This is a genomic window from Microbacterium wangyouchuni (assembly GCF_051546305.1).
Lineage (GTDB): Bacteria > Actinomycetota > Actinomycetes > Actinomycetales > Microbacteriaceae > Microbacterium.
In genome coordinates, this window is record NZ_JBPTMA010000001.1 from 609,705 (window position 1) to 666,149 (window position 56,445).

The window sequence follows — 56,445 nt, forward strand, 5'->3', positions numbered from 1 at the left end:
GGGGCCTTACCGGTCGACCAGGCAGAGGGGGCTGTTCGCCAGTCCCACCGTGGTGCCGTGGTGCCGTGGTAATACGACCACGATGATTGTCGCGGAATGATCGACGTGACCGACGACGTCGCGGCTTTCGCGGGCTGCGCCGCGACGAACGACGTGGCAAGCACCGCGAGGGTTGCGAAAGCTGCGATCAGAAAGCGGAGGAGGACGGATTTATGAGCTGTCTTCTTCATATCGAGGGGGAGGAGTGGGTGCACTGCACGCTCTCCAGGTCTCCTGAGGATTGCGGATGCCTGCCGAGCCCCCTCGATGCATCCTGTTTGGTCGGGTTTCAGCCAGTGTAGAGGTCCCTTCCCCAAACTTCCTTGACGATTCCTGTGGTGCTGGCGATCGATGCACGTGAGGATGCCCCGAAAACGACGGCTTCGACGTTCGCGTGATCGTGAATCCACTGCAGTGCGCGCTGCGGCGCAATAGCACCGGATGCGAAGACCGACATCGCCACCGGACGGAACGGACGCTCCTGCAATGCCCGCTCGTACTCCTCAATGCCTCCCGACATCCGGAAGCCGATTTCGTTGATGTTCGAACACACGATCGGGTTGACGACGCCGACACGATCGAGCGCATCGAGCAGCATGGGCAGGTTCATCGTGATGAATCCTGGCTCCGCGCCGTAGCGCTCGCGCACGTGCCGGTCGAAGATCGCAAAGGCCTCGTCGAATCCGAGACCGAGCATGAGATCGACCACGACGTTCTGCAGGAAGATCACCGGCGTCTTCAGCCCGTGGAACATCTTCATCTCAGCATCCACCAGCAGGGTGATGATGCCTTCGATGTCCTTGTTCATGAAGGATTTGCCGCCGCGCAGTGCGGCGTTGAGGAGTCCCTCTTCGGGCAGGAACTGGCGCACAGCGCCCAGCATTCCGTTGTCAGTGATCGCGTTCGCGTACTTATGGGCGTACGGCATGCAGGGGTAGAACCGGTAATCCGCGTAGCGGTCCTGGTTCGCGCGCATGTGATCGCACACCTCTGCGATGCGATCGTGCGTCGTGCACATCAGAGTGCGGATGCCACTGTCCAGTGCGATGTCGATCACGTCGATGATCGCCTCGGTGTCTTGGAAGCGGATCGCCTGGGCGCGGGCCTTCTCCTCGGACATGTGGTTGATGCCGAAGAACTGGTTGTCGCCGAGAAGGAGCAGGTCCATCTCGCTGGTCTTCACCGTGCTCATGCGCTTTTCCTCCATCCGAACAGGCTCCGTCTCGGGGCATCCGGAAGTGCGGTCAACGCCCCGGGAATCTTTTCGCCGGCCGCGTCCTGCAGGATCCACTCGATCACCTGATCGGTGTGGGCGGCGCTGGCGAAACTGTTCTGCCGGGCCTCGGTCTCGCCTGCCGCGATCGAGTCGATGAAGCTCTCCAGTTGTGCGCTGTACTCCTCACCACGCAGGTAGAACGACACCTGCTCGGTGAGATCGGTGGTGTATTTGATGTTCCAGCCCGTGCGGTACCCGTCCGGGATCGTCGCGTCGTCACGCAGATACACGCGCAACTCCTGCCGATCCGCGACGATGCGCCCCTGCGAACCGGAGATCGTGATCGACGTCGACATCTTGCGATACGACTCATCGGACCAGTTGACCGAGAGCTGTACGCTCGCGCCGTCGGCGTAATCGAGAGTTGCGTAGACCTCGTCGTCGGTGTCGGCGGAGAAGATGCTGTTGAGTACCGAGCCGCGAACGCGATCGGGGCTTCCCAGGTACCAGTGCACGAGGTCGAGCGGATGCGCCGCGTAGTCGTACAGGCAGCCGCCACCGGTCGCGCGCTTGCTGCGCCAGGTGGAACCCTTGGCCTTCAGCACGACCGGCCCGTAGGCCTCGGCGAGGACGTGTGTCACGCGGCCGATCGCATTCTGCTCGAGTAGCTGCTTGACCGCCTGGAACGTCGCGATGAAGCGGTTGTGGTAACCAACCTGGGCGACGAGCCGGTGCTCAGCGGCGAACTCGGCGAGCTCGCGGGACTCCTCAGCGCTCAGCGTCAGCGGTTTCTCGCAGAACACGTGCACGCCGCGTTCCAGCGCGCTGCGCACCAGCGCCGCGTGCGACCCGGTCGGCGTGGCGATGATGATCGCGTCCGGCTGCGCCTGATCGAGCATCTTCTCCAGCGTGGAGAATGTGGCAGCCCCGGTGTACTTGTTCAAGACATCGAGCAGGTAATCGGTGGAGTCGACGACTCCGACCAGCTCGACATTTCGCAGAGCACGGACGATTGCCAGATGGGAGAGCCCCATCTTTCCGACTCCGACGACTCCGACGCGTACGCGCGGTGTAATTGTTTCGTCTGGCACGACGAATCCCCTTCCCCAGAAAGTTCCCCAGAACAGTGCCCCTTCCCACGGGAGCACTGTTCGCTATACTAGCGGCCAAGCTGACTTTCGTGTCAGTGATTTTCTGACGGGGTGGGACCCGCAGCAAATCTGGGGATTCCGAACACGCTGGGGAGCGGGTATCGGACGCGTGACTAAGGGGAAGCGCACGTGCTTTGTGAAGTGTCTGTTGTCGTGCCGACGCATAAACGTCCGGAGCTCATGAAGCTCGCCGTCGAAAGTATCCTGAATCAGGGGACTACCAGTACAGGCGAGGTGATCATCGTCTTCGACGCCTGCCCGATCGAGGTGCCTGAGGTCGAAGTGCCCGACGGCTGGTCTGTCAGGGGGATCGCCAATTCCCGAGTGCGCGGGCTCGCAGGAGCTCGAAACTCCGGAATCCTTGAGTCGAAGGGTGAGCTGGTCGCCTTCCTCGACGACGATGACGAGTGGCTGCCAGGAAAGCTCGAGGCGCAGCTGAAACGCCTGGAGGAGCGCCCGGATGCGATCGCCATCGCGACCGCGATGGTGCTGGATGACGGTGTCAACACACACGTGCGTCTCGTCGAGAAGGACGACCTCACGCACGAGGACTTCCTGCGCGACCGGCATCCGGGTATCCCCTCGGGAGGCCTGCTGTTTCGTCGCGACGTGCTGTTGGGGCCGGTGGGGCTGATCGATGAGGACCTCCCGCGCGCCTATGGCGAAGACTATGACCTGCTGTTGCGCGCTTCGGATCACGGCACCGTCACTGTTGTGAATGAACCGCTGGTGCGCGTGCGCTGGCAGGGTCAGTCCTACTATTTCGGACAGTGGGCCGTGTACGCCGAGGCTCTGCAGTATCTGCTGCGCAAGCATCCGGATATCGCCACCATCCCTGCTGCACTCGGGCGGATCGAGGCGCAGATCGCCTTCGCCCTGGTTGCGAACAATCAGCGCAAGGAAGGCCGGCGATGGGGATGGCGCGCGCTGCGCCACAACCCGAAGCAGATCAAGGCCGCACTCGCCATCGCCATCTCCTGGCGACTGGTGAGTGCAGACGCCGTGATCCGCTTCGTGCGCAGCCGCGGCAAGGGCATCTGAGCATGAAGGTGCTCATCGCCTGCTCGTCAGGCGGGCATCTCACTCAGGCGCTCGCGCTGCGCGAGTGGTGGGGCGAGCATGAACGATGCTGGGCGACATTCCCCGTCGAGGATGCCCGATCCCGACTCGCGTCGGAGAAGGTCTACGAGATCCACTATCCGACGGTGCGCAACCTGCCGAATCTGATGCGCAACTTTGCACTGGCGCGGCGGGTGCTCGCAAAAGAGCGTCCGGATGTCGTGTTCTCCACGGGAGCTGCCATCGCGTTGCCGTTCTTCACTCAGGCGCGGTTCTTCGGTGCGCGCACCGTGTATCTCGAGCCCGTCGATCGCATCACCTCTCCGGGGCTGAGCGGACGGCTCGTGTACCCGTTCGCCGATGAGTTTCTCGTGCAGTGGGAGCGGATGCGCGAGTTCTATCCGGGCTCACGCAACGTCGGGGTGGTGTTGTGACCGCGCCGCTGGTGGTCGTTTCCGCGGGCACCTATCATCTGCCGTTCGACCGGCTCTCGCAGTGGGTGCAGAACTGGTTGCAGACCACCGACGGGGTACGGCTGGTCATGCAGCACGGGCCGTCGACCGCCGTCGTCGGGGCTGAGAACATCGAGATCCTGCCGTACACCGACCTGCTGGAGCTGTGCCGTCAGGCGGACGCGGTGGTGCTGCAGGGCGGCGCGGGTGGCGTGATGGACATGCGCGCGCTCGGTATCGTCCCGATCGTCGTGCCCCGGGTACCGGGCGACGGTGAGGTGGTGGACGATCATCAGCTCGTCTTTTCGGCAGAGATGGAATCGCTCGGCGTCATCCGCCGTGCTCTGACATCGGCCGATCTGAACGCACTCCTGGATCGTTCTCTGGCGGATGCTCACACTGCGGCTGCGCCGCAGGAGATCTCCACACCGGGAGCAGATCGTGTTCGTGCATTGCTCGAGCAGCCGATCCGACGGGCACCGTGGGGTGCCTTCCTCCCGCGGCTGCTGCGCAGCGCGGTAGCAATCATCGCAGCCAAGCTGCGAAGGTGATCGCGGGGAGCGCGAACGCTCGCGCTACGCGTACCGGCCGATGACGGGGACTTTCTTCCACAGCGTTTCGATATGCAAGCGATGGCGGAAAAACCACAGGGTGATGCCGTAGACCGCGCAGAGTGTGACGCCGCCGACGATCAGCATCCCGAAACTGGTGCCTCCCCACCACCCGAAGAGGGCGCCGCCGCCTCCGAACACGACGACCGGTGCGATCATCGCCGGAATCAGCTTCATCGGCTGCAGATTCACATGCATGCCGCGGTGCACCTGAACGGCGGCGATGAGATTGTCGACGACGACCACGACGACCCAGGTGACAGCCGCACCCCAGATGCCCCACAGCGGCACGAGAGCGAGGTTGCCGCCGATGCTGAGCGCCAGCGCCACCGACTTGTTGTACATCTGCCACGTGCTCTTTCCTCCCTGCAGCAGAATGCTCTGCAGCATCCCGCAGGCGGTCTGGAACATCATGGCTGCAGCGAGCAACATCATCGGCCCCCACCCGATGATGAACTCGTCGCCGAAGATCGCCAGTACGGCGGAGCCCATCGAGATCAACAGCAGGTAGAAGGGCCAGTTCATCAGGATCATTGCTCGCACGACCTTGGTGTGCAGCAGGGTGGAGTCTTCGAAGCGATCACGGGCCAGCAGTGCGGAGATCGTGGGGGAGACGGCCACGCGCATCGCCTTGTCGACGACACCGCCCGCACGGGTGGCGCGAGTGGCGACGGCATAGACACCGGCAGCCGCGGGCGACGCGACGGCCGCGATGATGAGCACGTCCGCCCATTCCAATGCCGTCTCGAGCCCGGAGCTCACCGATCGGGGAGCGTTGAAACGCCAGAACGCGCGGAAGCTCGGACGTGTTTCCGCAGTGGACTCTGCCCGTCGGCGGATATCGCGGATCAGCGGCGGGGCGATGACAGCCGCGGTGATGAGCACCCATACCGGCAGGGGCCACAGCCACGCCTCGAACGCGCCCCAGGCTGCGACTGCCGCGATCGAGACCGCGAACAGCACGGTGAGCAGCCTGCTCGCCGGCAGCAGCACGCTCTGCAGCAGTGTGAACGCGGTCACGCCGCGCAGCATGCGCGCTGAGATCTGCAGAACGCCGATCAGGGCACCCAGCACAACGAATGGCGCCATCGCGCGCAGCAGTGCCGCGAGCCCGTCCGCATCAGCGGGTGTTGCCAGCCAAGCGCTCAGGGCATCCGCCAAAAACCACACCGCGACCGATGCCGCGGCCGACACGACAGCGACCGGGGCCGCGGCGTACACGATGATGCGCCATTCCGCGCCGGCCCGTTCGAAGGCTCGCTGCTCGGAGATGAAACGCACGATCCCGCTGTTGGTGCCCAGTCGCAGCACCTGAGTGAGGATCGTGAAGATTCCCATCGCCTGGAAGAACAACCCCGTGCCGCTTGCACCGAGGGTATTTCCGACGATCGCCGTGAGAACGAGGGCGGCGACCGCGGCGAAGGCTGAGCCGAACAGGCTGATCACGCCACTGCGTGCGAGGCGTTCACTCTTCATTCTTGGCTCGGGCGAAGGGAACGGGTTCGGTGATCCAGTATGACGATGAGCCGAGGTATTTCTCTCGGAGTAGCACGGCAAGCGCGATGCCGACGAAGACGAGCTGGCGGTCCAGTCCGTAGAAGATCGAAAGGAACACCGTGACGACCACGCTGGTGTGGATCCACACGGCAGAAAGGTTGGGCGCGTCAAAGGTGCGGACAGCGCCGAGCACAATCATCCCGACGAACAGGAAAAGCCCGACGAGCCCGAAGCAGAACATCGCGTTCCAGATGGCACCCTGAGTGCCCACGTGGATCTCGCTCATCAAACTCGGGCGCGGTGCGCCGTAGCCGATGATCGGCGATTCCAGTGTCCGCTCCCAGGTTTCCAGGTACAGATCACCACGACCCTCGGTCGTGTCGACTGTCTCCTGGCGGGCGATGATTCCGTCTAGAACGCCCGACAGCAGCAGGATGACCGCTCCGGCCAGCCCGAGCACCGTGACCCAGAAGAAGGCCAGGACGCGACCGCGGATCAGCAGACAGAACAGAACGTAGATGACGGCACCGGCGAGTCCGATGAACAGGCCGCGGTTCGTGGTGGCGATCGCCGGCGGGATCGCAGCGACCAGTGCGATCACCAGCATCCACATTGCGCGCGCGGTGCGGTGCCCGATGGCCGTTCCGATCGCGATCGGTGTGAGAACGGCGATCGCGGCTCCCCAGCCGTTGGTGTACGAGAACGGAGCTGAGGGCCGGACGAAAGGCTCCTCCGCACCCCAGGGAGTCTGGATCTCCGCCAGGGTCGGGAAGACGAGCTCGGCGACGTAATCGTTGCTGGTGAGCGCGTCGGGCATCAGCCGGCCGACGGTCATCGTCAGCTGAGCGTCGGGGAAGAACATCCCCAGATAGCCGCCGACGATGATGAACAGCCAGATGAAGGTCAGGCCGTTGAACACGCGCTTGGGCGACAGCGAGGTGCGGGCGTTGACGATGTAGACCATGATGATCGCGAGCGCCAGGAACTGACTGAATCGAACTCCCAGCCCCACGCCGCGGCCGAGCTGGTCGATCATCAGGGCGGAGGGGATCATCCACAGGACGAAGCCGATCCACGGGAGAATGCCCGGGACGAACAGAATGCGCCGCCGCATGATCAGCAACGCCAGCATCGGGATCGCCATGATCACGGAGACGAACGGCAATAACCCCAGCAACCAGAAGATCGGGTAACCCCATAAGACCGTGAGCACCGGCCAGGCCGGCAGGACCCGGGGTTCGACTTCGAGGCTCGCATCCTGACCGGTCGCTGTGATGAGCGACCGGCTGGGCGAGCGAATGAGAGCGGGTAGGTGATTCAGCGGTGACCTCACAGCGCTGCGAGCTGGACGTACTTGCGTCGCAGCGATCCGGAGAACATCAGCACGTGCCAGGCGAACAGTGCCGTGTAGAGCACGGCGAATACGAGGGGCAGCCCGAGAAATACCAGCGCGAGATAGGTCGTGGAGGTGTCATGCGGCTGTTTGACGAACGACGTCAGGATGCCGGCGGACGCATCCGACGCATCGCGTGGCTGCTTCGGCAGCAGCTTCTCTGCGAGCAGCTGAGACAGGAACCATGCCGACACGAGCGCCGAGAACAGGGCAGCCATGAGCACGAGCCAGAGCGCCGCGTCTGTGCGCAGCAGATGGATGGCGATCGCGATATGCACGAGAGGTGCACGGATACCGTCGACGACGTGATCGAGCCATTCGCCGGCCGGTCCGCCGCGGCGTTGGATGCGAGCGAGCTGCCCGTCGGCCGAATCCAAGATGTAACCGAGGAGGAGGAGTACAGCAGCAACCGGCCCAGCCCACCACGCCGTGACACCGGCGAGGACCCCGACCCCGAGTGCGCCGAACGTCGCGCTCAGAGCGGTGACGCCATTGGGGCTCCATCCCCATGCCGCAGCGATCACGGCGACCTGGCCGCCGAGTGGGCGGTTCACCCAACGCAGGTACGCCGGAACGCCCGCCCCTGATTTTTGTGCAGAGGCAAGCGCGTGCCTGGCCTGCGCCGTCGTAAGCCTGCTCATTCGCGAAGCATACTCAATGCGAGCTCGAAGGTGAGGTCGGGTGTTGCCCGCCAGCTCGCGTGCGTCGATGCCGCGATGATGTTCTCCCCCTCCTGGAGCAGCGCAGCCGGCACGGTGAAGGCGACGGGGGAGGCGGACGCTGTCGAGTGTCGCGGTGCGATGGTCGTGTAGGTGTTCTGTGTGATCGGGCCGTCGGGCAGGTTTGCCCGTCCCAGTTCCACGCCGTTGAGATAGAGCACGACGCCGTCGTTGGCAATCGCGGTGACTGTGCCGTCTGCGACCGAGCCGGCGTCGAGCACGGTGAATGCGTGTCGGAACTGGGCGCTGAGCGGATTGCTGGGAATATCGACGGGTTCGATGTCGGTTGTGACACCGGTGAAACCGCGGCCGAAGAGTCCGGTTCCGGTCGCCCACGCGGAGTCGTCGAAGGCAAGTGCGTTCCAGTCTTCGGGCAGAGCGTCGTTCGAGTACCGCCAGCTCCACACCGAAGCGCCGTCGACGGTGACCGGAAGTTCGTTCTCAGCAGGCGGCGCCGTCGTGCTCGCCTCCACGGTGGCGGGCGGAGACACCAGGCTTCCCAGTCCTGTGGCGGTCACGCTGTAGGCGTACGCAGTGGTCGCCGTCAGCCCCTCCTCGGTGAAGGTCGTGGTCGCCGCATCCACAGCGCCGACGTTCTCGCCGCCTCGGGTGATCACGTATCCGGTCGGGGCGGCGCCTTCGGCAGGAGCCGCCCAGGTGAGAGTCACGGAGGTTGCGGTGCTGGTCGCAGCCAGTCCCGTCACCGGGTTCGGTGCGGATGCCATCTCACCCCGCTCGGCGGTGTATGAAAGCTGGAAGCTGAGGTCGGTGGTTGCCCGCCAGCCGGCATGTGTGGATGCTGCGATGACGTTGTCTCCGTTGATCAGCAGACTGGCCGGGACGGTAAAGGTCACGGGGTTCGCGGCCGCCGTCGAGTATCGCGGCGCGGAGTTCGCGTACGAGTTCTGCGTCAGTGTGCCCTCTGGCAGGTTCGAGCGGCCGAGCTCGACGCCGTTCAGATAAACGACGACGCCATCGTCGGCGATCACGGTGACCGTGCCGTCGGTCAAGCTGGCTGCTTGAACAACGTCGAAGGTATGCCGGAACTGTGCGCTCAGCGGGTTGCTCGGAATGTCGACCGGTTCGATGTTCGTGGTCGCACCGTTGACACCGCGTGCGAACAGGCCGGTGCCCGTTTCCCAAGCGGAATCATCGAACGCCACCGAGTTCCAGTCCGAGGGCAGCGCGTCATTCGAGTAGCGCCATGACCACAGTGATGTGTCGTCTACGACCACCGGCAGCTCGTTGGCATCCGGCGGTGGTGTCGTGGTGACGACTGCTGTCGTGGGAGGCGAGACCAGGCTGCCGAGGCCGTTCGCGACAACCTCGTAGGTGTATTCGGTCTCCGGCGATAGCCCCGTGTCGGTGAACGTCGTCGTCTCAGCATCCGTCGTTCCCACCGCTTCGCCGTCGCGGGTGACCGTGTAACCGGTGGGCGCGGTGCCCTCGGCCGGCGCGGTCCACGTCAGCGTGACTGCGTCAGCGCTACTCGTACCGGAAAGAGCGGTCACCGCATCCGGAGCCTCGGGCATCTCGCCGCGATCCGCGGTGAACGACAGCTGGAAGCTGAGATCGACGGTCGCCCGCCAACTGGCGTGCGTTGCGGCAGCGATGACGTTGTCACCGTTGACGAGCACGTCGGCCGGAACCGCGAAGGTGATCGGATTGGCGACCGCCGTCGAGTACCGCGGTGCCGAGTTCGCGTAGGAATTCTGGCTGAGCGTCCCCTCAGGCATGTTCGAGCGGCCGAGTTCGACGCCGTTGAGATAGACCACGACGCCGTCATCGGCAATCACGGTGACGGTGCCGTCGACGACGCTCGCGGCCTCGGTCACCTCGAAAGTGCGGCGGAACTGCGCGCTCAAGGGGTTGCTCGGGATGTCGACCGGCTCGATGTCGACCGTCGCTGCGTTGACGCCCCGGCCGAAGAGACCGCTTCCGGTTTCCCAGCCGGAGTCATCGAAGTCGATCGCATTCCAATCGGACGGCAGTGCATCATTCGAGTAGCGCCAGCTCCATTCCGACTCGGCGTCGGCGAAGACGAGCGCAGACTCAGGCAGCGGAGCCACCACAACCGCGGGCGTTGACGCCGAGCGGTTGCCGGCATTATCGCGAGCGCGGACGAAGTAGCTTGCCGGCTCGTCGGTGACCGGAACGGTATATGCCGCCGTCGTCGTCGACGCAATCACCCGGTTCTCACGCAGTACCTCGTAGGTCACGCCGCCGACGTCGGAGGATCCACCCCAGCTGAGGTTCGTCTCGGATACGCCCGCAGGGACCGCATTGATATCACCCGGAGTGGTTGGGGCCGTTGTGTCTGTCGGTGCGAACCGGACGTATCCGCCCGACCACTGCGCAACTCCTCCCGAGCGCACCGAGCGGCTGAAGTCGCCGCCGACCCAGAGCACGCCGGTTGAATCGTAGAAGGAACCCCAAGCGCCGTAACCAGCACGAGCCTGCAGCGTGGGCGCCCAGGCTGCGATGTAGTCGCCGGTTGTGGCATCCCAGGCGCCGATCAGGTCTATCTTGTCGGCTTGCTGCCATCCGGTCCCCGGGTTGTTCCACGTGTAGGCGTCCTGGTAGACCCAGTTGCCGCAGTGGCATCCGGCGATGACAAGGGGGCCGTTCGTCTCGACGGTCTGGAAGTCTCCGCCATCGTTGGTGATGGAGCCGCGCAGCAGCGTGAAGGTGGTGCGGTCGTAGGCGAACAGCGAGTGTTCGGAGCCGCCGAGCCAGACCTTGTCGCCCGACTCCTGGACACCGAGCTGCCAGACGTTGCCGGTGATGTTGCCTGCGCCGTCGGTGCCCGACTTCGAGAAGCGAGGAACCCACAGAGGGTCGACCAGGGGAGCGTCAGGGGCAGTCTGGATCGCTGCCGCGCTCGGAGTCGAGGTGCTCTGCTTCATCTTGAAGTACCCCGAGAAGTAGGTGCGATCTCCCTGGTCAGAAGCGTCCACCGAAACGGATGTGCCGTTGAGGAACGCGTTCCAACGGATGTCGGGCTGACCAGTGGTCAGGTCGATGCGCCCGCCGTTCCAGGTGCTGGCGCTAGGACTCGAACCCACCGGTGTGAGGTGGGTGAACGATCCGGCGACGTACAGATAGTTGTCCTGGACATCGAGCCCGCGGATGTATGGCACACCACCGGTCGAACGGTGCTCGGCGGCCACCTGCCAGCCGGAGAGCGCTCCGGTAGCAGGGTCGAGGAACGCGAGACCCGGCTGCGTGACGCCGTTGACGACCGAGAACTGCCCGCCGATCGCGATGCGGCCATCCGGCAGAGTCGCGATCGCTTTGACCTGCCCGTTCAGCGTTGGCCGGAATGACGGATTCCACTGCCCTGTGTTGACATCGAACGCGGCCAGATTCGACTGCTCGACCTGATCAGCGCCTGCCTGTGTGCGCTGCACGTACTTGAAATTGCCGCCGACGATCACGTTGCCGTTGGACTCGCCGAACGCGGCGACTTCAGTGTTGAGTTCGCCGTTGCTGCCGTTGGCGAATCCCGAAACGCCCCAGTTCGTCGTCAGCGCGTCGCTCTCCGGAATGGCGTCGACCGTTGTAGCGGGCGACCCGGTGTCAGGAACCGAACCGAAATCGAGCTCGGCCAGCGTCAGCGTGGGCCGGAGGAAAACCTGCGTGAACGGACGGGCGTAGCCCTGCCTGCTCGGGCTCCACAGATAGGAACTGCTATCGGTGCTGCCGCCGACGTTCGACCCGAACGCCCAGCCGTTGAGGTAGCTGTGCGAGGACTGCTCGGCGAAGACGACGCGGTTGTACTGGTTGTTGTTGCCGAAGTTCCTGGTCTGTCCGCCCGATCCGTTGGAACCTGCGAATGAGTAGTTCTGCACCCGGTGCTCGGCACCGAAGGACCAGACCCACCGATCGCGGTGCACGAAGTTGAAGCGGGCCTCTTGCCACTGCGTTCCGCCGGTGTTCGTCGCACGGCGTAACCTGATGCCGTCAGCCAGATCGTCGACGTCCTCGCCGTTGAGGAGCCCATCGATCATGGCTGACGGCAGCTGTGCGGGAAGGAAAGCGCCTGTGCCGGTGATGGTGCCGCGCACCTGGGCTGGCGTGCGCAGACCGTTGTAGCCCTCCTTCCATGCCTCCCGTCCGCGGCCGATCAGCACCCATCCGCCGCCGTCGGTGGTCTGGTCGCAGTAGAACTGCTCGGGAGCCACCAGCTCGGGCGTCACCAGCCAGTAGATGCCATCGCCGGAGCCGGGATGGCTCTGCTTGATCTCCCAGCACGAGGCGGCAGCAGTCTCCTGGGTGAGCCCGTCTGGCAGCGCCGCATCTGCTGCGGTGGCGGGAGTCGGGACAAGCAGCGTCGCGATCATCGCCGCGATGGCCAAGGCTGAGCCGGTCGCAATGCGCGCGGTCCGAGACCGGCGCGGGATGGAGATGGTGTTCATCATCGTCTTCCGTAGGTGGGTACTCGGCCGGTCAGACTGCGGGGCAGTCTTGCTCGTCCGGGATGTCATGGGTGGAGATCTTCCAGGTGTCGTCTTCGAAGACAGCTCCGTAGACGTGGGCGACGGGATGCCCCGGGTTGTACAGCGCGGCTTTCAGTGAGTTGCCGGCCGCATCGGTGACGTCGACAGCGGAGGCGTCGATGCAGACCTTCAGCGTCATAGTGGCGGGCGCCGCGTCCAGGTCGGCGGCGATCGTGGTCGTACTGGTGACCACGGCCTCTCCGGTCTGCCGGTAACCCAGGTCGTACTGCTCTTGCGCCCGAGCCTGCAGCTCGCCGAGTACCCAGCCGGTCGCGATCGCGTCAACGCCGACGGCAGACCCGTCACCGCGCAAACCGATCTCGTCCGTTGCCGCCACCAATGTATCGACGGCATCTGTGGCGCGTTCGGTTTCGACCTGTTCGTCACCTGTCAATGGCGCAGCTGTCGGCGGTGTCACCGTTGTCAGCGGGTCTTCGGACATGTTCTCGTCATCGCCGGTGTTTCCCGATGCCAGCACCTCGTCCGGTTCTGAGGCGGAGGGCGGGGCTGTCAGCGCAGGCACCACAAGAGCGATGCCGATGCCGACTGCCGCGATAGCGGCCAGCCCCGCGATCGTCTGCGGAATCCAACGGCGAGGTCGAGGCTGTGCCTCATCGGATGTGTTCATCAGTACGCCCCCTTCGGCTGCACCATTGCCCGACCTGTGCGCCACATGATCTGCAGATCGTTCATCACAGACCAGTTCTCGACGTACTGCAGATCCAGCCGCACGCTTTCGTCCCAGGAGAGATCGCTGCGGCCAGAGACCTGCCAGAGGCCGGTGATTCCCGGCTTGATGTAGAGGCGGCGGAAGACCGTCCCGTCGTACGCGGTGACCTCGCTCGGCAGTGGAGGCCGCGGACCGACGACGCTCATGTCGCCGGTCAGCACGTTCCAGAACTGCGGCAACTCGTCCAAGGACAGCTTTCGCAGCACCTTGCCAACGCGCGTGACGCGCGGATCGTCTTTCATCTTGAACAGCAGCCCCGCCCCTTGGTTCTGCTCTTTCAACGCGGCCAGTTGCTGCTCAGCATCCGTCCTCATCGAGCGGAACTTCACCATGCGGAATGTGCGCCCGTCGCGGCCGACGCGCTCCTGACGAAAGAAGACCGGACCTGGCGCGTCCAACTTGATCAGCAGCGCGATCACAGGAGCGATCAGGCCGATCGCGATGAGTGCGACGGCGGATACAGCGATATCCAGCGCGCGCTTGAGCAGGTGCACCCCACCTTCGTAAGTGGGGATGCGCACCTGGATCAGCGGCAGCCCGTCGACCTGACGAAGCGAGATGCGCGGTCCTGCCACATCCGTCAGACGACTCGAGAGCACGAGCTCGGCGGCAGTTCCTTCCAACTGCCAGCTCAGGTGCTTGACGAAGTCGGCGTCACCATCGGGCCGGCTGGCCACGATGATGGTGTCTGCGCCGAGCTGAGTTGCCGCAGCCGCAACGGTCGTGACGTTTCCAACCACCGTGTACTGTGTTTCGCCAACCACGATGTGGTTGGCATTGCGATCCAGCAGCGTCGTCCCCACGACGAAGTAGCCGTTCTCGCCGCTGGTGCGCAGCGAGTTGATCACATACTCGACGTCCTCTGTGGCGCCGACGACGAGAGTACGCGAGACATACGCGCCGCCCAGTCGCTGGCGCTGCAGCCACCGCCGCCAGCTCCACCGTGCGACCAGGAGCCCCAGCATCCCGGTCGGCAGAGCGATGACGAGCAGAGGCCGCAGGCCTTCCCACTCCATGAGGATGCCGACAATCGCCACGACCCCGAACGCGAGCCCGCCGGCGTGCGCGACACGACGGTACTCGGTGGTGCCCGAGCCGATGATCGCAGCTGACCGCGTGTTCAGCGCGGCCAACATCACATACAGGGTCGCGACCAGAAGGATCGCACCGCGGAGGATGACATCGGTCGCTGTCCCGATCAGGGACAGCTGAATCAGCGCCGTCAGCGCAGCGACGGCCGCAATCACCGCGGAGTCCGTCAGATTCAACCGCAAGCGGTAGCGACGCTCCCACTGCTGCCGTCTCTCCAACGTCGCCGACACTCGTGGTGCGGCAGCGTCATGCGGTGTAACTCTGGTCGCGCGCGGCGCGACCAATGGCGCGAACTTAGACCCGCTGCGCGTGAGCTGCAGCGCATCCTCGACGGACGTCACGCTGCTCTCCGAGCCGTGAATGTACGCAGAAATCCCCAGTGCGACATGTGTTCCCCAGTGTTCCCCAGACCGCGAGCAAACGCTCTCGGTACATGTCTGCATTCCCGACCCCTCGGGTCCTGCTCCTTCTCTGTGATCCCACATCACAGAGGATGAACACCATTCCCACACAGTGTTCGTTCGCAGCAGGTACTGCAGACGATGGTCACTCTAGCGGATCTCGGGCGTGAGGGGAAGATAATTCACGCGAATGGAGGAAACAATCCGATCGGTCGATTCGTCCGAGAAACGCCGGCTCAGGCGTTTTCGGGTAGACTGGTGGAGCAATGTGAAAGATTCGCCGCAATTCCGGTGCGTCATGTTGCCACTGATCAGGGCCGTAAAGGACCGCACGCACCGACGCGCGCGGCATCCGCTCTTGGTCTCAAGAACATGAGGTGCGCTTGCGCGCGCCCACCCAAAGCAATGAGCAACACAATGAGCAGTACCACCACCTATTCACCTATGCCCCTGAGCTGGAAGCAGGCAGACGACAACATCTATGTCGCAACCCGCGGGGGAGAGTACGCCGGATTCGTCGAATCCGACAGCACCGCACACGTCGCCTACGACAACCACGGCGTCAACCTCGGTTCCTTCACGAGCCTCGTCGACGCGCGCCAGGCGCTCGAAGGCACGCCTCGTCGCAGTATGCGCTCCATTCGACAGACCCTGCGCCGCCACCTCTCACGCGTCCGCGCTTAACGAACACTTCTGCGACGTATACGCGTTGGCGTATACGGCCGGGCGTAGCCTGAAGAAAGCACGGGGCATCCGCCTTTGCTACCCCAGCTCACGGGCTCCGATCGGCAGGAGAGCAGTATCGCCACCTCAACGGTCGCGGAAGCGACCAGCAACACTCTCGGACCAGTACGCCAGACATACGCTGGCAACGCCGACTTCCCCCCGATGGCGAAGGCGTATAAGAGCGTGTTGCAGGTGGTTAAAGAAACTGGCCTGCTGCGGCGAGCGGTCTGGTTCTATGCTGTTGTCGCCGCTGGCATCGTTGTAGCTCTCGGCGGGGCGATCACCGGGTTCATCCTGCTCGGCGACAGCTGGTTCCAGCTACTCATCGCGGCAGCTCTCGGCATCATCTTCACCCAGATCGGATTTCTCGGCCACGAGGCCGCGCACCGTCAGATCCTGACGTCGGGCCCGGCGAACTTCCGTCTCGCCCGCATTCTCATCGGGCTCGTCGGCATGAGCTACTCCTGGTGGGACAACAAGCACACCAAGCACCACGGCAACCCGAACCAGGTCGGCAAGGACCCGGACATCGCCGTCGATACCATCTCGTTCCTTGAGGAGGATGCCGCCAAGTCGCGCGGCTTCATCCGTCTGATCACCCGCAAACAGGGGTGGCTGTTCTTCCCGCTGCTCACACTGTTGGGCCTCAACCTGCACTTGCAGGGGCTTAAATACCTCTTCACGAAGAAGGACGTCAAGGGTCGGTGGCTTGAGATCGGCCTCATCGTGGGACGTCTTGCAGCCGTGCTGGTGCCCGTGTTCATCATGCTCCCGCTGGGGATGGCATTCGCCTTCGCAGGTGTGCAGTTTGCCGTCTTCGGTGTCTACATGGGCATTGCGTTCGCTCCTAACCACAAGGGCATGCCGATCATCGAGCCGGGCGCCCGACTGGACTTCTTCACGAAGCAGGTGCGCACCTCGCGCAACATCTCCGGCGGCTGGTGGGTGACCACTTTCCTCGGTGGCCTCAACTACCAGGTCGAGCACCACCTGTTCCCGAGCATGCCTCGCCCATACCTGGCTCAGGCGCGCGAGATCGTTCGTGACTACTGCCTCGCCAACGACGTGCCGTACACCGAGACCACGATCCTCCGCTCGTATGCGATCGTCATCGAGTACTTGAACCGGGTGGGACTCGCCGCAAGCGACCCGTTCGACTGCCCCGCGGTGGCACAGTTCCAGAAGGCGTAGCCTTCCGACCACCAACTTCTGCGGCGAAACGCAACTTCTGCGGCCAGATCCTTTGGGATCGGCCGCAGAAGTTCGTTTCGGCCGCGAAATTTGCGCCCCCGACTGGCTAGAGCAGCCCGAGTTCCAACGCGAGCGTGACGGCGCGGGTGCGGTCTGAGACGCCGAGCTTCTCGAACACATGGAGCAGATGCGTCTTCACCGTCGCCTCGCCAATGAACAGTGACTTCGCGATCGCGGGATTACTGCCCCCAGCGGCGACCAGACGCAGCACGTCGATTTCGCGCGGGCTCAGTTGTGGGCGATCTTCGGATGCCATCCGCATCCGGGTCACGAGCGTCGCCGCGATCGACGGCGCGAGCACCGTATGTCCTTCGGCGACGGAGCGGATCCCGGCGACGATCTCCTCGTGAGGCGCCGCCTTCAGCAGATACCCGCTGGCGCCGGCCTCGATCGCACCCAGGATGTCGTCATCGCTCTCATAGGTGGTGAGCACGAGCACGCGCACCTCCGGCAGTTCTTCGGCGAGTTTGGCGGTGGCCTCCGCACCCGAGAGTCGAGGCATTCGCAGGTCTATCAGCACGACATCCGGGCGCAATGTGCGCGCAAGCTCGACGACCTCGACACCATCGGATGCTTCACCGACGACCTCGAGTCCGTCATCCAGCGAAAGCAGGCCGACGATACCGGAGCGCACGATGGGGTGATCGTCGGCGACCAGGACGCGGATCATTCGGATACCCTCTCAGCGGTCAAAGAGCTCTCGGCCGTTAAGGGAATGCGCACGGTCAGGGCCGTGCCGTTCGGCGCCATGTCCGCTACGCCCAGCGCTCCGCCCACCAGGGCGACTCGATCACGCATACCGGAGAGTCCGAACCCTCGTCCGCTATCGATCGTCGCCTCCCGTAGCCCCTGGCCATCGTCGCGCACGGTGAGAGTCGCGTCCTCGCTGATCTTGAGAACGACGGATGCGGCGCTCGCCGCAGCATGCTTGCGGACGTTCGCGAGGCCCTCTTGCGCACATCGCAGCAGGACGACCTGGATGTCGCGGGGGACGTCGCACTCAGACGCCTCGACGCGCACGGCCACGCCAGTCTCGTGCTGGAAGCGCTCGCCCAGTCGGTGCAAAGCATGCGCCAGCGATCCGGACGGCGTGGACGCTGGAGACTCGACGACTACAAGCGCTCGCGTCTCGCGAAGCGCATCCCGCGCTGTTTCCTCGATCATGGCGATCGTATCGGCAGACCCATCGTGTCGGGCGCGTTCGGCGAGCATCACGATGCTCGTCAGGCTCTGGGCGATCGTGTCGTGCACCTCGCGGGCGAGGCGCGAACGCTCGGCGGTAGCGCCAGCCTCATGGCTTGCCGCCTTCAGGCTCTTCTGCGCCTCGGTGAGATCGGAGAGCAGACGCTGACGCTCAGCGCCCCAATCGGCGATGCGCGTGATCCACAGACCCAGGGCGAGACTGAACGCCGCCGACAGGAAAGAAGTGATGAATCCCGCGATCACGGTCTCCTGCTGGAACCCGCCCCACACCGAATAGGCGAGACCCAGCACAACCGCGTTCGTGAGCGTCACGATAACTGCCTGGGGGACGGAGCGTGCTGTCATCCAGATCAGCGGCAGCACGATGGTCTGCAGCAGGAGCATGTTCGGGTCGAGTAAGACGCCGACCGCGAGGAGCGCGACCAGCGATACCTGGAGAGTCGCGGACGTCGCCGGAGACGGCATCGGTGCTTCGCTGATACAGACGTACCGGCGAGCGCCGAACGCGTAGACGGCAAGGATGCCGGCCGCGACGGCGACCAGCATCCACGGTGATCCGACAAATCGGGGAGTGTCCACGAACGCGATGATCGTGATCACGATGAACAGCGCGCCGCTGGCGATGTCCCACCCCAGACGTTCGCGGCTGCTCGTGTTCATATGTCCACTCTTCCACCCCGATGAGAGGCGCGCGCCACTCATCCGTTGCGATGGATCCAACGGAAGGTGAGCCTGCTGATCACGAGTCCGACGACGAGCCACCCGACGAGCACGAGCGCGATGAGCCCGAGATCCCAGGATCCGCTGACTTCGGCGGCTTTGAATGAGTCCGGAAGGAACACCGAGCGCATGCCCTGCGCGATCCACTTCACCGGTAGCACGCCCGCGGCATTCTGCAGCCACTCGGGGAGCATCGAGAAGGCGATGTAGACGCCGGAGATGAACTGGATGAGCAGCACGATCGGGATGACGACCGCGGCGGCGGACTTCCCCGTACGGGGAACGGCAGACAGCGCGATTCCGAGCAGAGTGCAGGTGATGAGCCCGAGAACGAAGACCCAGGCGAAGCGGCCCCAGGCGGCAGCATCCGCCGGCAGCTCGACGCCGTAGAGCGCGACAGCGACAACGATCAACAGGGCGATCTGCATGATGGCGGTGACGAACACCTCACCGAGCTTGCCGATGAAATAGGTGAGGGGCGCAACCGGGGTGCCGCCGAGGCGCTTGAGGGTGCCGTCGCTCTTCTCCGCTGCAATCTCGAGCGCGGGGCCCTGCACGCCCGAGAGCAGGATGCCGCCGGCGATGAGCCCCGGAAGGTAGTAGGTGGCCATGCTCACGGCATCGGGTCCTTCGCCGATGTCGCCCGTGAAGATCGTGGCGAAGATGACGTACATCAGTGTCGGGAACAGAAAGGTGAAGAACACCTGGTCGCCCGCGCGGAAGTACTGGCGCAGCTCGAAGGGGACGCGCCGAAGGCCGAGGCGGAAGGTGCGTGCCAGGCCGAACCTCTCGGTGGCGGTCACTGTCGTGGCGTTCATTGTCGTGGCGTTCATGTTCACAACTCCTGAGAAATAGCGGAGGCGGCGACGGGGATGTGCGTATTTCCGGGGTCTGTCTCCCGGACGGGCGGCAGATCTCCGGAGTTGTGCGCGGCGTTAGCGTCGGACTGCTCGCGAATCAGGCCGAGGTAGATGTCCTCCAGAGTGGGGCGGACGATTTCGAGGCCGCGAGGCTCACCGCCGTCGCGGAAGAGCTCTGCCACGACGGAGCCTGGCTTGTCGGTGCGCTCCTCGCGTGTCGTGCCGTCGGCGTCGATCCAGCGCACGAGGGGGATGCGGGCATCCGCTCCGCCGATCTCATTGATGCGGCCGATCGCGGAGATCTGACCGCCCGTGATCACCGCCGCACGGTCGCCGAGTTGGGCCGCCTCGTCGAGGTAATGAGTGGTGAGCAGGATGCTGGTTCCTTCGGCTTTGAGCGAGCGGATCAGATCCCAGAACTGGTGACGTGCCTCGGGATCGAAGCCCGTCGTCGGCTCGTCGAGGAAGAGGACCTCGGGTCGGCCGATGATGCCGAGGGCGACGTCTATGCGACGCTGCTGCCCGCCGGAGAGTTTGCCGACGCGTGTCTTCTGCTTCTGTTCGAGTCCGACCGCCGCGATGACCTCGTCAATGTCACGGGGTCGGGGGTAGTAGCCGGCGAACTCGGTCAGCAGTTCCCTGACAGTGAAATTTCCGGCCTCGCCGGTGGACTGCAGGACGATGCCGAGCCGTGCCTTCCAATCCAGCCCTCCGCGCTGCGGATCGACGCCCAGCACACGGACATCGCCGGACGTGCGTTTGCGGTAGCCCTCGAGGATCTCGATTGTTGTCGACTTGCCTGCACCGTTGGGCCCGAGCAGCGCGAAGGTCTCGCCACGATGGATGTCGAAGCTGATGCCGTCGACGGCGGTAAAGCTGCCGTAGGACTTTCGCAGGTCACGAACCTCGATCACGTTTTCCGTCATGGTTCCAGCATGGCGGTGGAGCTACGGCGGTGCCAGCGGTGGGGAGACTGATATCGGCATCCACTGATCGGTGGATGCCAACCCTTTCGGAGCACCGGACGATTCGCTACCTTGTGGGCATGGACGATTACTCAGGGTTGGCGGCAGGACTGGGGATCGGCGCGCTCATCTTCGCGCTGGTGATCTACCTCGCTGTCATCGCGTTGACGCTATGGATCGGATATCTGATCATGCGGACGGCGGTGAAGAACGGCATCCTCCGCGCTGATGCAGAGAGGGCGGCGCAGCGCCCACCAGGCGTATACGGTGCACCGCCCCAGGGTGGGCACGGTGGCCCGCAACAGCATCGCTGACACCGAAACCCGTGACCCGGCCTAGGGTCGAAGTATGGCTGAACTGCACGACCTGACCGCGATCGAGCAGCTGGCGGTGTTGCGGGCGAGCGACGTCAGCCCCGTTGAGCTCGTCGCGCATTATCTCGACCGGATCGAGCGCGTCAACGGCGCGGTGGGAGCCTTCGTCGAGGTGACGGCGGATGCTGCGCTCGCGCGAGCCGCATTGCTTTCGGCTGCTGCGCCCGCGGGGGCGCTGTGGGGTCTGCCGTTCGCCGACAAAGACCTCGTGGCTCGCGCGGGCGTGCCGACACGATTCGGCTCCCAGCTGCACCGCGACTTCGTTCCGGATGCCACAGCCGATCAGGCGGCGGTGCTCGATGAGGCCGGGGGGATCAGCCTCGGCAAGACGAACACCCCCGAGTTCGGATTGACGGGATACACCGAGTCGAAGGTCGCGCCTCCCGCGCGAGACCCGTGGAACACGGACAACGGCGCGGGGGGATCGAGCGGAGGGGCCGCGACCGCTGTGGCTGCCGGGCTGCTGCCGCTCGCCCCGGCTTCCGACGGTGGCGGGTCGATTCGAATTCCCGCCGCAACCGTCGGAGTCGTCGGACTGAAGCCGTCTCGGGGGAGGATCTCATTCGCATCCGGACTCGACAGCCCCGGCGGGCTCGCAGTCGCCGGCCCCATCGCGCGCACCGTCGCGGATGCCGCACTGCTGCTGGACGTGCAGGTCAGCGGACGGCCGTATCCGTACGCCACCGGGGCACCGGAGCGCGGCTCTTTCCTCGATGCGGCGACGGCGGCCACGGCATCCGCTCGCATCGGCGTGACGATGGTCTCACCCTGGGATGACGACGAAGACATCGCACTCGACCCGGACGCGGCGCGCGCTGTCGACGTCGCGATGGCGCTGCTGACGGATGCGGGGCAGGGCATCGACGAGTTCGACTGGCGTCCGCGCGGGTACGCGGAGATGTTCACCACGATCTGGCGCACGAGCGCTGCGCGAATGACCCTGTCGGATACTGAGCTTGAGCTGGTCGAGCCGATCACCGCGTGGCTCGCCCGCGAGGGGCGCGCCCTCAGCGGCACGCAGGTGCTGGATGCGCTCGCCGCTGCGACGGTGTTCGAGCGCGAGACGATCACCGCGTTCGCACCGTTCGACGCAGTCCTGACACCGGCGCTCGCGCTGCCGCCGCGGCCGATCGGATGGTTCCACCCGACCGACGCAGCGGAGAACTTCTCGCAGCAGGTGCGTTATGCGCCGTACTCGAGCTTTGTGAACGTCGCTGGGCTCCCGGCGGTGGTGGTGCCGGTGATGCTGGATGCCTCGGGGCATCCGGTAAGCGTGCAGCTCATCGGGCGACCCGGAGGGGAAGCGGCGATCATCGCACTCGCCGCGGAACTGGAGCGCCGCACAGGCGCACTCCCTCGGCCCCCTGTCTGGGACGCCTGATGGCTGGTGTGCGGGATGCCGGCGATCCAGCCCCTTGACGTACCGCGCATCGGATGCTCAAATATCACACCGGAACTGAGCTCGAGGGGGCAGCATGTGGGGTCGCATCAGAGCGAGCAGTGATCGCGGACTGCCGGGCGGCAGCAGCCATCTGAACCGAATCGAACCGTTCACATTCGGACTCGTCGGGGCTCTGGGTGTGCTCGTGGCGCTTCTGATCGGCGCGATCGTCGGTCAGCTCGCGACGGTCTTGATCTACGTCGGAGTGGCGCTATTCCTCGCCCTCGGCCTCGACCCCATCGTGGTCTTCCTGGAGAAGCGGATGCCGCGTGCGGCGGCGGTGAGCGTGGTCGTCGCCGGAGTACTGGTGATCTTCGCCGGCATCCTGCTCGCGATCGTGCCGATCATCGTGCGTCAGATCGCCAATCTCATCGAAGATGCCCCGATGCTGATCGAAGACGTGATGAGCAGCGACTGGTTCACACAGGTGACCGGCCAGTACGCCGCCGAGATTGCGAACGCTGCCGATGGTGCTCTGGAGTTCATCCAGGATCCCGATAACCTCGGCCAGATCGGCGGCGGGTTGATCGCTGTAGGATCGGGGATCGCCAGCGGGGTCACCGGGGTGATCATCGTGCTCATCCTGACGCTGTACTTCATGGCGTCGCTTCGGAGTATGAAGCGGACAGCCGCGCGGTTCGTTCCCGCGTATCGGCGGGCGCGCTTCACGGAACTGCTCGAGGACGTGTCAACAGCGGTGGGGCGCTACGTGATCGGCCAGGCCAGTCTGGCCTCGATCAACGCAGTGCTGACGATCATCTTGATGAGCATCATCGGGGCGCCGGTGCCGGCACTGCTCGCGCTCATCGCGTTCATCGGCTCGCTCATCCCGCTTGTTGGAACCCTCAGCGCATCGATTATCATCTCGCTCGTCTGTCTGATCGACGCACCGGTCACCGCGTTGATCGCAGCCGTCTACTACCTCATCTACATGCAGATCGAGGCGTATGTGCTGAGTCCGCGCATCATGAGCCGAGCAGTGTCCGTGCCCGGTGCGATCGTCGTGATCGCGGCGGTCGGCGGCGGCGCGCTCGGCGGAATCCTCGGTGCGCTGGTGGCGATCCCGGTGATGGCGAGCATCATCATCATCGTGCAGAAGGTGCTGTTTCCCGCGCAGGACCGGAAGGTCGTGCCGCCCGACGCGGAGGTGGGGGTCATCGCCTAGGCGACAGCATTCAGAGGCGAGTCCAGCCTTCGATGGGCGCGTCACTCATGAGTCTTGCCTGGATCGTCGAGCTTCGCGGACTGTTCATCGGCGGCATCCTGTTCGTCCGCAGTATCTGCGTCGACGACGATGATCGGAAGCGACGAGGTCTCGAAAACTTCGGTGAACGCCTCGTCTACGGGCACGTCGATCCAGGGGTGATCGTCCTGGGAGTGATCGTACTCACTCGGGACGAGCGCGAAGTCGTCACCGAACTCGGCCAGCCCGGTGCGCACGCTGTGTCGCAGCGCTTGCCGCGCATACTTGTCGCGCAGGATCAGCGGATCGCGGCCGAGATCCTTCATCAGCGCGATCATCATGAATACCAGGATGATGGCGAATGGCAGCGCCGCGATGATCGTCACGTTCTGCAGTGCGCGCAGACCGCTTCCCTCGACCCCGGTGACGAGCAGAACCGCAGCGATCACGCCGACGAGCGTGCCCCACGTGATCGTGACCCAGCGCTTGGGCGTCGGGTCGCCCTGCTGCGACATCGTTCCCATGACGAGTGACGCCGAGTCGGCGCCGGTGATGAAGAAGATCGCGATGAGGAGCATCAGCATGATGTTCGTGATGCCGGTGAGCGGCAGGTTCTCGAGCACGCCGAAGAGCACATTCTCCGGCGGCGTCGTCGCCAGTTCTACTCCGTTCATCTGCAGATCGATCGCGGTTGTTCCGAAGATCGCGAACCACACCAGAGAGATCAGCGATGGAACGGCGATCACGACCAGCACGAACTGCCGGATCGTGCGGCCACGGGAGATCTTGGCGATGAACATGCCGACGAACGGCGACCACGAGATCCACCACGCCCAGTAGAAGATCGTCCAGGATGCCAGGAACTGCTCCGTCGCCTCGCCTTGCGCGCCCGAGCGACCCATCATCTGGGGAAGGTCATTGATGAACTCGAAAGCGATTGCCGGGATCATGTTCAGGATCAGCAGCGATGGGCCGACGAAGAAGACGAACAACGACAGCACGATGGCCGCTACCGAGTTGATATTCGACAGTGCCTGGATGCCCTTGGACACGCCGGATGCTGCGGAGGCGATGAAGCAGGCGGTGAGGACGGCGATCACGGCGATGAGGACGCCGTTGCCGATCTCGCCGATGCCGGCGACGAGCTCGACTCCGTGACCGATCTGCAGAGCGCCGAGACCGAGAGACGCCGCCGTTCCGAAGAGCGTCACGAGGATCGAGAAGATGTCGATCGTCTTGCCAATCGGGCCCGTCGTCTTGTGCTCGCCCAGCAAAGGCGCGAACACCGACGAGATGAGCGGCGTGCGCCCTCGTCGGAAGGATCCGTATGCGATTGCGACGCCCACCAGTGCGTAGAAAGCCCATGCCTGCGGGCCCCAGTGATACAGAACCTGGGCCTGTGCGGTCTGCATGGCCTCGAGCGTTCCGCCTTCGACGGTTCCCGGTGGCGGGTTGTCGAAGAATGTCAGCGGCTCTGCGGCGCCCCAGAACACCAGGCCGATACCCATGCCCGCGGCGAAGAGCATCGAGATCCAGGAGAACATCGAGAACTCCGGGGCTTCATCGTCGCGCCCGAGGGGAATGCGGCCGTACTTGCTGACGCCGAGGAAGATCATGAACAGCAGGATCGCTGTGGCCACGGAGGTGAACAGGACTCCGGTGTACTCAATGACCCAATTCAGTGTGGACTGCGCAGTGGTGGAGAGGCTCTCGCCGCCGAGGATGCCCCAGCCGATGAATGCGACGACAAAGGCCGCTGCGACACCGAACACCAACCAGTCGGTGCGATACACCCGTCCGGTCTGCTCGACCCCCACGCCGGGGATCAGCGCCGGGTGCACGCCCTTCGGCGACAGGTCCTTCAGGCTGCGCGCGATATTTCGTGCGACTTTCACCGCGCGTGTGGGCGGGCGTGCTGTCGATGACCCGGCTGTGGCGTTCTTCCGCGTTCCCTGATCGCTGTTCACGAGACCCATACTTGCAGTGTCTGCGTCGTAGCGGAGGTAGGGTGAGCAGAAACGGAGGGATGCCGCAGTGATCACTCGGTTCGAAGAGCTTGACTGGCAGCCCACCGCGATCGGCGACCTGATGCTGCGACGGCGCACGGAGCCGTCGGTGGGTCAGGAGATCTACGAGGTCAAACTCGGTGACGAGTACCTCATGTCGAGTCTGTTCACGGTGGCGGAGGAAGAGCTGGCGAATCTCGGACTCGCCGCTGTCGAAGGCGATGATCTGTCCGTCCTGGTGGGAGGCCTCGGGCTCGGGTACACAGCCGTCGCCGCTTTGCGTGACGAGCGCGTGCGCGCTCTCACGGTGATCGACAGGCTCGGTGCGGTGATCGGCTGGCATGAGCGCAAGCTGCTGCCGGCGTCGACCGAACTCGTCGAAGATGCTCGAACGACGCTTGTCGAGGACGATTTCTTCGCCATCGTTCGGGCTGAGCCTGCGGCGGACTGTGCCGAATACTCGGCCATCCTGCTCGACGTGGATCACTCACCGCGACACCAGCTGGATCCCACCCACGCCGATCTTTATACGGCGGCGGGGTTGCGGGCTCTGGACCGGCACCTCGCAACGCGTGGGATCTTCGCGCTGTGGTCGGATGATCCGCCTGACGATGTCTTCATGATCGAGTTGAACGCGGTGTTCGACGATGCCGTCGCGCATGTCGTGGACTTCGACAATCCGGTCACGGGTGGCGTGTCATCCAATACGGTCTACGTCGCGCGCAGTCGCGGCTGACCGAGACTGCGCGGGTCAGGCTCAGCGGCGGACGCGCGCGCGGGATTTCGCCACACTGGCGAGCGTCGCGCGCAGTGGCGTGCCGAGGTAAAGTCCGAGCGAAGCACCGGCCGCGAGGCCCACGCCGATCGTGGCAGCCAACACGAGCGGGCTGATGCCGGCTAGCATCCCCTCGACCGTTCCGTCAGAGTCGACGATGCCGAGCAGCCCGCGGAACACGGCGGAGCCGGGCACGAGGGGGACGATCGCCGCGGTGGTGACCGCGACCGAAGGAACATGCTGGTTGCGGGCGAGAAGCACGCCGATGAAGCTGGCAAGGAGAGCCCCGACGCCGCTCGCACCGGCCGCGTGGATGTCGAGCAGTATCGCGAGGTTGTAGCCGATGATCGCGATCACGCTCAGCAGGGCGCTGACGACGATGATGCGCATCCCGGCGCCGTTGAACAGGGCCACGGAGACCGCAATGATGATGGCGCCCGCGATCTGAGCGGGGAGCGATCCGAACGGCAGGGTGTCGGTGGGCAAGGCCATGCTGAAACCGACGAGGCGGGCGAGTTCCAGTCCGATCAAGATGCCGAGCACGACCCCCAGGGTCTGCATCGTGAGGTCGAGGATCCGGCCGACCGCCGTTACCGCGAACCCGTCGATAGCATCCTGAGCGGCACCGACGACGGTGAGTCCGGAGAGCATCAGCACGATGCCCGATGCGACCATGATCGACGGTTGCACGTCAGTGAACGGCGTGATGTTCGCAGCGCCCAACGCTGACACGATGGTCGCGACGGCGGTGATGACGAATGCGCCGGCAGTCTGGCTGAAGAACGACGGCACCTGAATGCGTGCCAGCCCTGCCTGGGTGAACGCGGCCCCGAGCGCTGCGATGAAGGTCAGCAGCATCATCAGCGGTGAGGCGCTGAACAGGAACGCGACGCCGACGGTGAGCAGTGCGCGCGAAACGATCACGACAATCGGGCGGTACAGGAATGGCGTGCGGCGGATGACCCGGAATGCCAGGCGTGCTTCGCCGAGCTCCATCCCCTCGCTGATGTCGACCAGGAGCGCTTGCAGGCGCTGCAGTTTTGCGTGGTCGGGTGACGCGGCTTTGACCACGCGCAACAGGGTCGTGGGCCAGTCCTCCTCACCGCGGTGGTACGAGACGTTGACCGAGTTGTAGGTGACGTCAACGTGCACACCGGTGAGTCCGTACACCTGGGCGACGCGGACGATGGCGAAGGTCACGTCGTGCGCGGAGGCACCGACCGTGAACATCGACTCACCGATCCGCAGCGCGAGGTCGAGGATCTTGACGACAACAGTCTCGTTGAGCACCGGATACGCCTCGGTGAGCGCGACCTCGGACGGATCGGACCGGATCACACGGCGCACGGTGCTCAGCAGCCGCCAGGGGTGTTCGCGAGGCATGTACCCATTCTCTCCGCGCGACGGCTGAACGTCACCCTTGCGGGACAGAGTCTGCGTTCTGGTTCGGATGAAGACGGATTCGACCACGGAGGAACGGCAGCGTCGGCGCCCGGTATTCCAGCGCCGGCCGGTCGTGCGGTTCGAGGGTGAAGTCCGCCTGTCCGAAGCGCCAGAGCCGGTTGAAGAGAAACACGCCCACTGTCACCGTTCGGTCGGACGGCACCTGCCACGTGCCCAGGCCCCACTGCGTCGGCTGTCCGCGGCCTTCGATGATCAGTGTTGGTCTGACGCCGGCGTACAGAGCGAACCAGGGCTTGTGTAAGGTCAGCTCGATGCGGCGACTCTCGTTGTCAGCGTTCACCTTTGCATCGACTCCCGGGGTTTGGATTGCGATCAGCTTAGCTGTGGCGCGGGGAGTCGCTCGTCCGTGCTCCGACTACGAGAGTGGCACGGGATGCAGCCTCGTCACCTCGCGAGTTGCGAGGTCGATCATCACTGCGCTGTCTTCGGGGACCGGTGTCCATCCTTCTGCATCGAGGCCGCTGGAGATCACGTGAACGGCGTCGACGGTGATGCGGTAGTTCATGGCGTAGTACTCGGTCGCGTGGCTGGCGGGCATCGCCTCGTCGGACTCGAAGAGCTCGCGTAGGGATTCGACGGGCGAATCGACACGGCTGTTGATATGAATCGCGAACAGCTTGCTCGGGGTCAGGAGAAGGGCGTTGAGGCTCGAGTTGGGGAACTCGCGAACCAGGATCTCAAGCGCACGAGTGACACCCTCTGCTTCATCGCCTGCAGCTTCATCGATGCATTGCATGACGAGACGGAAGTAGCGCTCGCTGTCGGTGTCGCCGATGAGTTTGTCTTGTGACGCCGTGCTGAGCTGTGATTCGAGGTGAGAGATCGGAGAGATATGTCCGTTGTGCGCGAATGCGTAGGCGTCATCGGTGAAGGGGTGCGTGTTCTCGGGCGACACGGGCAGCCCGCCGGTCGCCCAGCGCAGGTGCACGAGCCCGCAGCATCCGAGTTCCTGTTCTGACAGTGCCGTGTACTGCGGGTCGAGGGAAGCGTTGAGCGCGGACGATACCGCTTCGGTGTCGCCACCGAGCGCGCGATGCCATGCCATGCCCCACCCATCGCCGTGCACCTCGGTGAGCGCGGTGAACGTCTCGAAATCGTCGTGTCCGAGAACGTCGACGATCGACGTCGGACGGGTGGTGACGTAGCCAAGCAGTCGGCACATGGGGCTGTTCTCCTCTCGTTGCAAGGCTGAGTTTCCCCTCTTCGACGCGTGCAGGCAACCCCGGCTCATCGGTTCCGCTCTCCGCGCAACCGCTTCTGCCGTTATCGAGTCGACCTGACACACTGGGCGCATGCGCACTGTCGGAGTTGAAGAAGAACTGCTGCTCGTAGACGCGGAGACGGGCCGGCCACGATCGGTTGCTGCGCGCACGCTGCGGTATGCCGAAGAAGTCGCGAGCCCTGTCGAGCCTCCCAGCGGCGGCGCATCGGCCGACGTCGAGGAACCGCCAGGCGGTTCACTCGAGCATGAGCTGCAGCAGCAGCAGGTCGAGACGGACACGATTCCACACACCGACATGGTCGCGCTTGGTGATGATGTTCGGGCGTGGCGTGATCATGCGATCACCGCGGCACGCCGTGCGGGTGCTCGTGTGATCGCCTCAGGAACATCGCCGCTTCGGGTCGAAGCTGCGATCGTCGGCAAGCCCCGTTACCTGCAGATGGTGGAGCGCTTCGGGCTGACCACAACCGAGCAGCTCACGGGAGCATGTCACGTGCACGTCTCGGTCGAATCGGACGATGAAGGCGTGGGTGTGCTCGACCGCATTCGAGGCTGGTTGCCTGTGCTGCTCGCGCTGAGCGCGAACTCGCCGTTCTGGCAGGGGGAGGACACGAAGTACGCGAGTTTCCGCTCGCAGGCGATGGTGCGCTGGCCCACGGCCGGTCCCACTGAGACATTCGGGTCTGCGGAGAGCTATCGCGAGCTCGTCCGCTCGATGATCGCATCCGGTGCCATTCTCGATGAGGGCATGGTCTATTTCGATGCCAGGTTGTCACACCACTATCCGACGGTCGAGATCCGTGTCGCCGATGTCTGCCCGGATGCTGCAGACACGGTGCTCATTGCAGCTCTGTGCCGGGGTCTCGTGGATACGGCTGCTGCGGCGTGGCGAGCGGGGGAGGAGCCGCTGCCCCTCTCTGTGTCGATGCTCCGGCTCATGAGCTGGCAGGCGGGACGATTCGGCATCGAAGGTGACCTGATCGATCCGGAAACGCTCAAGCCGCGGGCTGCGCGTGAGATCGTCGCTGATCTCGTCGACCACATTCGCGCAGCACTGCGCGAGAGCGGCGACGAATCACTTGTCGACGAGCAGATCGAGCAGATCTTCGCGCGAGGTAACGGCGCGATGCGCCAGCGCGCGATGCTCGAGAAGACCGGTCAGCTGAGCGATGTTGTTGCGGATCTCGCCCGCCGTACTGCTGATCTCGCCGGCTGATTCAGGCCGCGGGGAGCCAGCGGATTACGCGGTCGTTGAAATACTCCGGGCGTTGTAGAGGAATGCCATGGCCGCAGCCGTCGATAATCGAGAGTTCACTGCCGGGTAGTGCTGCGTGGATGATGCCGGCCGAATCGCGCATCAGGCTTGCGCCGCCGCGCTGGAGGACCCCCGCGTCTTAGCGCAGCACCGCGCGCGCAACCTCGAGTGCAGCGTTGCCGTCAAGTGCGGGCATCCCTTCCCAGCGACCGCCTCCGACTGCTACCTCAAAATCTGGCGTCCACACCACCGACTGGAGTGCGGCTACCGTTCCGGTACCCATCTCGACGACGTACGCGACACCGCCGAGTTCTGCGATCCACTTGTCCGTGATCTCGGCGGTTTCGGGAAAGACCTGTTGCAGTCCTGGAATGTCGGGCCTGGTCGACGCGTCGTAAACCGGTGTGACGCCGAGTGAGACCTCGCGGGCATTTGCCCAGTCAGTATTGTCTTCCGGCATCGTCCAGGTACAGCTCACGCCCCACTCGTTGACGCTGTTTCCTTCCATCTGAGTGAGCCCATCGATGTACGGCGCCATCGTTGATTCCAGGTCATCACATGATGAAATGTGGTCGATCGACAGTGTTTTGGGCACCGGCGGTACTGAGTCTGAAACATCGTTGCCCGGCGAGACGGTCTGGCCAGTGTCCTGAACGGGTTCGGGAGAAATTGAAGCCGCGCAGCCCAACAACATCACAGAGGAGACAGCCAATATGACAACAGACACCTGAGTTTTCACGCGTAGTAGCTTACCAAGCAACACCTGTTCGCCTCGTCGCTCGGCGGCAAAGGAGTGTGCGTTATAAGTCACTTTCTCTTGTGTGCGTTATAAGTCACATGTAGGGTTGTGCGTTATAAGTCACGGGAGGTGGAGATGGAAGTACGCGCTGCATCCGACTTCGGGGCACTCGTTGCTGAGCACCGCGAAGGTCTGAGTCTGTCTCAAGCTGAGCTCGCGCGCCGCGCCGGCGTCACTCGCGAGTGGGTCGTGCGGCTGGAGAACGGGTCCACAACCGTCACGCTCTTCCGGCTCATGCGCGTTCTCCGAGAGCTCGGCCTCGTCGTCGACGTCAGCGAGGTCGACGATGTCGAGTGAACTGTTCGCGTATCTCGATGGCGAAGCGATCGGCGTCGTCGAGCAGTCGGCTGGCGGCGCATTGTCATTCACCTACGACGCTGGCTACCGGTCCCGGCGCGATGCGACCCCGCTCTCACTCTCCATGCCGCTTGTGCGCGCGGGGCACAAGAACAAGCTGGTGCGCGCTTTTCTGCAGGGGTTGCTTCCCGACAGTCCGGGCCGGCTCGCGGAGCTCGGACGCGAGTATCGTGTCAGCGCCAGTAATCCTTTCGCTTTGCTTTCGCACATTGGTCGTGATGCGGCCGGTGCGGTGCAGTTGCTTCCGGCTGGTGAGGCGAGCGCTGACGCAGCCGAGCGTCACGGCGATGTGAGAGAGCTCTCCGACACCGACTTCGCGGAGCTCGTGGCGGATCTTGTCCGCAACGGTGATACCTGGGGGAGGCGTACGGATGACGCGCGCTGGAGTCTTCCCGGTGCGCAGCCCAAAGTCGCGCTGTTTCGCACCGAGCAGGAACGATGGGCGGTGCCGCAGGATTCGACACCGACCACGCACATACTGAAGCCAGCGGTCGCGCCCTATCCGGACCATCACATCAATGAGTTCATGACGATGGCCGCGGCGCGTGAGTTGCGGCTTCACGTCGCTGACGACTTCTTGGTGACCACCGAGCGTGGACACGCGGTGTTCGTTTCCACGCGCTACGACCGCCGGCTCGAAGACGGGCGTTGGCATCGGCTCCATCAGGAAGACCTCTGTCAGACGCTGAGCGTGCCGCCGGACATGAAGTATCAGTCCGAGGGTGGACCAGGTGTCGTAGCGATTACCCGCCTCATCAACTCCCTGCCTGACGCCGAAGACAGGCGAGGCAACGCAAGGCAGTTCTACGAGGCCCTTGTGTTCTCGGTGGCGTCTCTCGGTACCGACGCGCACGCGAAGAACTACTCGCTTCTGCTGCAGCGTGATCGTGCCCAGCTTGCCCCGCTCTATGACCTCGGCAGCTACGCACCGTACCTCGCCGCCGACGGCGGTAACCCGAAGCTGGCCATGTCGATTGAGGGGGAGTACAGCGTCGAACGGATCAGCCTCGATTCGCTGGTCAGGGTGGCGGCACGGGTCGGCCTCGACCGCGATTGGGCTGAGGCGCGCGCCCATGAGATCACGGACGGCATCGTGATCGCCTACGCTGCGGCGGCGGATGCTGCGCGAGCGCAGCTCGGCGACGACCCGTTCGTCGGGCGGATGGTCGACAGCATCCATGAGTATGCGTCGTCGCGTGGCTGGAGCGCGTGACGACCGGCACAAAACAGGCACAAGCTCCCGGAGAGGGCTCACCAGGGCAAAGCAAAACCCCCGCCATGTAGAAGCTAGGCGAGGGTTTCTAGGATCACTGTAATGATGACCCCTGTGGCTCCGACGGGCGTCGATCCCGTGACCTCACGATTTTCAGTCGTGCGCTCTACCAACTGAGCTACAGAGCCATGCGGCACATCATAAATCTGCCGCATCCTAGACGAAAGGCCCTTACCGAAATAAGGGCCCGTCGCTTAGAGCGACCCTGACGGGACTTGAACCCGCGACCTCCGCCGTGACAGGGCGGCACGCTAACCAACTGCGCTACAGGGCCATGCATATTAAATTATATCGGAGTGACCCCAACGGGATTCGAACCCGTGCTACCGCCGTGAAAGGGCGGCGTCCTAGGCCGCTAAACGATGGGGCCGAGGCTGTCCCGGGGGACTTCCTTGCCGACGCTCAAGCATAAGCGATCTTTTGGGCAAAAAGCTAATCGAGGGCGCGTCCGCCGAACGCCCGGGCGTTTCGGGGAGAGGATGGCTCATGTCCATGGCCTCCTGGCGCCCCGCGCGCTGTTGCGGATGTTAAAGATGTTGTTACTGTGGCATAAGTGAATTCGGTGGAAGGGGCCGTGTGAACGACGAGCAGTCCTTGATGGATGCTGCGCTCGACGCAGGGGACTCCTGTGGTTGCGCGCCCAGCATCGATGAGCGTCGCACCTTCTGGCAGAAGAACGTCCTCACCCGGCGCAACGCCCTCGGTCTCGGCGCACTCAGCGCCGTCGCTCTCAGCGCGTTCGGTATCGGCTCCGGTGTCAACGCTGCGTATGCCGCCAGCTACCCCACGTGGGAAGACGTCGAACGTGCGCGAAACAATGAAGCAGCCAAAGCCGGCGAGATCACCCGAATCGAGGGCTTGATCCAATCCCTCACCCAGCGCGTCGCTGAGACACAGGCGGCCGCAGAGGCAGCCGGCAATGAGTTCTTCGAGGCTCAGCAGGAATATTTCGCAGCGATCGCCGAAGCCGAGGCGCTTCAGTCGCAGGCTGACGCTCAGGCGAAGATCGCCGATGAGTCGGCCCGTAAGGCCGGCCAGGTTGCCGCACAGCTTTACCGCAACGGTGGCGACGACACCGCACTGGAACTCTTCTTCGCCGGTTCCGCGGCGAACGCGGACCAGTTGCTGTCCCGCCTGGGCACGATGGACAAGCTCCTGCAGTACAACCAGTCCGTCTACGACGACGCCGTCGCGGCTCGAAACTCCGCGCAATCGCTCAGCGATCAGGCCGTGGTGGCACGCGATGAGCGCGACCGTCTGCAGAAGGTCGCGGAAGAGAAGATGCGCGCAGCGCAGGATGCCGCAGCGGCCGCCCAAGCCGCTCTCGCAGAGCAGGCTGAACACCGAATCACGCTCGAAGCTCAGCTGCAGGCACTCAAGGGCGAAACTGCGAAGACTGTCGCCGACTACCAGGCGGGCGTTGCTGAAGCCAAGCGCATTGCCGAAGAGAAGCGCAAGGCTGAAGAAGCCGCACGCCGCGCAGCCGAAGAGGAAGCGCGACGCCGCGCTGAAGAAGAACGGCGACGCCGCGAAGAAGAAGCAGCCGCCGGTGGCGGAGGCGGCGGAGGCGGCGGCGGCGGCGGAGGCGGCGGCGGCGGCGGAGAGAGTCCCGCTGCAGTCGGCAGCGGCGGCTGGGTTCGCCCGCACGGCGGCTGGCGCTCATCGGGCTACGGCCCGCGCACTGTGCAGTGCGGCAGCAGCTACTGCTCGAGCGGATTCCACTACGGCGTCGACCTCGCCAACGGCTGCGGCACACCGATCTTCGCAGCGCAGTCAGGAACCGTCGACTACGCCGGCTGGAACGGCGGCTACGGCAACTACGTCCGCATTCAGCACGGCGGCGGTGTGGGCACCGGGTATGCGCACATCAACTCCTTCGCCGTCAGCTGGGGCCAGTGGGTCAACGCCGGCCAGATCATCGCCTACGCGGGCAACACCGGCAACTCCTTCGGCTGCCACCTGCACTACGAGGTGTACATCAACGGTGGCTACACGAACCCGATTAACTTCATGGCGGCGCACGGAATCTCCGTCTGACGCCTCTCGCACACGAAGAAGCCCTCGGCCGCAATACAGCGGATCCGAGGGCTTCTTTATGGTTGGTGCCGGTCAGTGAGTTCAGTGACCGTTCTCACCGAAGCGCACGATGGCTTCGTCGAGGATGCGCTGCGCCTCGGCAGCGTCACCCCACGCATCGACCTTGACCCACTTGTTGGGCTCGAGGTCCTTGTAGTGCTCGAAGAAGTGCGCGATCTCCTTCTTCGTGTACTCGGCGATGTCGTCGATGTCCTGGATGTGCGCCCAACGCGGGTCTTTCGACAGCACGGCAACGAGCTTGTCGTCGCCGCCAGCCTCGTCGCTCATCTTCAGAACGGCGACGGGGCGGACCTCGACGACGACACCGGGGAAGAGCGCGTGGTCCAGGAGAAGCAGCACGTCCAGCGGGTCGCCATCCTCGCCGAGCGTGTTGTCGAAGTAGCCGTAGTCGGCCGGATAGCCGAACGTTGTGTAGAGCACGCGGTCGAGGTGGACTCGTCCGGTTTCGTGGTCGACTTCGTACTTCACGCGGCTGCCGCGCGGGATCTCAATGACGGCGTCGTGTGCGCCCATGCGTGTACTCCTCAAGAAAGACGGTTGGGATGCCGCGGACTAGCCTACCCGCGCAGTCGCTCAAGCAACTTCTCCAGGGGTGTTGAGAAGACCAACAGCAGCAGAGCGAAGTAGCCGATTTCATGCACCCAGGCCACGATCGGCAACGCGATGCAGAACAGGGCGATAGCTGCGATGTCGCCGATCGCCCCGTGCCACAGCCGTTGGGTCGTGAAGCCGGAAAGGGTCGGATGCCGGATCAAATACAGCTTGCCGGCGAGGGTGGCGGCCTGCGTGAGGATCAGCGTGCCGATGTAGACCAGCGCCTGCAGCGGGTCGGTCTCCATCTGACCGAGCATCGCCGTCGGCACGGGCAGCCACACGATCGTCAGCATCCACGCGACGTTGATCCAGACGAGCGGCATCGTGACACGAAACACCTGATCGTACTGTCGGTGATGCTCCATCCAGAACATCGCGATCAGCAGAAAGCTGAGGATGAAGCTGATCAGCTGGCCCCGATGCGAGACCAAGAATTCCCACGTAGTAGCGCCGGTTCCGGCCTCATCGGAGATCGATTCGAGTAGCGGCAGGATCAACAGCGTCATCGCTATGGCAACGACCGCATCCACGAACGCCTTCAGCCTCTCCGGCGCCATTGTGACCGCTTCCTCGGCCGACTCCGACGATTGCGTCACGGGCCCAGAATATGACCGAGACGGATGCCGCGGTAGGGGCTCTTCGGTGTCGTACCGTTGTCGTGTGCCCTCTCTGTCACCCGCTATCGCTGAGCTTCGCCGCGCCGTGCGCACCGCCCTTCTCGACCTGCCCGACGACTCGACCGTCGTCGTCGCGCTCTCGGGTGGTGCAGATTCTCTGGCGCTCGCTGCTGCGACCGCCTTCGAAGCGCGCGCGCGGAGCATCCAGGTGGTGAGCGTCACGATCGACCACGGTCTGCAAGAAGCATCGGCGGAGGTTGCGGCTTCGGCCGTCGCGAAGGCAGAAGGCCTCGGCATCCGTGCACTCAGCGAGCGCGTGCACGTCGCATGCAGCGGAACGGGGACCGGCGGGCCAGAGGCCGCGGCCCGCGACGCACGCTACGCGGCGCTGCGTCGAATCGCGATCGAGCTGCGCGCCCGCGCAGTGCTGCTGGGACACACGCTCGACGACCAGGCCGAAACGGTGCTGCTCGGGCTCGCCCGCGGCTCCGGAGCCGCCAGCCTCATGGGAATGGCGCCAGCACGCACCGACGACGAGGGCGTCGCATGGCTCCGACCGATGCTGGCAGTGCGGCGTGAAGTGACCCGCGCGTTCTGCGCAGCATCCGATCTCACACCCTGGGATGATCCGCACAATCTCCAAGACCGGTTCGCACGAGTCCGCGTGCGCGAACGCGTGCTTCCGGTCCTGGAAACAGAACTCGGCCCCGGCATCGCCGAAGCGCTCGCGCGAACAGCCGAGCAGCTGCGCGAAGACGCCGAAGCGTTCGACGAGATGATCCACGAGACGATCGAAGACATCGTCGAGCATGCCGAGGCCGGGATCTCTGTCAGCGTCGCGGCGCTCGCGGCGAACCCGGCTGCCCTTCGCAACCGCATCATCCGCCTCGTCGCGGACAGCGAGTTCGGGGCGAGCCTGACCCGCACGCAGACCGTCGAAGTCGCTCGACTGGTGACCGACTGGTCAGGTCAGGGCCCGATCGATCTGCCCGGGTGCACGGCCGCGCGGCAGGGTGGGCGGATCGTCTTCACCGCTCGATAAGCGGGCTACTTCTTCCCGCCGAAGAGTCCGCCCAGCAGGTCGCCGATGCCCCCACCGCCGGAATTGTTGCCGCCGCCGAGAAGACCGCCGAGCAGGTCGCCGATGCCGCCGCCCGAGCTGTTCCCGCCGCCGAGGAGCCCGCCGATGACATCGCCGAGTCCGCCACCGGATTCTGCGTTGTTCGATGAAGACTTGTCCTTCGTCGCATTCGCGATCAGGCCCATGACGATCGGCGCGAGGATCGGCAGCAGCTTTCCGAAGTCGATTCCGGCGGTCTTCTCCGACGAGTTCAGCTTCGCGGTGACGTCCTTCTCAGACTCACCCAGCACGTGCTTGACGATCTTGCCGCCATCGGCCTGGTCGATGTCATCGAGCGAGGATGCCCCCGACGCGCCCTGGTGCTTCTTGAGCGCGTTCTGGATCGCCGCCGAGCCTTCGCTGCTCTGTGCATTCTTGGCCAGACCGCTCAGCAGAACGGCGCCGCCCTGCTCGACAGCCGACTTCGCGACGTCCGGGGAGACACCGAGCTTTGCCGCGATGTCATCGAGTGGTAGCTGCTTGAGGATGTCGTCGAGAGCCATGAGAAGTCCTTCCATCTGAGGGCGAACGCCCGCTTGATCATCACAGTAGCGGGGCACCCACAGCATCCGTCACCTAAAATGCAATACATGCGTGCGGCTGAAATTCAAGAAGACCTTGCAGACATCCTCGTCACAGAGGAGGAGATCATCGCCAAACTCGATGAGCTCGCAGCCCGAGTCACCGAAGACTATGCCGGCAAAGACCTGCTGCTGGTCGGCGTTCTCAAGGGCGCGGTGATGGTGATGGCCGACTTCGCCCGGGCGCTGCCCATGCACGCACCGATGGACTGGATGGCGGTGTCCAGCTACGGATCCAGCACGAAATCAAGCGGTGTTGTGCAGATCCGCAAGGACCTCGACACCGATCTGCACGGCAAGCACGTGCTGATCGTCGAAGACATCATCGACTCGGGGCTCACCCTCAGCTGGCTGCTGGAGAACTTCGAGTCGCGCGGACCCGAGTCGATTGAAGTGCTGGCGCTGCTGCGCAAACCCGAAGCGGCCAAGGTCGAAATCGACTGCAAGTACGTCGGCTTCGACATTCCCGCCGACTTCGTCGTCGGCTACGGCCTCGACTATGACGAGCGCTACCGCAACCTGCGCGATGTCGCGGTGCTCGCGCCGCACGTGTACTCCTAAGTCGCGCGCCGCCCGGACGCTTTAACAAGCTCAGCGGTCGAAAGCGTACGCCGTGGGCGAATCACAGGGGACCACTAACCGAGGCGCGATACGCTGATCGCATCATGAACGTGAAGAAGATCACCCGGAATCCGCTGGTGTATGTGGCGCTGATCGGTATTTTGCTGTTCGGCGGGTTTTTGCTGATCTCGAACCTCGGCGCTCCGAAGACGATCACGACGCAGGAGGGCCTCGACCTTCTCTCCGGCGAGACCGTCACCGAGGTCACGAACACCGACGGTGATCAGCGTGTCGATATGACGCTGTCGAAGGCGTTCGAAGACTCCAAGAAGGTCCAGTTCTACTACGTGGATGCCCGCGCGGACGAGGTCGTCACCGCCATCACCCAGGCAGACCCGAAGGACGGCTTCAACGACGTCGTGCCGCGCGCGACCTGGTTTGACGGCTTCCTCTCTCTTCTTCTTCCGCTCGTCCTGCTGGGTCTGCTGTTCTGGTGGCTGCTGTCCTCGATGCAGGGCGGTGGCGGCAAAGTCATGCAGTTCGGCAAGTCCAAGGCGAAGCTGGTCAGCAAGGAGACGCCGACGGTCACCTTCGCCGATGTCGCCGGGGCCGATGAGGCGATCGAGGAGCTCGAGGAGATCAAGGATTTCCTCCAGGATCCCGCGCGGTTCCAGGCGATCGGCGCTCGCATCCCGAAGGGCGTGCTGCTGTACGGCCCTCCCGGAACCGGCAAGACCCTGCTCGCCCGCGCTGTCGCCGGCGAAGCGGGTGCCCCGTTCTACTCGATTTCGGGTTCTGACTTCGTCGAGATGTTCGTCGGTGTCGGCGCATCCCGAGTGCGTGACCTGTTCAACCAGGCCAAGGAGAACTCTCCCGCCATCATCTTCATCGATGAGATCGACGCCGTCGGACGTCACCGCGGTGCCGGCATGGGTGGCGGCAACGACGAGCGTGAGCAGACGCTGAACCAGATGCTCGTCGAGATGGACGGCTTCGACCCGAACGCGAACGTCATCGTGATCGCGGCGACGAACCGCCCCGACATCCTCGACCCGGCTCTGTTGCGCCCGGGCCGTTTCGACCGCCAGATCGGGGTGGATGCTCCGGACCTCAAGGGCCGACTGCACATTCTGCAGGTGCACGCCAAGGGCAAACCGCTCGCAGAGAGCGTCGACCTCGAAGTCGTCGCACGCAAGACCCCGGGCTTCACCGGTGCAGATCTTGCCAACGTGCTCAATGAGGCTGCGCTGCTGACCGCGCGCTCGAACGCGCAGCTGGTCGACAACCGTGCGCTGGACGAAGCCATCGACCGCGTGATCGCCGGCCCGCAGCGTCGCACGCGCGTCATGAAGGATCGTGAGCGGCTCATCACCGCGTACCACGAGGGTGGACACGCACTGGCTGCGGCGGCGATGAACTACACCGATCCCGTCACCAAGATCACGATCCTGCCTCGTGGCAAGGCCCTCGGCTACACGATGGTGATGCCGCTGGATGACAAGTACTCGGTCACGCGCAACGAACTGCAGGACCAGCTGACCTACGCGATGGGTGGCCGCGTCGCGGAGGAGCTCATCTTCCACGACCCGACCACCGGTGCGTCCAACGACATCGAGAAGGCGACCAGCATCGCCCGCAAGATGGTCATCGAGTACGGCATGACGACCGATCTCGGCCCGATCAAGCTCGGCTCCGAGGGCGGCGAGCCCTTCGCTGGTCGCGACATGGGCCGCGGGCGCGAGTACTCCGAATCGGTGGCCGAACGCGTCGACAATCAGGTGCGACAGCTCATCGAGCAGGCGCACGATGAGGCCTACCAGGTGATCAGCGACAACCGTGACGTCCTCGACCGCCTCGCCCTGGCCCTCCTCGAGGAGGAGACCCTCGACCACAACCGGATCGCCGAGATCTTCAGCGATGTGCGCAAGCTTCCCGAGCGCCCGCTGTGGCTGTCGAGCAACGAGCGTCCGGTGTCGGAGCGTCCCCCGATCGAGGTGCCCAAGCGCGTGATTCCGGCGGATGCTGCAGCTTCCGTCGAGGGCGCGGCGGATGCTTCGGCATCTCTCGGTGCGACCGACGGCGCGCCGGCATCCGGACAGGCACGCCCGGCGACGGCCTGATCGTGGCCGTCGACAGGGAGCGTGTCGAGCGGCTGACTCGCGAGCTTCTCGAAGCGATCGGAGAGGATCCGGAGCGCCCAGGGCTCAAGCAGACGCCGGCGCGGATGGCCGATCTGTACGCGGAGTTCTTCGCCGGAGTCGGTGAGGATGCTGCGGAGCCGCTCGCTCGTACGATCAGCGTTTCTCGCGGTCCGGCGCCCGAGACGCTGCCGTCAGGCGCTGTGATGCTGCGTGACATCCGTTTCCGCTCGGTGTGCGAGCACCACCTGCTGCCCTTCGCTGGCCGTGCGCACATCGCCTATCTGCCGGGTGAGCAGGTCGTCGGCCTCGGAGCGCTCGTCCGTGTCGTCGAGACTCTCGCCGCCCGCCCGCAGGTGCAGGAACGGCTCGGTGAGCAGATCGCCGACACCATCGCCGAGCACCTCGATACTCGCGGCGTGCTGGTGGTGCTGGATGCCACGCACGGGTGCGTGACGATGCGCGGCGGCCGCCAAAGTGAAGCCTCCACGCTGACGATCGCTGCGCGCGGTGACTACAGCGAGCCGATCGCACGGCAGGAACTGATCGCACTGATCGGTACCCTTCGACCGGCTCAGGGACCAGATCAATGACCGGCATCTGGGGCATCGTCAACGTCACACCGGACTCCTTCAGCGACGGTGGGCAGTTCATCGACCCTCAGCGTGCGATCGCCCACGGACTCGCACTGCGAGATGCCGGTGCATCTGTACTCGATGTCGGCGGCGAATCGACCCGTCCTGGCTCCGAACGCGTCGATCCGGCCGTCGAAGAGCAGCGGGTGCTGCCGGTTGTCGAAGCCTTCGCCGCCCGCGGCATTCCGGTGAGCATCGACACCCTGAACGCCTCGACAGCCGCAGCCGCAGTTCGAGCCGGCGCCCGCATCGTCAATGACGTCTCCGGCGGTCTCGCCGACCCCGGTATGCTGGCAGCCGTCGCTTCATCCGGCGCCGACTTTGCGATCGGACACTGGCGGGGTCCTTCAGACGACATGTATGCGCACGCCGACTACCGTCGGGCGTCACGCGAGGTCGCCAGCGAACTGCGATCGCGCGTGGGTGCGGCGGCCGCCGCCGGCATCGCACCGGCACGCATCATCGTCGACCCGGGCATCGGATTCGCCAAGGCGGGGGAGCAGAACTGGGATGTGCTGCGCGGGATCGCCGATATCAAGGCGCTCGGGCATCGGGTGCTCATCGGCACCTCGCGCAAACGATTCCTGTCCGAGACGCTCAGTGGCACTCCCGCGGACGTCGACATCGAACGCCGCGATCTTGCCACGGCGGTCACCAGCGCTCTCGCAGCCCGTCACGGTATCTGGGCCGTGCGGGTGCACAACGTCGCAGCGACCCGGGATGCCCTCGCGGTCGCGCACGCCTGGGAGGGATGACGATGTCGACCGATGTGATTCAGCTCACCGGGCTCACGGTGTTCGGCCGACACGGCGTCTTCGAGCACGAACGCGAGAGCGGCCAGGAGTTCGTGATCGACCTCAGCCTGCATCTTCCGCTGACGGATGCCGCGGCATCCGATGATGTCACCGACACCGTCCACTACGGCGAGCTCGCCGAGAACGTGGCGGCCGTTGTCGCCGGTGAACCGGTCAACCTCATCGAGACGCTCGCCCAGCGCATCGCCGACGTCGCACTCGCGGACCGGCGTGTTCAGCAGGTGACCGTTACCGTCCACAAGCCGCATGCTCCGATCGCCCTGACTTTCTCGGACGTGTCGGTGCAGATTACGCGCACGCAGGCGGGGGAGGGCTGATGACGAGGATGCCCCCGTTGACCGCCCCGAACGCACGGTCCGGTCGCGAAAGCGTGAACGCGGTGGTCGCCATCGGGGCGAATCTCGGCGACCGCGAAGAGACGATCCGCGGTGCGGTCGAACGCATCTCCCGGCTGCCGCTCGTCGAGGACGTGCTGCTGTCGCCGCTGTACGAGACGGTGGCGGTGCGCCTGGATGGACCGGACCCGGATGCTCCGACCTATGTGAACGCCGTCGTCGTGTTCGCCACCAGGCTCGCACCCGAAGTCCTGCTCGGGCTGCTGCACGCCATCGAGGACGAGCACGGTCGGGTGCGACGGGAACGCTGGGGCGACCGCACCCTCGACCTCGACCTGATCACCTATGCAGACGTGACCTCGGACGATCCACAGCTGCTGTTGCCGCATCCGCGCGCCGCCGAGCGGCTGTTCGTCTTGGAGCCGTGGCTGAGCCTCGATCCGGATGCCGAAATCCCCGGAGTCGGACGGATTGATCGTCTGGTCGAGAATCTGCGAACGGATGCCGCGGGCAGCAGCCAGGGGCATCCGTGAAGCGCACATCTGCGGTCGCGCTGATCCTGCTCGCACTGGTCGGCGGCGGAGCGGGGTATCTGCTCGACCATCTGCTGACGGTATCGGGACGCGCAACTTTCGCCCCATCCGGTTTCTTGCCCGTCCTCCTGCTGCTGATCGCGGCCGCCGTGCTCGCGCTCGCGTGGCCGGTACGGCGCAGCGTGCAGGGGCGCACGGCCGGACGCATCGATCCGTTCCGCGCAATCCGTGCGGCGACGCTCGCGCGGGCATCGAGCCTGCTGGGCGCGCTCATGGCGGGTTTCGGTGCCGGGTTAGGAGTGTTTCTCCTCTCGCGGCCGGTGACCGCACAGGTAGGGTCGATTGTGGCGATGGCCGCGCTCGTGGTGAGTTCGCTCGTCCTCGTTGCCGCAGCACTCGTCGCTGAACACTTCTGCACTCTTCCGAAGGAACCTGATGACCGACAGCCAGATCACACCGCCGGAGCCGACGGGCGCTGACCGATCACCGGCTGCGCAACCGGTGCTCGATGAGGGCACCTACGAGCAGATCCGCGAGCCTCGCGGGGCCGGACGACTGGCGCTTGATGGGCACTGGCACCAGATCTCGCCGCGCTACGTCGTCTCACAGTTCGTGCAGGAGGGGCTGCTGCTCGCCCTGGTGATCATCGCGGCGCTTGTTGTCGGACTGGTCTTCGACCAGAAGTGGGTGTGGATTCCCGCCGGGATCATCACCGTGGTGATTCTGTTCACCCTGGTGATCCTGCCCCGCCAGGCGAAGGCTGTCGGCTACATGCTGCGTGCGGATGACATCGTGTTCCGCAAGGGCATTCTGTGGCAGCGCGTCATCGCCGTTCCCTACGGGCGCATGCAGCTGGTCGACATCACGCACGGGCCGCTCGACCGCGCCTTCGGCGTATCTCAGCTGAAGCTGGTCACCGCCGCGGCGACGACGGGTGTGCAGATTCCGGGACTGACCCAGGCCGCTGCCGAAGCACTTCGCGACACCCTCATCGAGGTCGCCGAGACCCGTAGGACCGGCCTGTGAGCACCCCTGCCGAGAGCATGCCAGCACAGAACGTTCCCGTGCCGAGCGCATCGCTCGCAGACGGTGAATGGCATCGGCTGCACCCGCTGACCCCGCTGTTCAAGGGCGGCCTGGTGCTCATCATCGTCGCCGGTGTTGTGCTGAATAACTTCCGCGATCGCATCATCTTCTGGGCGATCAACCTCTTCGCCCCGGAAGAGGTACATGTCGACGAGTACTACGGCGCCGGTGACCCCGTGGACTGGGTGATGGCGAACAACCTCATTCTGGTCGCACTGCTCGCCGTGCTCGGCGTTCTCATCGTGCTGATTCTGCTCTTCTGGATGGTCTGGCGGTTCCAGGAATTCCGCATCTCCGACGAACACGTCGAGGTGCGAAAAGGCATCATCTTCCGGTCGCAGCGTCGGGCGCCCCTGGACCGTGTGCAGGGCGTCAACCTGACGCGGCCCTTCCCCGCACGCCTGATCGGGCTGGCCAAACTCGAGGTCGTCGGTGCGGGAACCGACGCGAACGTGCCGCTGGAGTACCTCTCCACGTCCAAGGCCGAGGGTGTGCGCTCAGACATCCTCCGCCTCGCATCCGGAGCACGCGCGATGCGTCGTGGCGAGACCCCCGGTGTGCAGCCGGCAACAGCGTCGGCGACGATGCGCTCGCAGCTGGTCGGTTCGATGAACCACGGGGTCAATGACCTCATCGGCGGCGTGGACCTGGCAGACGTCGAGCCGGAAAGTGTCGTGAAGATCCCCACCGGCCGACTCGTCGGCTCACATTTACTGACCGGGGTTCTCTGGTTCCTGTTCTTCCTGGTGATCTATGCGGTCTCGCTCGGATTCACGATCCCCGTGATCCTCTCCGACGGGGACCCGGATGCCTGGATCGGCGTGGTGGCAATGATCCTCGGTATGGGGATTCCGTTCATCATCGCGACAGTCGCCATCACCTGGGGCCAGATCTCCAAGTCGCTGCGCTACTCGATCGCTCCCACCCCCGACGGTGTGCGCATCACCTACGGCCTGTTCACTACGGTGACCGAGACGATTCCGCCTGGCCGCATCTTCGCCGCTGAAGTGACGCAGTCGTTGCTGTGGCGGCCCTTCGGCTGGTGGGCGATCAAGATCAACCGCATGTCGGGAAAAAGCGCCTCACAGCAGCAGTCCAGCTCGGCGCAGCAGTTCAACGTGGTGCTCCCGGTGGGAACCCGCGCCGACGTGGAGCGCGTGCTCGCGCTGATCCTCCCGAACCTGCCGGCGGAGGATCTGCCGCTGGTCTGGGAGCACGGCATCCTGGGGCCGCAGGCTGAGGATCCGTACACCTCACTGGAGCGGCGAGCATGGTGGCGCCGACCGGTGTCGTGGAAGAGGCATGGACTCGCCGTCACGGACTTCGCACTGCTGATGCGTCGCGGCCAGGTATGGCGCAAGCTCGCTGTTGTCCCGCTGGCTCGGCTGCAGGGCATCTCCGTCTCGCAGGGGCCCATCGACCGCGTCCAGCGGGTGGCCTGGATGAAGGCGCACAGCGTCGCCGGGCCGATCCTCGGCGAGGTCGTCGGAATCGACAGCGTCACAATGATGGCGACGATGCACGATATCGCGCAGAAAACCTACGCCGCGACTGGGCGGGATCAGAGCCACCGGTGGGCGCAGCACGTTCACGTGGTGGAGGATGCTGCGGGCGGGGGCCCTTCGACAGGCTCAGCGGCCGCGGACGCAGACGGGGAACCGCGTGAAGCGTGACGGACGCCTCGGTGTCGGCATCGTCGGCGCCGGACGAGTCGGGCCGGTGATCGGTGCTGCGCTCGCCGGAGCGGGGCATGCGATCACGGGGATCACGAGCGGGTCCGACGACGATCGCGTCGCCGGGATCCTTCCGGATGTTCCGGTGCTTGACGCCGCCGAAGTGCTGCGGCGCAGTGAGCTGGTGATCCTGGCCGTGCCGCATGAGGAACTGCCGGGCCTCGTCCACGGTCTCGCCGAGGCCGGTGCTTGGCAACCCGGACAGCTCGTGCTGCACACCGACCCGGCGTATGGGATCGGTGTGCTCGAGCCCGCGCAGCGTTCGGGCGCGATCCCCCTGGCGGTGCACCCGGCGATCTCATTCACCGGAACCTCGATTGATCTGCGCCAACTGCAGGTGAGCTTCGCTGCTGTCACAGCCCCCGCTCCGGTGCTGCCGATCGCGCAGGCGCTCGCCGTTGAACTTGGGTGCGAGCCGGTCGTCGTCGATGAAGACAACCGTGCGGCCTACGCGGAGGCGATTGCGACGGCATCCGAATTCTCTCGAGCGATCATCGGACAGTCGACGTCGCTGCTGCGGGGAATCGGCGTGGAGAACCCGGGCGGGTACCTCTCTGCGCTCGTGCAGTCGACCGTCGAACGGGCGCTGCGCGAGGCATCCGACCCGCTCCTACCCTGACGCCCTGGCCGTCAGCGTCCGCCGGAGAACCCGCCGCCGCCTCCGCCGCCGGAGAAGCCTCCACCCATCGACCCGCCGGCGCTCGATGAACCGCTGCTCGGGGCTGTGTAGGTGGACGACGTCTGGGTGACCGACGAGAAGATCAGCATGCGGGTGACCAGGCCGTAGTGGGAACCGTTGACCCATTCCGGGTCTTGCTGCGCGGCGCCGTAGGCGACTTCGAGTACCTTGCCCCATTCGCGCTCCTGGCCGAACAAGATCGCATAGGGGAGCAGCTTCTCGTAGACGTGGATCACATCGATGCTGCCGTCGCTGCGCCGCTCTGCGCCGGTGTACGACTGCAGCATCTGCAGCCGGTCGGCTTCGGCGACGCGGATGAACTCGCGCACGCCCTCCAGATACTCCAACTGCAGTGCACCTTCCCTGGTGAGGACGGTGTGCTTTTTGAAGGCCACGACGCTGGAGATGAGCACGGCGATGCCGCACAGCAGAGTCACGAAGAAGACCGGGCCCGCCGACGCGCGTCCGGTGAACATACCCCAGCCCAGCAGAAGCACCATGCCGGCGAACACCACCAGAGCGAGGGCCTGGATGATGCGCGCCAGCGTGCTGCGGGCCTTCGTCGTGAATCCGCGCTTGTCCGCTTCCTTCGGCGCCGCCGCGAGCAGCTTCTGAATCCGTGCCGCAAATGACGAGCTGTTCTTCGGCATCTTCATAACGACGCCCAATTCGGTGCTGCCGAACAGTGCCTTCAGTGACCGTTCATCGAGCGGATCGGGAATCGGTGCCTCGAGTCGGCGCAGGCGTGGCCGACGCTTCTTCTGGCCTTCCTCCGGGAGTTCCTCCACGCGGAGCAGGCCCTGCACGGCGAGGTGGATGATCTGGGCGCTGAGAGCGTCCTTCGCCTTCGGGACGATCGCGCTCGCCAGCAGAGGCGGCATGGAACCGGGCACGTCGTACTGTGCGACGATGATGCCGGTTCCGCGTCGGCGGGAGCGAATCATGGATCGAGTGGCGAACCACCCGCCGAGCGAGAGCAGAAGAGCACCGCCGCCCACGGCGTACGGCAGTACGTCTGTGGCAGCGTTGGGCTGGCGCGCGGACGGCTGAGTCACCGTGCCCGAATCCAGGCCGATCGCGACAGTGAGGCCTTCACCTGCAGGCACATCACGCGCGGCGACGCTGAACGTCGCGCCGTCGATGGTGATGTCGCACGTGGCGGTGGAATCCTGCTCTCCCTGGTAGCAGGAGGAGGCGCTGCCGGTGAGATGTTCGGCCAGCTGATCATCAAAGCGGATCTCCGCGTGGAAGGAAGCGATGTCCTGAGTGCTGTCCAGGGGCAGAAGGTTCCAATAGAACTCGTCGAGCCCGCTCTCGGTCGCCGCGAGGATCACATCGCGCATCTCGTACTCGATGACGTACGTCGTCGGGCCGTGCACATAGTCGTCGTTGCCCGTGAGTACATACAGGAAACCGTCGTCGTCATCGGTCTCGTAGGGGACGTCGTCGCCGTTCTCATCGCGCACGGAGAGGATCCTCGTGTCGATGCTGGCGCCCTCGAAAGAAGTCGGGTAGCCGGCGACGATTCCGCGGTTCTGGTCGAAGTCGGGGAACTCCGCAACGCGGGTCTCCTCGACGTGCATCTTCGCGCGTCCCTCGTCATCGAGGCTGATCTCGAACGTGGAATCCCACGACGAGAAGTCGAAGTCGTTGACGTTCGTCGACGCGGCATCAGCCGCTGTTGCGGGCGCCGACCCGAACAGCACCGCCCCCACCGCCGCGGCGAGAAGAGCGAGAATACGGGGAAGGCGACTCGGAGTCATGCTTCGAGCGTAGCCACGCGTGCTGCGGCTACCTGGACGAAGCCCCCAGGGGAAGGGGGCGAGTGCCCAGCCCGGTAAACTGGGACAGACTTTCAAGGAGCCGCTATGACCCCCGCGCCTGACGCGCCTGCATCAACCCCCGACGACGCCTCCGCCGAGGACATTCACGAGCAGAAGGCCGTGCGTCTCGCCAAGCGAGAGCGGCTGATCGAACAGCGAGCGGATGCCGCGGGCGGGGCGTTCCCGGTCGCTGTTCCCGTGACGCACACCATCCCCGCGCTGCGCGCCGAATACGGCGACCTCGAGGCCGGGGCCGAGACCGGCGTCGTCGTCGGTGTCGCCGGTCGCGTGGTGTTCAGCCGCAACACCGGCAAGCTCTGCTTCGCCACCCTGCAGGCCGGTGATGGCTCTCGCATCCAAGCGATGGTCTCACTGGCAGAGGTCGGCGATGAATCGCTTGCGGGCTGGAAGGAGTTCGTCGACCTCGGCGACCACGTCTTCGTGCACGGCCAGGTCATCTCCAGCCGCCGCGGCGAGCTGTCGATCATGGCAGATGACTGGACGATCGCATCGAAAGCGATCCTGCCGCTGCCGAACGCCTACGCCGACCTGAGCGATGAGAGCCGCGTGCGCAGCCGTTACCTCGACCTCATTCTCCGCGAGCAGGCACGCGTCACCGTGCGTGCACGGGCCGCGGTCAACGCGAGCCTTCGTGCGACGTTCTCCGCACACGAATACCTTGAGGTGGAGACGCCCATGCTGCAGGTGCAGCACGGCGGGGCATCCGCTCGTCCGTTCATCACGCACTCCAACGCCTTCGATACCGAGCTGTACCTGCGCATCGCGCCCGAGCTCTACCTGAAGCGTGCGGTCGTCGGCGGTCTCGAGCGGGTGTTCGAGATCAACCGCAACTTCCGCAACGAAGGTGCGGACTCGACGCACAGCCCGGAGTTCGCCATGCTTGAGGCCTACCAGGCCTACGGCGACTACAACCAGATGGCGGAGCTGACCCAAGAACTCGTGCAGAAGGCGGCCATCGCCGTTTCTGGTTCGACGACGGTGACGTGGGCTGACGGCACCGAGTACGACCTCGGCGGCCAGTGGGATCGCGTGTCGATGTACGACTCGCTGTCCGAGGCGACCGCGCGCACGTTCACGACCGAGGATGCCGTCGAAGACCTCATCGCTTTCGCGGAGCAGCACGGTGTGGATGTGCCGCCGCACGCCACGCACGGCAAGCTCATCGAAGAACTGTGGGAGCACTTCGTCAAGGGTGATCTGACCCGCCCGACCTTCGTGATGGACTTCCCCGTCGACACCTCGCCGCTGGTGCGCGAGCACCGCTCGATCCCGGGCGTCGTGGAGAAGTGGGACCTGTACATTCGCGGGTTCGAACTGGCCACCGGCTATTCCGAGCTCGTTGACCCGGTCATCCAGCGGGAGCGCTTCGTCGAGCAGGCGAAGCTTGCCTCCCGCGGAGACGTCGAGGCGATGCGAGTCGATGAGGAGTTCCTCCGCGCCCTGGAGCACGGTATGCCGCCATCGGGCGGTATGGGGATGGGCATCGACCGGCTGCTCATGGCGATCACCGGCCTGGGCATCCGCGAGACGATTCTGTTCCCGCTCGTCAAGTGACCATCAGCGCGGGGGCTTATGCGCCCCCGCGCTGGAAAACCCACTCGGGCAGCACAGCAGCGCTCGTCATGACATCGATCAAACGTGCCATCGAGTACGCCGGGTCGATCTCGGCGACGGCGTCGAGATAGCGGGCGGTATGGGTTGAGCGACCCAGCGCCCACGACAGCCAAGCTGCGAGAGTGAGGGGCGCCGGACGCGCGGCGCGTGGTGCTCGTGCGGCAAGGTGCTGCGTCAGGGCCAGCGCTGCCTTGAGCCGTTCAGGATCCGGCGCGATGCCGCGACCGAGCAGTACCATTCCGAGCTCATCCGAGATGGTCTCCGCCTCGTGCGCATAGGCCAGCTGCGCCGCCAATGCGCGAACGCCGGTAGGCAGATCCGTCGCCCATTGCAGCAGCGCGGAGTCGCGGAACGACGGCAGGTTCAGACACCAGAGCAGCCCGGCCGCGGCGTACGGCGGCATATTCTCGGGGTCGTCGAGAGCGTCTTCGAAGAACTGCGGCAGATCGTCGAGCATTCCGGATGCTTCGATGGCCTGCGGATTGATGCGCTGGTTGCGCGGCTCCTCATCGGCGGAGAGGAATGCGGTCAGATCACGCAGAGCCCGGGCGACTCGTTCCTGCTCGAACACGCCGATCTTCGGCAGCTCCGCTCCGGCATCCTGATCGGTGTCGACGTCGAGTTCCGGGGGCGCTGCGGGTTCGGGAATGACGTCGAGCGGCTGCAGGACCGGGTCGTCGTCCAGATAGCTCGACCACCCCTCCGGGTTCACGCAGAGCGCATCCACGATGCGCAGCCCCAGATCATCGACCACCTCGAGGAGATTGTCGACCAGCACGCACGATGGCAGAACGATGCCGTCGGGGGTGTGCTGCGGGTACTCATCGGTGTAGACCACGACAGCGATAGCGTTCATCCCATCGACCCGAGTGATCAGCTCGACAGCGGTGTCGACGTAGGTGTTCAGGTCAACGTCGGGGCGGGGCAGATCGATGCGCATGGCGCCGTGAGTGCGGGAATCGTGAAAGGGGAGCAGGACGACGCTCTGTCGGGGTCTGAACCCGGCAAGGGTGGGCACGATGCCGAGGAACTCGGCGGAATCGGTGGCTCGAAGGACTGTGTTCATGTCGAAAGTGTGCCGCGGTTCGAGCATCCGAAACCGAACTCACAGGCACATCTGTCAGCACCTCGATTGTGGAGGACAAGTCGTGCCGACCCCCAGGGCCGACAGCGTACGATGGAGGGATGGACAACTTCTGGGTCGCTGCGGCGTGGTCGCTCCTGCCGACCCTTGCTGTCGCGTTCGTGTTTTTCTTCGTGCTGCGGGCGATCTTGCGCTCCGATCGCACGGAACGCAACGCTCGTGCCAGGGTAGAAGCCGAAGAGCGAGCCGTACGCGGTTTGCCCCCGCGCCCCTGACGGGCGATTTCGACTTACCGGCTACTCTGATCTCAGACGCCGAATTCGGCAGGTTCTGACAGGTTCTTACCGGGGGTGATGGGCGTGGTTGGATGGCCGTGGTGGATTCTTGCGATCGCCGCCGTCATCGACATCACGATCCGTGTGATCGCGATCATCGTGATCCCGCGCAACCGCCGGCCTACATCCGCGATGGCCTGGCTGCTGGCAGTGTTCTTCATCCCGTACGTGGGCGTGCTCCTTTTCCTCGTCATCGGCAACCCGAGGCTGCCGCGTGCCCGTCGGCGTAAACAAGACCAGATCAACGCGTACATCAAAGAGGCCAGCGATCAGCTGCACTTCGGCACGTTGCGCCCGAACGCCCCGGAATGGTTCCCCTCGCTGGTGGCGATGAACCAGAACCTCGGGGCGCTGCCGATCTCCGGTGATAACGGCGCGCATCTGATCAGCGACTATCAGGAATCGTTGGACGCGATGGCGGAGACGATTCGCACCGCGACGGACTACGTCCACGTGGAGTTCTACATCCTGCAGTCTGACGACTCCACTGACAACTTCTTCCGCGCTCTCGAAGAGGTCGCCGCGCGCGGGGTCGAGGTGCGCGTGCTGCTGGATCACTGGGCGAACCGCTGGAAGCCGCGTTATCGCAAGACCATCAAGCGGCTCGATGCGATGGGGGCCGACTGGCACCTGATGCTGCCCATGCAGCCTTTGAAGGGGCGGATGCAGCGCCCTGACCTGCGCAACCACCGCAAGCTTCTCGTGGTCGACGGCAACGTCGGTTACCTGGGTTCGCAGAACATCACCGATTCCACCTACAACCTGCCCAAGAACATCAAGCGCGGGCTGCACTGGGTTGACCTGATGGCACGCGTCGACGGTCCGATCGTGCTGAGCCTGAACGCGATCTTCCTCAGCGACTGGTACAGCGAGACCGACGAGATCCTTTCCGAGATCGACATCACCCAGGCGGAGATCGGCAGCGCGGACCTGGACTGTCAGATCATCCCCTCCGGCCCCGGGTTCGAGGTTGAGAACAACCTGCGGCTGTTCCTCGCGCTGCTGTACGCCGCCCGCGAGAAGGTCATGATCGTCAGCCCATACTTTGTGCCGGACGAAGCTCTGCTGTTCGCCGTCAGCGCCGCCTGCGACCGCGGCGTGCATGTCGAGCTCTTCGTCTCGGAGGAGGGCGATCAGGCGGTCGTCTACCACGCTCAGCGAAGCTATTACGAGGCGCTGCTGCGGGCCGGTGTCCGCATCTGGATGTACCGCAAGCCGTACATTCTGCACACGAAGAGCCTGACGATCGATGACGAGATTGCGGTCATTGGTTCGAGCAACATGGACATGCGCTCGTTCGGTCTCAACCTCGAGATCTCGATGCTCGTGCGCGGCGAGGAGTTTGTTGCCGAGATGAGAGCAGTGGAAGACAAGTACCGCTCCTTGAGTCGCGAGCTCACGCTCGAGGAATGGATGCAGCAGCCGCTGCGCTCCACTGTCCTCGATAACCTTGCTCGGCTTACCTCTGCACTGCAGTAACGACTGCGTCAATATCGGCAGCGCTCTCTGCCACTGACGCGCGTCGAGCGATACTCTGAGCGCATGACTTCCTCTTTGCGTCTTGTGATGTCGGCAGCGGCTGTGCTCGCCACTGCTCTGCTCGTTGCCGGTTGCGCGACTTCGCCGGGATCGTCCACACCGAGCACGTCGAGCGCCCCGACCCCGGATGACTCTGGATCGTCGACGGCACCGGTGACTGAAGATGACTTTGAAGCGGCATGGCTCGACGATGGGCGTCTGTTCGCCATCGTGACCTGGGGCTCTTCGATGTGCGTTCCGGTCGTCGATGAGGTCACCGCGAGCGGGCAGACGGTCACGGTCGCTCTCGTCGATGCACCCAGCGCAGACGGTGCGGAGATGGCCTGCACCGAGGATCTCGTTCCTCGCGCGAGCATCGGTGGAGTTCCTGAGGGCGTTGATCCGAAACAGGACGTCGAGTTCATCGTCACCGTCGGTGACGTCACAGACGATATCGATCTTGACGGGAACGCCGCCCTTGCCGGTACCCCGGGTGAACCGTCTGACTTCCTGCCCAGTGCGGGCTGGTTCGACGATGAGGGCGTCGTGCTGCTCACTTGGGGATCGTCGACTTGCCCTCCGGTCGTGGAAAATCTCGAGGAACAGCCGGGCGGTGCGACGGTGACATTCAAGCCTCATGACGGAATTTGCACCATGGACATGGCGCCTCGAGCGACGATGCTCGGATTCAGCGATGACAGCGACGACAGCGACGAGGATGACTTCATTCTGACCCTCGTCGGTGACAACCTCGACGGCACAGTCACCGTGATCGGGAGCTGAGGGATCGAGCGCTGATCTCAGAGCGCGTCGGTGCGATGGCCCTCGGGCAACGTCACCAGCAGGGCGCCGGGGTCGACCCGGCACTCGATGCGCACGGCCAGACCGAATCCGTCGCCATCCAGTTCGATCGGGGTCGGTGCGACGGCAGCTGCTTCAATGCTCTGTGCGCGCAGATAGCGCACCGAAGCATCCTTGCCGCGCCGCTGCAGAACCAGCCGTCCGGCGCGGAACCGGCGCAGCACCGAGTTGTCCCACCAGATCTTGCGCCATACCCCGAGCCAGCCGAGTGGTCCGGTTGGCTGGATGATCGCGATATCCATTTCGCCGTCGGTGATGGATGCCGAGGGGATGAGGGAGATTCCCGCCGGCAGCGTGCCGCAGTTCGCGAAGAGCACGCTGTGCACCTTCGTGGAGTGCAGGCGAGATTCGTCCGCCTGGTAGACGATGCGAAAGGGCTTGGCATTGGGCAGTGAGCGTGCCGCGCCGTCGACATACGCCACCCAGCCCACTGACTTCTTCAGATCCGGCCGCGTGTTCGCGATCATGTCGGCATCCAGGCCCATGCCGGCCAGCACCACGAACGCATGCTCTCCGGTTTCGCCGTTGGCTCGGGTCAGCTTCGCCCAGCCGATATCGATGGGATGCCGGAACCCGCGCAGCGCCGCGCGAATCATCGCATCCGGATCCAGCAGGGGAAGACCGAGGTTGCGAGCGAGCAGATTGCCGGTACCGCTGGGCACGATCGATAGCGGCACCCCGGTGCCGGCCATCTCCTCGGCCACCGCGCGCACCGTGCCATCGCCGCCGGCGACGAGCACGACGTCCACGCCGCGATCCAGGGCCTCGCGCGTCATGCCTTGCCCAGCATCCATGACCGTTGTGGGGTAGAAAGCGGGGTGCGCCCAACCAGCGGTCCTCGACAGTTCGCGGACGGTAGCGCGCAGGCGCTTCTCGTCGACCTTGATCGGGTTGTAGATGAGAGCGGCCTGGCGGTGCTGCGAGGTGCTCTGCGTCATGCCGATCACTCTACGGCCAGCATCCGCTCGCGCGTGTCACGCCAACTAGACTTGTCGAATGATCGACCTTGCTCTTCTTCGCGACCAGCCCGACCTCGTCCGTCGCTCGCAGGCAGCCCGTGGCAACGACGAAGCCACTGTTGATGCGGCTATCGAGGCCGATCGTTCCCGTCGTTCGGCGCTGACCGCGTTCGAGGATCTGCGTGCCGAACAGAACGCTTTCGGCAAGCAGGTGGCGAAAGCCCCCAAGGACGAGAAAGCGGCTCTTGTCGCGCAGGTGAAAGAACTCGCTGAGCGGGTCAAGCAGGCGCAGCAGGCATCGAACGAGGCATCGGATGCCGCGGCATCCGCTCTCGGGCGCATCGAGAACGTGATCATCGACGGCGTCCCTGCCGGCGGCGAAGCGGACTTCGTTGAACTGCGCCGCGTCGGCGAAGCGCCGACATTCGACTTCGAAGCCCGCGACCACCTCGAGATCGGTGAGATCCTCGGCGCCATCGACATGGAGCGCGGGGCGAAGGTGTCAGGCTCGCGGTTCTACTTCCTGCGCGGCATCGGCGCCCGCCTCGAGATCGCACTGATGAACATGGCGCTCGACAAGGCTCTGCAAAACGGCTTCGTGCCGATGATCACCCCGACGCTGGTGCGCCCGGAAATCATGCAGGGAACCGGATTCCTCGGCGAGCACGCCGACGAGGTCTACCACCTCGACAAGGAAGACGACCTGTATCTCGTGGGCACGAGCGAAGTTGCGCTCGCCGGATACCACAAGGATGAGATCGTCGACCTGTCCGATGGTGCCCTGCGCTACGCCGGCTGGTCGACCTGCTACCGCCGTGAGGCCGGGTCGTACGGCAAAGACACCCGCGGAATCATCCGCGTGCACCAGTTCAACAAGCTGGAGATGTTCGTCTACACGACCCTGGAAGACGCCGAAGCGGAACACCTGCGCCTCGTCGCCCTGCAGGAGGAAATGCTGACCTCGCTTGGGCTGTCGTACCGGGTGATCGACGTCGCGGCGGGGGATCTCGGATCCAGCGCTGCGCGCAAATTCGACATCGAGGCCTGGGTTCCGACGCAGGGTGCGTTCCGCGAGCTGACCTCGACCTCGAACTGCACCACGTTCCAGGCTCGCCGACTCGACGTTCGCCACCGCCCGGCAACGGATGATGACGCGCCCGCCAAGACGCAGCATGTCGCCACCCTGAACGGCACACTGGCGACGACGCGCTGGATTGTCGCGCTGCTGGAGACCCATCAGCAGGCGGACGGCTCGGTGATCGTTCCCGAGGCGCTGCGGCCGTATCTGGGCGGGTTGGAAGTTCTGGAGCCGCAGGCATGACCGCCGCTTGGCTTGTCGGCCTCGACGTCGACGGAACGATTATCCTCCAGGACGAGACGATGAGTCCCGGCGTGCCCGAGGCCGTGGCCCGGGTCCGAGATGCCGGAAACATCGTCACGATCGCCACGGGGCGCAGTTGGATGGCCACCGAGCGCTGGGTCGACGAGCTGGAGCTCACTCCTGAATTCGTGGTCTGCTCGAACGGTGCGGTCACCATGCGCCGGGTGGGCGACAGTTGGGAGCGATGGAACGTCGAACTGTTCGACCCGACAACCGTGCTGGCGCTGCTCACCGAGCGGCTCCCCGAGGCCCACTACATGGTCGAGTTGGAATCCGGGCAGCGGCTGTTCACCGGTGAGGTCGATGACTGGACACTCGCCGGCGGTCGCCAGGTCACGCTGGACGAGTTGGGTTCGCGTCCCGTCTCGCGCGTGGTGGTCGTCTCGCCCGGGCACGACGAGGAGGACTTTCACCGACTGGTTGTGGATGCCGGACTCAACGAGGTTTCCTACGCGATCGGCTGGACGGCCTGGCTTGACATCGCCCCGCACGGTGTCGACAAGGGCACCGCGCTCGCACGCGTTCATTCCGAACTGGGCATTGACGGCGGCAACGTATTCGTCGCGGGTGATGGCCGCAACGACATCGGCAT

At 64.7% G+C, this 56,445-nt stretch carries 53 protein-coding genes, 3 tRNA genes and 2 pseudogenes (2 of these 58 running past the window's edge); 30 read left to right on the forward strand and 28 right to left on the reverse strand.

Annotated elements, in window-relative coordinates:
- From ACSS7Z_RS02950 to ACSS7Z_RS02960, 3 genes are all read right to left on the reverse strand, one after another.
- On the reverse strand, nt 1-254 hold the start of the coding sequence (locus tag ACSS7Z_RS02950; protein WP_438252963.1) for a glycoside hydrolase family 16 protein. 1,369 nt of this gene lie to the left of the window's left edge; only the first 254 of its 1,623 coding nucleotides appear in the window; it begins with the start codon at nt 252-254; its stop codon lies beyond the left edge, outside the window.
- 74 nt (nt 255-328) lie between these two features.
- Nucleotides 329-1,231 (reverse strand): hypothetical protein, encoded by a 903-nt coding sequence (locus ACSS7Z_RS02955; protein WP_438252964.1) that lies wholly within the window; start codon nt 1,229-1,231, stop codon nt 329-331.
- Nucleotides 1,228-2,346: a Gfo/Idh/MocA family protein gene (locus tag ACSS7Z_RS02960; protein ID WP_438252965.1), complete on the reverse strand. Its 1,119-nt coding sequence runs from the start codon at nt 2,344-2,346 to the stop codon at nt 1,228-1,230. The genes ACSS7Z_RS02955 and ACSS7Z_RS02960 overlap by 4 nt, the downstream gene beginning before the upstream one ends.
- A 213-nt stretch (nt 2,347-2,559) precedes the next feature.
- Between ACSS7Z_RS02960 and ACSS7Z_RS02965 the strand changes: the two genes are divergently transcribed.
- The 3 genes from ACSS7Z_RS02965 to ACSS7Z_RS02975 are packed head-to-tail and all read left to right on the forward strand — an operon-like array spanning nt 2,560 to nt 4,468.
- Nucleotides 2,560-3,447 carry a glycosyltransferase family 2 protein gene (locus tag ACSS7Z_RS02965; RefSeq protein WP_438252966.1) on the forward strand — a complete coding sequence of 296 codons (888 nt, stop codon included), beginning with the start codon at nt 2,560-2,562 and terminating at the stop codon, nt 3,445-3,447.
- A gap of 2 nt (nt 3,448-3,449) precedes the next feature.
- On the forward strand, nt 3,450-3,899 hold the full coding sequence (gene pssD, locus ACSS7Z_RS02970) for a PssD/Cps14F family polysaccharide biosynthesis glycosyltransferase (RefSeq protein WP_438252967.1): 450 nt from the start codon (nt 3,450-3,452) through the stop codon (nt 3,897-3,899).
- Nucleotides 3,896-4,468, forward strand: a complete 573-nt coding sequence (locus ACSS7Z_RS02975) for a glycosyltransferase (protein WP_438252968.1) — start codon at nt 3,896-3,898, stop codon at nt 4,466-4,468. Before pssD ends, ACSS7Z_RS02975 begins: the two co-directional genes overlap by 4 nt.
- A gap of 24 nt (nt 4,469-4,492) precedes the next feature.
- Here ACSS7Z_RS02975 and ACSS7Z_RS02980 read toward each other — a convergent pair whose 3' ends face one another.
- The 7 genes and pseudogenes from ACSS7Z_RS02980 to ACSS7Z_RS03010 form a co-directional block, all read right to left on the reverse strand.
- Nucleotides 4,493-6,004 carry an oligosaccharide flippase family protein gene (locus ACSS7Z_RS02980; protein ID WP_438252970.1) on the reverse strand — a complete coding sequence of 504 codons (1,512 nt, stop codon included), beginning with the start codon at nt 6,002-6,004 and terminating at the stop codon, nt 4,493-4,495.
- Nucleotides 5,994-7,358 (reverse strand): O-antigen ligase family protein, encoded by a 1,365-nt coding sequence (locus ACSS7Z_RS02985; protein WP_438252971.1) that lies wholly within the window; start codon nt 7,356-7,358, stop codon nt 5,994-5,996. The genes ACSS7Z_RS02980 and ACSS7Z_RS02985 overlap by 11 nt, the downstream gene beginning before the upstream one ends.
- On the reverse strand, nt 7,355-8,059 hold the full coding sequence (locus ACSS7Z_RS02990; protein ID WP_438252973.1) for a CDP-alcohol phosphatidyltransferase family protein: 705 nt from the start codon (nt 8,057-8,059) through the stop codon (nt 7,355-7,357). The genes ACSS7Z_RS02985 and ACSS7Z_RS02990 overlap by 4 nt, the downstream gene beginning before the upstream one ends.
- Entirely contained in the window at nt 8,056-12,555 is a 4,500-nt protein-coding gene (locus ACSS7Z_RS02995; RefSeq protein WP_438252974.1) for a fibrinogen-like YCDxxxxGGGW domain-containing protein, read from the reverse strand. Before ACSS7Z_RS02995 ends, ACSS7Z_RS02990 begins: the two co-directional genes overlap by 4 nt.
- Nucleotides 12,556-12,586: 31 nt before the next feature.
- Nucleotides 12,587-13,264, reverse strand: a complete 678-nt coding sequence (locus tag ACSS7Z_RS03000; protein ID WP_438252975.1) for a hypothetical protein — start codon at nt 13,262-13,264, stop codon at nt 12,587-12,589.
- Nucleotides 13,248-13,298: pseudogene (locus ACSS7Z_RS03005) on the reverse strand (hypothetical protein); the annotation flags it as partial. The gene ACSS7Z_RS03000 and the pseudogene ACSS7Z_RS03005, both read right to left, overlap by 17 nt.
- Nucleotides 13,279-14,943 (reverse strand): annotated as a pseudogene (locus ACSS7Z_RS03010) (sugar transferase); the annotation flags it as partial. The pseudogenes ACSS7Z_RS03005 and ACSS7Z_RS03010, both read right to left, overlap by 20 nt.
- A gap of 333 nt (nt 14,944-15,276) precedes the next feature.
- Here ACSS7Z_RS03010 and ACSS7Z_RS03015 point away from each other — a divergent pair.
- Both ACSS7Z_RS03015 and ACSS7Z_RS03020 read left to right on the forward strand, forming a co-directional pair.
- Entirely contained in the window at nt 15,277-15,543 is a 267-nt protein-coding gene (locus ACSS7Z_RS03015) for a hypothetical protein (RefSeq protein WP_438252976.1), read from the forward strand.
- 117 nt (nt 15,544-15,660) lie between these two features.
- Nucleotides 15,661-16,776, forward strand: a complete 1,116-nt coding sequence (locus ACSS7Z_RS03020) for a fatty acid desaturase family protein (RefSeq protein ID WP_438253066.1) — start codon at nt 15,661-15,663, stop codon at nt 16,774-16,776.
- 106 nt (nt 16,777-16,882) lie between these two features.
- Here ACSS7Z_RS03020 and ACSS7Z_RS03025 read toward each other — a convergent pair whose 3' ends face one another.
- From ACSS7Z_RS03025 to ACSS7Z_RS03040, 4 genes are read right to left on the reverse strand one after another with little or no spacing between them, the layout of a single operon-like run.
- Complete coding sequence (locus ACSS7Z_RS03025; protein WP_438252977.1) at nt 16,883-17,506, reverse strand: response regulator; 624 nt, start codon at nt 17,504-17,506, stop codon at nt 16,883-16,885.
- On the reverse strand, nt 17,503-18,699 hold the full coding sequence (locus ACSS7Z_RS03030) for a sensor histidine kinase (RefSeq protein ID WP_438252978.1): 1,197 nt from the start codon (nt 18,697-18,699) through the stop codon (nt 17,503-17,505). The genes ACSS7Z_RS03025 and ACSS7Z_RS03030 overlap by 4 nt, the downstream gene beginning before the upstream one ends.
- Nucleotides 18,700-18,737: 38 nt before the next feature.
- Entirely contained in the window at nt 18,738-19,592 is an 855-nt protein-coding gene (locus ACSS7Z_RS03035; protein WP_438252980.1) for an ABC transporter permease, read from the reverse strand.
- 2 nt (nt 19,593-19,594) lie between these two features.
- A complete protein-coding gene (locus ACSS7Z_RS03040; RefSeq protein WP_438252981.1) occupies nt 19,595-20,545 on the reverse strand; it encodes an ABC transporter ATP-binding protein in 951 nt (316 codons plus the stop codon).
- A gap of 119 nt (nt 20,546-20,664) precedes the next feature.
- On the opposite strand from ACSS7Z_RS03040, the gene ACSS7Z_RS03045 reads away from it, so the two are divergent.
- The 3 genes from ACSS7Z_RS03045 (at nt 20,665) to ACSS7Z_RS03055 (ending at nt 23,564) form a co-directional block, all read left to right on the forward strand.
- Nucleotides 20,665-20,898, forward strand: a complete 234-nt coding sequence (locus ACSS7Z_RS03045) for a hypothetical protein (RefSeq protein WP_438252982.1) — start codon at nt 20,665-20,667, stop codon at nt 20,896-20,898.
- 34 nt (nt 20,899-20,932) lie between these two features.
- A complete protein-coding gene (locus ACSS7Z_RS03050; RefSeq protein ID WP_438252983.1) occupies nt 20,933-22,339 on the forward strand; it encodes an amidase in 1,407 nt (468 codons plus the stop codon).
- A gap of 94 nt (nt 22,340-22,433) precedes the next feature.
- Complete coding sequence (locus ACSS7Z_RS03055) at nt 22,434-23,564, forward strand: AI-2E family transporter (RefSeq protein ID WP_438252984.1); 1,131 nt, start codon at nt 22,434-22,436, stop codon at nt 23,562-23,564.
- 41 nt (nt 23,565-23,605) lie between these two features.
- Here the strand turns inward: ACSS7Z_RS03055 and ACSS7Z_RS03060 are convergent, their stop codons facing one another.
- A complete protein-coding gene (locus ACSS7Z_RS03060) occupies nt 23,606-25,558 on the reverse strand; it encodes a BCCT family transporter (protein ID WP_438252985.1) in 1,953 nt (650 codons plus the stop codon).
- Nucleotides 25,559-25,616: 58 nt separating this feature from the next.
- Between ACSS7Z_RS03060 and ACSS7Z_RS03065 the strand changes: the two genes are divergently transcribed.
- Nucleotides 25,617-26,324, forward strand: coding sequence for a spermidine synthase family protein (locus tag ACSS7Z_RS03065; RefSeq protein ID WP_438252986.1), 708 nt, complete (start codon nt 25,617-25,619; stop codon nt 26,322-26,324).
- Nucleotides 26,325-26,345: 21 nt separating this feature from the next.
- Here ACSS7Z_RS03065 and ACSS7Z_RS03070 read toward each other — a convergent pair whose 3' ends face one another.
- The 3 genes from ACSS7Z_RS03070 to ACSS7Z_RS03080 all read right to left on the reverse strand — a co-directional run bounded on the left by ACSS7Z_RS03070 (nt 26,346) and on the right by ACSS7Z_RS03080 (nt 28,989).
- A complete protein-coding gene (locus ACSS7Z_RS03070; RefSeq protein WP_438252987.1) occupies nt 26,346-27,746 on the reverse strand; it encodes a threonine/serine exporter family protein in 1,401 nt (466 codons plus the stop codon).
- A 31-nt stretch (nt 27,747-27,777) separates the two neighbouring features.
- Complete coding sequence (locus tag ACSS7Z_RS03075) at nt 27,778-28,107, reverse strand: hypothetical protein (protein ID WP_438252988.1); 330 nt, start codon at nt 28,105-28,107, stop codon at nt 27,778-27,780.
- A 75-nt stretch (nt 28,108-28,182) separates the two neighbouring features.
- Nucleotides 28,183-28,989, reverse strand: coding sequence for a class II glutamine amidotransferase (locus tag ACSS7Z_RS03080; RefSeq protein ID WP_438252989.1), 807 nt, complete (start codon nt 28,987-28,989; stop codon nt 28,183-28,185).
- Nucleotides 28,990-29,119: 130 nt separating this feature from the next.
- Between ACSS7Z_RS03080 and ACSS7Z_RS03085 the strand changes: the two genes are divergently transcribed.
- Entirely contained in the window at nt 29,120-30,265 is a 1,146-nt protein-coding gene (locus ACSS7Z_RS03085) for a glutamate--cysteine ligase 2 (protein ID WP_438252991.1), read from the forward strand.
- A gap of 178 nt (nt 30,266-30,443) precedes the next feature.
- On the opposite strand, the gene ACSS7Z_RS03090 is transcribed toward ACSS7Z_RS03085, so the two are convergent.
- Entirely contained in the window at nt 30,444-31,115 is a 672-nt protein-coding gene (locus tag ACSS7Z_RS03090; RefSeq protein ID WP_438252992.1) for a hypothetical protein, read from the reverse strand.
- Between the two features lie 63 nt (nt 31,116-31,178).
- Here ACSS7Z_RS03090 and ACSS7Z_RS03095 point away from each other — a divergent pair, with 63 nt between their 5' ends.
- Nucleotides 31,179-31,400, forward strand: a complete 222-nt coding sequence (locus tag ACSS7Z_RS03095) for a helix-turn-helix domain-containing protein (RefSeq protein WP_438252993.1) — start codon at nt 31,179-31,181, stop codon at nt 31,398-31,400.
- Entirely contained in the window at nt 31,390-32,673 is a 1,284-nt protein-coding gene (locus tag ACSS7Z_RS03100; RefSeq protein WP_438252994.1) for a HipA domain-containing protein, read from the forward strand. The genes ACSS7Z_RS03095 and ACSS7Z_RS03100 overlap by 11 nt, the downstream gene beginning before the upstream one ends.
- A 115-nt stretch (nt 32,674-32,788) precedes the next feature.
- Here the strand turns inward: ACSS7Z_RS03100 and ACSS7Z_RS03105 are convergent.
- The 3 genes from ACSS7Z_RS03105 to ACSS7Z_RS03115 form a co-directional block, all read right to left on the reverse strand.
- Nucleotides 32,789-32,861: transfer RNA gene (locus tag ACSS7Z_RS03105), tRNA-Phe, on the reverse strand.
- A gap of 72 nt (nt 32,862-32,933) precedes the next feature.
- Nucleotides 32,934-33,007 (reverse strand) — tRNA-Asp (locus ACSS7Z_RS03110).
- Nucleotides 33,008-33,030: 23 nt separating this feature from the next.
- Nucleotides 33,031-33,103: transfer RNA gene (locus ACSS7Z_RS03115), tRNA-Glu, on the reverse strand.
- Nucleotides 33,104-33,309: 206 nt separating this feature from the next.
- Here ACSS7Z_RS03115 and ACSS7Z_RS03120 point away from each other — a divergent pair.
- Nucleotides 33,310-34,770 (forward strand): M23 family metallopeptidase, encoded by a 1,461-nt coding sequence (locus ACSS7Z_RS03120; RefSeq protein WP_438252995.1) that lies wholly within the window; start codon nt 33,310-33,312, stop codon nt 34,768-34,770.
- 81 nt (nt 34,771-34,851) lie between these two features.
- Here the strand turns inward: ACSS7Z_RS03120 and ACSS7Z_RS03125 are convergent, their stop codons facing one another.
- Both ACSS7Z_RS03125 and ACSS7Z_RS03130 read right to left on the reverse strand, forming a co-directional pair.
- On the reverse strand, nt 34,852-35,343 hold the full coding sequence (locus tag ACSS7Z_RS03125; protein WP_438252996.1) for an inorganic diphosphatase: 492 nt from the start codon (nt 35,341-35,343) through the stop codon (nt 34,852-34,854).
- 44 nt (nt 35,344-35,387) lie between these two features.
- On the reverse strand, nt 35,388-36,020 hold the full coding sequence (locus tag ACSS7Z_RS03130; protein WP_438252997.1) for a TMEM175 family protein: 633 nt from the start codon (nt 36,018-36,020) through the stop codon (nt 35,388-35,390).
- A 64-nt stretch (nt 36,021-36,084) separates the two neighbouring features.
- Between ACSS7Z_RS03130 and tilS the strand changes: the two genes are divergently transcribed.
- Nucleotides 36,085-37,083 (forward strand): tRNA lysidine(34) synthetase TilS, encoded by a 999-nt coding sequence (gene tilS, locus ACSS7Z_RS03135; RefSeq protein ID WP_438252998.1) that lies wholly within the window; start codon nt 36,085-36,087, stop codon nt 37,081-37,083.
- Between the two features lie 5 nt (nt 37,084-37,088).
- On the opposite strand, the gene ACSS7Z_RS03140 is transcribed toward tilS, so the two are convergent.
- Nucleotides 37,089-37,664, reverse strand: a complete 576-nt coding sequence (locus ACSS7Z_RS03140) for a DUF937 domain-containing protein (RefSeq protein WP_438252999.1) — start codon at nt 37,662-37,664, stop codon at nt 37,089-37,091.
- A gap of 87 nt (nt 37,665-37,751) precedes the next feature.
- On the opposite strand from ACSS7Z_RS03140, the gene hpt reads away from it, so the two are divergent.
- The 10 genes from hpt to ACSS7Z_RS03190 all read left to right on the forward strand — a co-directional run bounded on the left by hpt (nt 37,752) and on the right by ACSS7Z_RS03190 (nt 46,197).
- On the forward strand, nt 37,752-38,303 hold the full coding sequence (hpt, locus tag ACSS7Z_RS03145) for a hypoxanthine phosphoribosyltransferase (RefSeq protein ID WP_438253000.1): 552 nt from the start codon (nt 37,752-37,754) through the stop codon (nt 38,301-38,303).
- 104 nt (nt 38,304-38,407) lie between these two features.
- The gene (gene ftsH, locus ACSS7Z_RS03150) at nt 38,408-40,423 is read left to right on the forward strand and encodes an ATP-dependent zinc metalloprotease FtsH (protein WP_438253001.1); all 2,016 of its coding nucleotides are present in this window, start codon (nt 38,408-38,410) and stop codon (nt 40,421-40,423) included.
- A 2-nt stretch (nt 40,424-40,425) separates the two neighbouring features.
- Nucleotides 40,426-41,034, forward strand: a complete 609-nt coding sequence (gene folE / locus ACSS7Z_RS03155) for a GTP cyclohydrolase I (protein ID WP_438253002.1) — start codon at nt 40,426-40,428, stop codon at nt 41,032-41,034.
- Nucleotides 41,031-41,831 (forward strand): dihydropteroate synthase, encoded by an 801-nt coding sequence (gene folP / locus ACSS7Z_RS03160; RefSeq protein ID WP_438253003.1) that lies wholly within the window; start codon nt 41,031-41,033, stop codon nt 41,829-41,831. The genes folE and folP overlap by 4 nt, the downstream gene beginning before the upstream one ends.
- A 2-nt stretch (nt 41,832-41,833) precedes the next feature.
- Entirely contained in the window at nt 41,834-42,208 is a 375-nt protein-coding gene (folB, locus tag ACSS7Z_RS03165) for a dihydroneopterin aldolase (protein ID WP_438253068.1), read from the forward strand.
- Nucleotides 42,208-42,759, forward strand: a complete 552-nt coding sequence (gene folK / locus ACSS7Z_RS03170) for a 2-amino-4-hydroxy-6-hydroxymethyldihydropteridine diphosphokinase (protein ID WP_438253004.1) — start codon at nt 42,208-42,210, stop codon at nt 42,757-42,759. The genes folB and folK overlap by 1 nt, the downstream gene beginning before the upstream one ends.
- Nucleotides 42,756-43,238 (forward strand): DUF3180 domain-containing protein, encoded by a 483-nt coding sequence (locus tag ACSS7Z_RS03175; protein WP_438253005.1) that lies wholly within the window; start codon nt 42,756-42,758, stop codon nt 43,236-43,238. Before folK ends, ACSS7Z_RS03175 begins: the two co-directional genes overlap by 4 nt.
- Nucleotides 43,195-43,785: a PH domain-containing protein gene (locus ACSS7Z_RS03180; RefSeq protein ID WP_438253006.1), complete on the forward strand. Its 591-nt coding sequence runs from the start codon at nt 43,195-43,197 to the stop codon at nt 43,783-43,785. The genes ACSS7Z_RS03175 and ACSS7Z_RS03180 overlap by 44 nt, the downstream gene beginning before the upstream one ends.
- Nucleotides 43,782-45,518 carry a PH domain-containing protein gene (locus ACSS7Z_RS03185; RefSeq protein ID WP_438253007.1) on the forward strand — a complete coding sequence of 579 codons (1,737 nt, stop codon included), beginning with the start codon at nt 43,782-43,784 and terminating at the stop codon, nt 45,516-45,518. The genes ACSS7Z_RS03180 and ACSS7Z_RS03185 overlap by 4 nt, the downstream gene beginning before the upstream one ends.
- On the forward strand, nt 45,508-46,197 hold the full coding sequence (locus ACSS7Z_RS03190; RefSeq protein WP_438253008.1) for a DUF2520 domain-containing protein: 690 nt from the start codon (nt 45,508-45,510) through the stop codon (nt 46,195-46,197). The genes ACSS7Z_RS03185 and ACSS7Z_RS03190 overlap by 11 nt, the downstream gene beginning before the upstream one ends.
- A gap of 11 nt (nt 46,198-46,208) precedes the next feature.
- Here ACSS7Z_RS03190 and ACSS7Z_RS03195 read toward each other — a convergent pair whose 3' ends face one another.
- Nucleotides 46,209-48,020 (reverse strand): DUF2207 domain-containing protein, encoded by a 1,812-nt coding sequence (locus ACSS7Z_RS03195; protein WP_438253009.1) that lies wholly within the window; start codon nt 48,018-48,020, stop codon nt 46,209-46,211.
- A gap of 105 nt (nt 48,021-48,125) precedes the next feature.
- Between ACSS7Z_RS03195 and lysS the strand changes: the two genes are divergently transcribed.
- Nucleotides 48,126-49,655: a lysine--tRNA ligase gene (gene lysS, locus ACSS7Z_RS03200; RefSeq protein ID WP_438253010.1), complete on the forward strand. Its 1,530-nt coding sequence runs from the start codon at nt 48,126-48,128 to the stop codon at nt 49,653-49,655.
- 16 nt (nt 49,656-49,671) lie between these two features.
- On the opposite strand, the gene ACSS7Z_RS03205 is transcribed toward lysS, so the two are convergent.
- On the reverse strand, nt 49,672-50,781 hold the full coding sequence (locus ACSS7Z_RS03205; RefSeq protein WP_438253012.1) for a DUF4192 family protein: 1,110 nt from the start codon (nt 50,779-50,781) through the stop codon (nt 49,672-49,674).
- A 119-nt stretch (nt 50,782-50,900) separates the two neighbouring features.
- Here ACSS7Z_RS03205 and ACSS7Z_RS03210 point away from each other — a divergent pair, with 119 nt between their 5' ends.
- The 3 genes from ACSS7Z_RS03210 to ACSS7Z_RS03220 all read left to right on the forward strand — a co-directional run bounded on the left by ACSS7Z_RS03210 (nt 50,901) and on the right by ACSS7Z_RS03220 (nt 53,435).
- Nucleotides 50,901-51,074: a hypothetical protein gene (locus ACSS7Z_RS03210; protein ID WP_438253013.1), complete on the forward strand. Its 174-nt coding sequence runs from the start codon at nt 50,901-50,903 to the stop codon at nt 51,072-51,074.
- Nucleotides 51,075-51,158: 84 nt separating this feature from the next.
- The gene (gene cls, locus ACSS7Z_RS03215; protein WP_438253015.1) at nt 51,159-52,613 is read left to right on the forward strand and encodes a cardiolipin synthase; all 1,455 of its coding nucleotides are present in this window, start codon (nt 51,159-51,161) and stop codon (nt 52,611-52,613) included.
- 63 nt (nt 52,614-52,676) lie between these two features.
- Entirely contained in the window at nt 52,677-53,435 is a 759-nt protein-coding gene (locus ACSS7Z_RS03220; protein ID WP_438253017.1) for a hypothetical protein, read from the forward strand.
- Between the two features lie 17 nt (nt 53,436-53,452).
- Here the strand turns inward: ACSS7Z_RS03220 and ACSS7Z_RS03225 are convergent, their stop codons facing one another.
- Complete coding sequence (locus ACSS7Z_RS03225) at nt 53,453-54,451, reverse strand: diacylglycerol/lipid kinase family protein (protein ID WP_438253018.1); 999 nt, start codon at nt 54,449-54,451, stop codon at nt 53,453-53,455.
- 58 nt (nt 54,452-54,509) lie between these two features.
- Between ACSS7Z_RS03225 and serS the strand changes: the two genes are divergently transcribed.
- Both serS and ACSS7Z_RS03235 read left to right on the forward strand, forming a co-directional pair.
- The gene (gene serS, locus ACSS7Z_RS03230; RefSeq protein ID WP_438253019.1) at nt 54,510-55,793 is read left to right on the forward strand and encodes a serine--tRNA ligase; all 1,284 of its coding nucleotides are present in this window, start codon (nt 54,510-54,512) and stop codon (nt 55,791-55,793) included.
- A protein-coding gene (locus ACSS7Z_RS03235; RefSeq protein WP_438253020.1) for an HAD family hydrolase crosses the window boundary here: on the forward strand, nt 55,790-56,445 show its 5' portion. It continues 175 nt past the right edge of the window; 656 of the gene's 831 nt are visible here — the first part of the coding sequence; it begins with the start codon at nt 55,790-55,792; the stop codon falls past the right edge of the window. Before serS ends, ACSS7Z_RS03235 begins: the two co-directional genes overlap by 4 nt.

Coding starts and splice junctions, on each gene's coding strand:
- ACSS7Z_RS03045 (WP_438252982.1), top strand. CDS start 20,665: ATGGACGATTACTCAGGGTTGGCGGCAGGACTGGGGATCGGCGCGCTC.
- hpt (WP_438253000.1), top strand. CDS start 37,752: ATGCGTGCGGCTGAAATTCAAGAAGACCTTGCAGACATCCTCGTCACA.
- ACSS7Z_RS03035 (WP_438252980.1), bottom strand. CDS start 19,592: ATGAACGCCACGACAATGAACGCCACGACAGTGACCGCCACCGAGAGG.
- ACSS7Z_RS03210 (WP_438253013.1), top strand. CDS start 50,901: ATGGACAACTTCTGGGTCGCTGCGGCGTGGTCGCTCCTGCCGACCCTT.
- ACSS7Z_RS02955 (WP_438252964.1), bottom strand. CDS start 1,231: ATGAGCACGGTGAAGACCAGCGAGATGGACCTGCTCCTTCTCGGCGAC.
- folB (WP_438253068.1), top strand. CDS start 41,834: ATGTCGACCGATGTGATTCAGCTCACCGGGCTCACGGTGTTCGGCCGA.
- ACSS7Z_RS02980 (WP_438252970.1), bottom strand. CDS start 6,004: ATGAAGAGTGAACGCCTCGCACGCAGTGGCGTGATCAGCCTGTTCGGC.
- ACSS7Z_RS03055 (WP_438252984.1), top strand. CDS start 22,434: ATGTGGGGTCGCATCAGAGCGAGCAGTGATCGCGGACTGCCGGGCGGC.
- ACSS7Z_RS03100 (WP_438252994.1), top strand. CDS start 31,390: ATGTCGAGTGAACTGTTCGCGTATCTCGATGGCGAAGCGATCGGCGTC.
- ACSS7Z_RS03180 (WP_438253006.1), top strand. CDS start 43,195: ATGACCGACAGCCAGATCACACCGCCGGAGCCGACGGGCGCTGACCGA.
- ACSS7Z_RS03080 (WP_438252989.1), bottom strand. CDS start 28,989: ATGTGCCGACTGCTTGGCTACGTCACCACCCGTCCGACGTCGATCGTC.
- ACSS7Z_RS03205 (WP_438253012.1), bottom strand. CDS start 50,781: ATGAACACAGTCCTTCGAGCCACCGATTCCGCCGAGTTCCTCGGCATC.
- ACSS7Z_RS03030 (WP_438252978.1), bottom strand. CDS start 18,699: ATGAACACGAGCAGCCGCGAACGTCTGGGGTGGGACATCGCCAGCGGC.
- ACSS7Z_RS03015 (WP_438252976.1), top strand. CDS start 15,277: ATGAGCAGTACCACCACCTATTCACCTATGCCCCTGAGCTGGAAGCAG.
- ACSS7Z_RS03220 (WP_438253017.1), top strand. CDS start 52,677: ATGACTTCCTCTTTGCGTCTTGTGATGTCGGCAGCGGCTGTGCTCGCC.
- ACSS7Z_RS02995 (WP_438252974.1), bottom strand. CDS start 12,555: ATGAACACCATCTCCATCCCGCGCCGGTCTCGGACCGCGCGCATTGCG.
- ACSS7Z_RS03000 (WP_438252975.1), bottom strand. CDS start 13,264: ATGAACACATCCGATGAGGCACAGCCTCGACCTCGCCGTTGGATTCCG.
- ACSS7Z_RS03140 (WP_438252999.1), bottom strand. CDS start 37,664: ATGGCTCTCGACGACATCCTCAAGCAGCTACCACTCGATGACATCGCG.
- ACSS7Z_RS03095 (WP_438252993.1), top strand. CDS start 31,179: ATGGAAGTACGCGCTGCATCCGACTTCGGGGCACTCGTTGCTGAGCAC.
- pssD (WP_438252967.1), top strand. CDS start 3,450: ATGAAGGTGCTCATCGCCTGCTCGTCAGGCGGGCATCTCACTCAGGCG.
- ACSS7Z_RS03125 (WP_438252996.1), bottom strand. CDS start 35,343: ATGGGCGCACACGACGCCGTCATTGAGATCCCGCGCGGCAGCCGCGTG.
- ACSS7Z_RS03085 (WP_438252991.1), top strand. CDS start 29,120: ATGCGCACTGTCGGAGTTGAAGAAGAACTGCTGCTCGTAGACGCGGAG.
- lysS (WP_438253010.1), top strand. CDS start 48,126: ATGACCCCCGCGCCTGACGCGCCTGCATCAACCCCCGACGACGCCTCC.
- ACSS7Z_RS03225 (WP_438253018.1), bottom strand. CDS start 54,451: ATGACGCAGAGCACCTCGCAGCACCGCCAGGCCGCTCTCATCTACAAC.
- folK (WP_438253004.1), top strand. CDS start 42,208: ATGACGAGGATGCCCCCGTTGACCGCCCCGAACGCACGGTCCGGTCGC.
- ACSS7Z_RS02990 (WP_438252973.1), bottom strand. CDS start 8,059: ATGAGCAGGCTTACGACGGCGCAGGCCAGGCACGCGCTTGCCTCTGCA.
- ACSS7Z_RS03050 (WP_438252983.1), top strand. CDS start 20,933: ATGGCTGAACTGCACGACCTGACCGCGATCGAGCAGCTGGCGGTGTTG.
- ftsH (WP_438253001.1), top strand. CDS start 38,408: ATGAACGTGAAGAAGATCACCCGGAATCCGCTGGTGTATGTGGCGCTG.
- ACSS7Z_RS03195 (WP_438253009.1), bottom strand. CDS start 48,020: ATGACTCCGAGTCGCCTTCCCCGTATTCTCGCTCTTCTCGCCGCGGCG.
- ACSS7Z_RS03060 (WP_438252985.1), bottom strand. CDS start 25,558: ATGGGTCTCGTGAACAGCGATCAGGGAACGCGGAAGAACGCCACAGCC.
- serS (WP_438253019.1), top strand. CDS start 54,510: ATGATCGACCTTGCTCTTCTTCGCGACCAGCCCGACCTCGTCCGTCGC.
- ACSS7Z_RS03070 (WP_438252987.1), bottom strand. CDS start 27,746: ATGCCTCGCGAACACCCCTGGCGGCTGCTGAGCACCGTGCGCCGTGTG.
- ACSS7Z_RS03025 (WP_438252977.1), bottom strand. CDS start 17,506: ATGATCCGCGTCCTGGTCGCCGACGATCACCCCATCGTGCGCTCCGGT.
- ACSS7Z_RS03040 (WP_438252981.1), bottom strand. CDS start 20,545: ATGACGGAAAACGTGATCGAGGTTCGTGACCTGCGAAAGTCCTACGGC.
- folP (WP_438253003.1), top strand. CDS start 41,031: ATGACCGGCATCTGGGGCATCGTCAACGTCACACCGGACTCCTTCAGC.